The organism is Guptibacillus spartinae (assembly GCF_028610625.1).
GTDB classification, from domain to species: domain Bacteria; phylum Bacillota; class Bacilli; order Bacillales; family Guptibacillaceae; genus Guptibacillus; species Guptibacillus spartinae.
On record NZ_JAQQWU010000001.1, the window covers coordinates 286059 to 342051 of the forward strand.

66 protein-coding genes, 1 tRNA gene and 1 pseudogene (2 of these 68 only partly in view) are annotated in these 55993 nt (G+C 38.6%); 44 read left to right on the plus strand and 24 right to left on the minus strand.

Annotated features, from left to right (window positions below; all coding sequences use genetic code 11):
* From mgtE to PQ511_RS01525, 5 genes are all read left to right on the plus strand, one after another.
* A protein-coding gene (gene mgtE / locus PQ511_RS01505) for a magnesium transporter (protein ID WP_273850177.1) crosses the window boundary here: on the plus strand, nt 1-17 show its 3' portion. The gene continues 1345 nt to the left of window position 1, outside the view; the window shows 17 of its 1362 coding nt (coding positions 1346-1362); its start codon lies off the left edge, out of view; the stop codon is at nt 15-17.
* Nucleotides 18-50: 33 nt separating this feature from the next.
* Nucleotides 51-1898, plus strand: a complete 1848-nt coding sequence (locus tag PQ511_RS01510) for a monovalent cation:proton antiporter family protein (RefSeq protein ID WP_273850180.1) — start codon at nt 51-53, stop codon at nt 1896-1898.
* Nucleotides 1899-2013: 115 nt separating this feature from the next.
* Nucleotides 2014-2166 (plus strand): hypothetical protein, encoded by a 153-nt coding sequence (locus PQ511_RS01515; RefSeq protein ID WP_273850182.1) that lies wholly within the window; start codon nt 2014-2016, stop codon nt 2164-2166.
* A gap of 89 nt (nt 2167-2255) precedes the next feature.
* Nucleotides 2256-3032 (plus strand): enoyl-ACP reductase FabI, encoded by a 777-nt coding sequence (fabI, locus tag PQ511_RS01520; protein ID WP_098443150.1) that lies wholly within the window; start codon nt 2256-2258, stop codon nt 3030-3032.
* Nucleotides 3033-3231: 199 nt separating this feature from the next.
* Entirely contained in the window at nt 3232-3684 is a 453-nt protein-coding gene (locus PQ511_RS01525) for a helix-turn-helix domain-containing protein (protein ID WP_273850183.1), read from the plus strand.
* 84 nt (nt 3685-3768) lie between these two features.
* Here the strand turns inward: PQ511_RS01525 and cotI are convergent, their stop codons facing one another.
* Nucleotides 3769-4764, minus strand: a complete 996-nt coding sequence (gene cotI / locus PQ511_RS01530; RefSeq protein ID WP_273850613.1) for a spore coat kinase CotI — start codon at nt 4762-4764, stop codon at nt 3769-3771.
* A 444-nt stretch (nt 4765-5208) separates the two neighbouring features.
* On the opposite strand from cotI, the gene PQ511_RS01535 reads away from it, so the two are divergent.
* From PQ511_RS01535 to PQ511_RS01550, 4 genes are all read left to right on the plus strand, one after another.
* On the plus strand, nt 5209-6348 hold the full coding sequence (locus tag PQ511_RS01535; RefSeq protein ID WP_273850184.1) for a glycosyltransferase family 4 protein: 1140 nt from the start codon (nt 5209-5211) through the stop codon (nt 6346-6348).
* Nucleotides 6349-6437: 89 nt separating this feature from the next.
* Nucleotides 6438-7466, plus strand: coding sequence for a CotS family spore coat protein (locus PQ511_RS01540; protein ID WP_273850614.1), 1029 nt, complete (start codon nt 6438-6440; stop codon nt 7464-7466).
* A complete protein-coding gene (locus tag PQ511_RS01545; protein ID WP_273850185.1) occupies nt 7467-8171 on the plus strand; it encodes a hypothetical protein in 705 nt (234 codons plus the stop codon).
* Nucleotides 8172-8276: 105 nt separating this feature from the next.
* Nucleotides 8277-8534 carry a hypothetical protein gene (locus PQ511_RS01550; RefSeq protein WP_273850186.1) on the plus strand — a complete coding sequence of 86 codons (258 nt, stop codon included), beginning with the start codon at nt 8277-8279 and terminating at the stop codon, nt 8532-8534.
* A 28-nt stretch (nt 8535-8562) separates the two neighbouring features.
* On the opposite strand, the gene PQ511_RS01555 is transcribed toward PQ511_RS01550, so the two are convergent.
* The 4 genes from PQ511_RS01555 to PQ511_RS01570 all read right to left on the minus strand — a co-directional run bounded on the left by PQ511_RS01555 (nt 8563) and on the right by PQ511_RS01570 (nt 12543).
* Nucleotides 8563-9855 carry a glycosyltransferase family 4 protein gene (locus PQ511_RS01555; protein ID WP_273850187.1) on the minus strand — a complete coding sequence of 431 codons (1293 nt, stop codon included), beginning with the start codon at nt 9853-9855 and terminating at the stop codon, nt 8563-8565.
* Nucleotides 9852-10793: an NAD-dependent epimerase/dehydratase family protein gene (locus PQ511_RS01560; protein ID WP_273850188.1), complete on the minus strand. Its 942-nt coding sequence runs from the start codon at nt 10791-10793 to the stop codon at nt 9852-9854. The genes PQ511_RS01555 and PQ511_RS01560 overlap by 4 nt, the downstream gene beginning before the upstream one ends.
* Complete coding sequence (locus PQ511_RS01565; RefSeq protein WP_273850189.1) at nt 10790-12070, minus strand: UDP-glucose dehydrogenase family protein; 1281 nt, start codon at nt 12068-12070, stop codon at nt 10790-10792. Before PQ511_RS01565 ends, PQ511_RS01560 begins: the two co-directional genes overlap by 4 nt.
* 221 nt (nt 12071-12291) lie before the next feature.
* The gene (locus PQ511_RS01570; RefSeq protein WP_273850190.1) at nt 12292-12543 is read right to left on the minus strand and encodes a penicillin-binding protein; all 252 of its coding nucleotides are present in this window, start codon (nt 12541-12543) and stop codon (nt 12292-12294) included.
* A 202-nt stretch (nt 12544-12745) separates the two neighbouring features.
* On the opposite strand from PQ511_RS01570, the gene PQ511_RS01575 reads away from it, so the two are divergent.
* On the plus strand, nt 12746-12952 hold the full coding sequence (locus PQ511_RS01575) for a hypothetical protein (protein WP_273850191.1): 207 nt from the start codon (nt 12746-12748) through the stop codon (nt 12950-12952).
* 52 nt (nt 12953-13004) lie between these two features.
* A complete protein-coding gene (locus PQ511_RS01580; RefSeq protein ID WP_273850192.1) occupies nt 13005-13937 on the plus strand; it encodes a glycosyltransferase in 933 nt (310 codons plus the stop codon).
* A gap of 52 nt (nt 13938-13989) precedes the next feature.
* On the opposite strand, the gene PQ511_RS01585 is transcribed toward PQ511_RS01580, so the two are convergent.
* Nucleotides 13990-15066 carry a glycosyltransferase family 4 protein gene (locus tag PQ511_RS01585; protein ID WP_273850194.1) on the minus strand — a complete coding sequence of 359 codons (1077 nt, stop codon included), beginning with the start codon at nt 15064-15066 and terminating at the stop codon, nt 13990-13992.
* 397 nt (nt 15067-15463) lie between these two features.
* On the opposite strand from PQ511_RS01585, the gene wecB reads away from it, so the two are divergent.
* The 14 genes from wecB (at nt 15464) to PQ511_RS01655 (ending at nt 30537) form a co-directional block, all read left to right on the plus strand.
* Nucleotides 15464-16558: a non-hydrolyzing UDP-N-acetylglucosamine 2-epimerase gene (gene wecB, locus PQ511_RS01590; protein ID WP_273850195.1), complete on the plus strand. Its 1095-nt coding sequence runs from the start codon at nt 15464-15466 to the stop codon at nt 16556-16558.
* Complete coding sequence (locus tag PQ511_RS01595) at nt 16548-17534, plus strand: polysaccharide biosynthesis protein (RefSeq protein ID WP_273850196.1); 987 nt, start codon at nt 16548-16550, stop codon at nt 17532-17534. The genes wecB and PQ511_RS01595 overlap by 11 nt, the downstream gene beginning before the upstream one ends.
* Entirely contained in the window at nt 17534-18367 is an 834-nt protein-coding gene (locus PQ511_RS01600; protein WP_273850198.1) for a dTDP-4-dehydrorhamnose reductase family protein, read from the plus strand. Before PQ511_RS01595 ends, PQ511_RS01600 begins: the two co-directional genes overlap by 1 nt.
* The gene (locus PQ511_RS01605) at nt 18360-19256 is read left to right on the plus strand and encodes an NAD-dependent epimerase/dehydratase family protein (RefSeq protein ID WP_273850199.1); all 897 of its coding nucleotides are present in this window, start codon (nt 18360-18362) and stop codon (nt 19254-19256) included. Before PQ511_RS01600 ends, PQ511_RS01605 begins: the two co-directional genes overlap by 8 nt.
* Nucleotides 19253-19969, plus strand: a complete 717-nt coding sequence (locus PQ511_RS01610) for a glycosyltransferase family 2 protein (RefSeq protein ID WP_273850201.1) — start codon at nt 19253-19255, stop codon at nt 19967-19969. The genes PQ511_RS01605 and PQ511_RS01610 overlap by 4 nt, the downstream gene beginning before the upstream one ends.
* On the plus strand, nt 19966-21003 hold the full coding sequence (locus PQ511_RS01615) for a glycosyltransferase family 4 protein (protein ID WP_273850202.1): 1038 nt from the start codon (nt 19966-19968) through the stop codon (nt 21001-21003). Before PQ511_RS01610 ends, PQ511_RS01615 begins: the two co-directional genes overlap by 4 nt.
* 111 nt (nt 21004-21114) lie before the next feature.
* On the plus strand, nt 21115-21918 hold the full coding sequence (locus PQ511_RS01620; protein WP_273850203.1) for a UTP--glucose-1-phosphate uridylyltransferase: 804 nt from the start codon (nt 21115-21117) through the stop codon (nt 21916-21918).
* A 35-nt stretch (nt 21919-21953) separates the two neighbouring features.
* The gene (locus tag PQ511_RS01625) at nt 21954-22691 is read left to right on the plus strand and encodes a sugar phosphate nucleotidyltransferase (protein WP_273850204.1); all 738 of its coding nucleotides are present in this window, start codon (nt 21954-21956) and stop codon (nt 22689-22691) included.
* Nucleotides 22684-23634 carry a dTDP-glucose 4,6-dehydratase gene (gene rfbB / locus PQ511_RS01630; RefSeq protein WP_273850205.1) on the plus strand — a complete coding sequence of 317 codons (951 nt, stop codon included), beginning with the start codon at nt 22684-22686 and terminating at the stop codon, nt 23632-23634. The genes PQ511_RS01625 and rfbB overlap by 8 nt, the downstream gene beginning before the upstream one ends.
* A gap of 25 nt (nt 23635-23659) precedes the next feature.
* Nucleotides 23660-24505: a dTDP-4-dehydrorhamnose reductase gene (rfbD, locus tag PQ511_RS01635; RefSeq protein WP_273850206.1), complete on the plus strand. Its 846-nt coding sequence runs from the start codon at nt 23660-23662 to the stop codon at nt 24503-24505.
* The gene (locus tag PQ511_RS01640) at nt 24498-24956 is read left to right on the plus strand and encodes a dTDP-4-dehydrorhamnose 3,5-epimerase family protein (protein ID WP_273850208.1); all 459 of its coding nucleotides are present in this window, start codon (nt 24498-24500) and stop codon (nt 24954-24956) included. Before rfbD ends, PQ511_RS01640 begins: the two co-directional genes overlap by 8 nt.
* A 43-nt stretch (nt 24957-24999) precedes the next feature.
* Complete coding sequence (locus PQ511_RS01645) at nt 25000-25704, plus strand: class I SAM-dependent methyltransferase (RefSeq protein ID WP_273850209.1); 705 nt, start codon at nt 25000-25002, stop codon at nt 25702-25704.
* A 61-nt stretch (nt 25705-25765) separates the two neighbouring features.
* On the plus strand, nt 25766-29161 hold the full coding sequence (locus PQ511_RS01650) for a methyltransferase domain-containing protein (protein WP_273850210.1): 3396 nt from the start codon (nt 25766-25768) through the stop codon (nt 29159-29161).
* A gap of 113 nt (nt 29162-29274) precedes the next feature.
* Nucleotides 29275-30537: a glycosyltransferase gene (locus PQ511_RS01655; protein WP_273850211.1), complete on the plus strand. Its 1263-nt coding sequence runs from the start codon at nt 29275-29277 to the stop codon at nt 30535-30537.
* On the opposite strand, the gene PQ511_RS01660 is transcribed toward PQ511_RS01655, so the two are convergent.
* From PQ511_RS01660 to PQ511_RS01690, 7 genes are all read right to left on the minus strand, one after another.
* Nucleotides 30534-31508 carry a CgeB family protein gene (locus tag PQ511_RS01660; RefSeq protein WP_273850212.1) on the minus strand — a complete coding sequence of 325 codons (975 nt, stop codon included), beginning with the start codon at nt 31506-31508 and terminating at the stop codon, nt 30534-30536. The two genes, PQ511_RS01655 and PQ511_RS01660, sit on opposite strands and share 4 nt — an antisense overlap.
* A 62-nt stretch (nt 31509-31570) precedes the next feature.
* Entirely contained in the window at nt 31571-31840 is a 270-nt protein-coding gene (locus tag PQ511_RS01665) for a hypothetical protein (protein ID WP_165995014.1), read from the minus strand.
* Nucleotides 31841-31950: 110 nt separating this feature from the next.
* Nucleotides 31951-32097 carry a hypothetical protein gene (locus tag PQ511_RS01670; protein ID WP_273850213.1) on the minus strand — a complete coding sequence of 49 codons (147 nt, stop codon included), beginning with the start codon at nt 32095-32097 and terminating at the stop codon, nt 31951-31953.
* Nucleotides 32098-32225: 128 nt separating this feature from the next.
* Nucleotides 32226-32552, minus strand: coding sequence for a hypothetical protein (locus PQ511_RS01675; RefSeq protein ID WP_273850214.1), 327 nt, complete (start codon nt 32550-32552; stop codon nt 32226-32228).
* A gap of 23 nt (nt 32553-32575) precedes the next feature.
* Nucleotides 32576-32908: a hypothetical protein gene (locus PQ511_RS01680; protein ID WP_273850215.1), complete on the minus strand. Its 333-nt coding sequence runs from the start codon at nt 32906-32908 to the stop codon at nt 32576-32578.
* Between the two features lie 164 nt (nt 32909-33072).
* A complete protein-coding gene (locus PQ511_RS01685) occupies nt 33073-33219 on the minus strand; it encodes a hypothetical protein (RefSeq protein ID WP_273850216.1) in 147 nt (48 codons plus the stop codon).
* Between the two features lie 77 nt (nt 33220-33296).
* Nucleotides 33297-34088 (minus strand): hypothetical protein, encoded by a 792-nt coding sequence (locus tag PQ511_RS01690; RefSeq protein WP_273850218.1) that lies wholly within the window; start codon nt 34086-34088, stop codon nt 33297-33299.
* A gap of 145 nt (nt 34089-34233) precedes the next feature.
* On the opposite strand from PQ511_RS01690, the gene PQ511_RS01695 reads away from it, so the two are divergent.
* From PQ511_RS01695 to PQ511_RS01705, 3 genes are all read left to right on the plus strand, one after another.
* Nucleotides 34234-35412: a BMQ_0737 family morphogenetic spore coat protein gene (locus tag PQ511_RS01695; RefSeq protein ID WP_273850219.1), complete on the plus strand. Its 1179-nt coding sequence runs from the start codon at nt 34234-34236 to the stop codon at nt 35410-35412.
* Nucleotides 35413-35515: 103 nt separating this feature from the next.
* Nucleotides 35516-36427, plus strand: coding sequence for a hypothetical protein (locus PQ511_RS01700; protein WP_273850221.1), 912 nt, complete (start codon nt 35516-35518; stop codon nt 36425-36427).
* Between the two features lie 75 nt (nt 36428-36502).
* The gene (locus PQ511_RS01705; protein ID WP_273850223.1) at nt 36503-36763 is read left to right on the plus strand and encodes a hypothetical protein; all 261 of its coding nucleotides are present in this window, start codon (nt 36503-36505) and stop codon (nt 36761-36763) included.
* A gap of 9 nt (nt 36764-36772) precedes the next feature.
* On the opposite strand, the gene PQ511_RS01710 is transcribed toward PQ511_RS01705, so the two are convergent.
* From PQ511_RS01710 to PQ511_RS01725, 4 genes are all read right to left on the minus strand, one after another.
* Nucleotides 36773-37477, minus strand: coding sequence for a DUF421 domain-containing protein (locus tag PQ511_RS01710; protein ID WP_273850224.1), 705 nt, complete (start codon nt 37475-37477; stop codon nt 36773-36775).
* A gap of 114 nt (nt 37478-37591) precedes the next feature.
* Nucleotides 37592-38014, minus strand: a complete 423-nt coding sequence (locus PQ511_RS01715) for a GNAT family N-acetyltransferase (protein WP_273850225.1) — start codon at nt 38012-38014, stop codon at nt 37592-37594.
* Nucleotides 38014-38529: a YjcG family protein gene (locus tag PQ511_RS01720; protein ID WP_273850226.1), complete on the minus strand. Its 516-nt coding sequence runs from the start codon at nt 38527-38529 to the stop codon at nt 38014-38016. The genes PQ511_RS01715 and PQ511_RS01720 overlap by 1 nt, the downstream gene beginning before the upstream one ends.
* A gap of 109 nt (nt 38530-38638) precedes the next feature.
* Nucleotides 38639-39361 carry an alpha/beta hydrolase gene (locus PQ511_RS01725; protein ID WP_273850227.1) on the minus strand — a complete coding sequence of 241 codons (723 nt, stop codon included), beginning with the start codon at nt 39359-39361 and terminating at the stop codon, nt 38639-38641.
* A 116-nt stretch (nt 39362-39477) separates the two neighbouring features.
* On the opposite strand from PQ511_RS01725, the gene PQ511_RS01730 reads away from it, so the two are divergent.
* On the plus strand, nt 39478-40032 hold the full coding sequence (locus PQ511_RS01730; protein WP_273850228.1) for a phosphatidylglycerophosphatase A family protein: 555 nt from the start codon (nt 39478-39480) through the stop codon (nt 40030-40032).
* Nucleotides 40033-40136: 104 nt separating this feature from the next.
* A tRNA-Val gene (locus tag PQ511_RS01735) sits at nt 40137-40212 on the plus strand.
* A gap of 53 nt (nt 40213-40265) precedes the next feature.
* Here PQ511_RS01735 and PQ511_RS01740 read toward each other — a convergent pair.
* Both PQ511_RS01740 and PQ511_RS01745 read right to left on the minus strand, forming a co-directional pair.
* A pseudogene (locus PQ511_RS01740) lies at nt 40266-40478 on the minus strand (DUF3892 domain-containing protein); the annotation flags it as partial.
* Nucleotides 40479-40577: 99 nt separating this feature from the next.
* A complete protein-coding gene (locus PQ511_RS01745) occupies nt 40578-41402 on the minus strand; it encodes a hypothetical protein (RefSeq protein WP_273850230.1) in 825 nt (274 codons plus the stop codon).
* A 117-nt stretch (nt 41403-41519) separates the two neighbouring features.
* On the opposite strand from PQ511_RS01745, the gene PQ511_RS01750 reads away from it, so the two are divergent.
* The 3 genes from PQ511_RS01750 (at nt 41520) to PQ511_RS01760 (ending at nt 44661) form a co-directional block, all read left to right on the plus strand.
* Complete coding sequence (locus tag PQ511_RS01750; protein ID WP_273850231.1) at nt 41520-42353, plus strand: VanW family protein; 834 nt, start codon at nt 41520-41522, stop codon at nt 42351-42353.
* Between the two features lie 80 nt (nt 42354-42433).
* The gene (locus tag PQ511_RS01755) at nt 42434-44284 is read left to right on the plus strand and encodes a PAS domain S-box protein (RefSeq protein WP_273850233.1); all 1851 of its coding nucleotides are present in this window, start codon (nt 42434-42436) and stop codon (nt 44282-44284) included.
* A complete protein-coding gene (locus PQ511_RS01760; RefSeq protein ID WP_273850235.1) occupies nt 44281-44661 on the plus strand; it encodes a VOC family protein in 381 nt (126 codons plus the stop codon). Before PQ511_RS01755 ends, PQ511_RS01760 begins: the two co-directional genes overlap by 4 nt.
* Before the next feature lie 34 nt (nt 44662-44695).
* Here the strand turns inward: PQ511_RS01760 and PQ511_RS01765 are convergent, their stop codons facing one another.
* Complete coding sequence (locus tag PQ511_RS01765; RefSeq protein ID WP_273850236.1) at nt 44696-44845, minus strand: hypothetical protein; 150 nt, start codon at nt 44843-44845, stop codon at nt 44696-44698.
* 157 nt (nt 44846-45002) lie between these two features.
* On the opposite strand from PQ511_RS01765, the gene PQ511_RS01770 reads away from it, so the two are divergent.
* The 5 genes from PQ511_RS01770 to PQ511_RS01790 all read left to right on the plus strand — a co-directional run bounded on the left by PQ511_RS01770 (nt 45003) and on the right by PQ511_RS01790 (nt 49231).
* Nucleotides 45003-45161 carry a hypothetical protein gene (locus tag PQ511_RS01770; protein ID WP_273850237.1) on the plus strand — a complete coding sequence of 53 codons (159 nt, stop codon included), beginning with the start codon at nt 45003-45005 and terminating at the stop codon, nt 45159-45161.
* 114 nt (nt 45162-45275) lie between these two features.
* Nucleotides 45276-46349 (plus strand): magnesium/cobalt transporter CorA, encoded by a 1074-nt coding sequence (corA, locus tag PQ511_RS01775; RefSeq protein ID WP_273850239.1) that lies wholly within the window; start codon nt 45276-45278, stop codon nt 46347-46349.
* A 12-nt stretch (nt 46350-46361) separates the two neighbouring features.
* Nucleotides 46362-47093, plus strand: a complete 732-nt coding sequence (locus tag PQ511_RS01780) for an SDR family NAD(P)-dependent oxidoreductase (RefSeq protein WP_273850240.1) — start codon at nt 46362-46364, stop codon at nt 47091-47093.
* Between the two features lie 102 nt (nt 47094-47195).
* The gene (gene cbpB, locus PQ511_RS01785; protein WP_224600280.1) at nt 47196-47651 is read left to right on the plus strand and encodes a cyclic-di-AMP-binding protein CbpB; all 456 of its coding nucleotides are present in this window, start codon (nt 47196-47198) and stop codon (nt 47649-47651) included.
* Nucleotides 47652-47704: 53 nt separating this feature from the next.
* Nucleotides 47705-49231 carry an MDR family MFS transporter gene (locus PQ511_RS01790; RefSeq protein WP_273850242.1) on the plus strand — a complete coding sequence of 509 codons (1527 nt, stop codon included), beginning with the start codon at nt 47705-47707 and terminating at the stop codon, nt 49229-49231.
* Here PQ511_RS01790 and PQ511_RS01795 read toward each other — a convergent pair.
* Together PQ511_RS01795 and PQ511_RS01800 are read right to left on the minus strand one after the other, a co-directional pair.
* Complete coding sequence (locus PQ511_RS01795) at nt 49226-49606, minus strand: VOC family protein (RefSeq protein WP_273850243.1); 381 nt, start codon at nt 49604-49606, stop codon at nt 49226-49228. The genes PQ511_RS01790 and PQ511_RS01795 overlap by 6 nt on opposite strands.
* 12 nt (nt 49607-49618) lie before the next feature.
* The gene (locus PQ511_RS01800) at nt 49619-50359 is read right to left on the minus strand and encodes a sulfite exporter TauE/SafE family protein (protein WP_273850244.1); all 741 of its coding nucleotides are present in this window, start codon (nt 50357-50359) and stop codon (nt 49619-49621) included.
* 127 nt (nt 50360-50486) lie between these two features.
* On the opposite strand from PQ511_RS01800, the gene ccpC reads away from it, so the two are divergent.
* From ccpC to PQ511_RS01820, 4 genes are all read left to right on the plus strand, one after another.
* Nucleotides 50487-51344: a transcriptional regulator CcpC gene (gene ccpC / locus PQ511_RS01805; protein ID WP_273850245.1), complete on the plus strand. Its 858-nt coding sequence runs from the start codon at nt 50487-50489 to the stop codon at nt 51342-51344.
* A 95-nt stretch (nt 51345-51439) separates the two neighbouring features.
* Nucleotides 51440-52159, plus strand: coding sequence for a 2,3,4,5-tetrahydropyridine-2,6-dicarboxylate N-acetyltransferase (gene dapD / locus PQ511_RS01810; RefSeq protein WP_273850246.1), 720 nt, complete (start codon nt 51440-51442; stop codon nt 52157-52159).
* 5 nt (nt 52160-52164) lie between these two features.
* Complete coding sequence (locus PQ511_RS01815) at nt 52165-53286, plus strand: N-acetyldiaminopimelate deacetylase (RefSeq protein WP_273850247.1); 1122 nt, start codon at nt 52165-52167, stop codon at nt 53284-53286.
* 123 nt (nt 53287-53409) lie between these two features.
* Entirely contained in the window at nt 53410-53652 is a 243-nt protein-coding gene (locus PQ511_RS01820; protein ID WP_098443214.1) for a YkuS family protein, read from the plus strand.
* Between the two features lie 43 nt (nt 53653-53695).
* On the opposite strand, the gene PQ511_RS01825 is transcribed toward PQ511_RS01820, so the two are convergent.
* Complete coding sequence (locus PQ511_RS01825; RefSeq protein ID WP_273850248.1) at nt 53696-53902, minus strand: ChaB family protein; 207 nt, start codon at nt 53900-53902, stop codon at nt 53696-53698.
* A 54-nt stretch (nt 53903-53956) separates the two neighbouring features.
* Nucleotides 53957-54793 (minus strand): mechanosensitive ion channel family protein, encoded by an 837-nt coding sequence (locus tag PQ511_RS01830; RefSeq protein ID WP_273850249.1) that lies wholly within the window; start codon nt 54791-54793, stop codon nt 53957-53959.
* A 291-nt stretch (nt 54794-55084) separates the two neighbouring features.
* Between PQ511_RS01830 and PQ511_RS01835 the strand changes: the two genes are divergently transcribed.
* A complete protein-coding gene (locus tag PQ511_RS01835) occupies nt 55085-55630 on the plus strand; it encodes a peroxiredoxin (protein WP_098443217.1) in 546 nt (181 codons plus the stop codon).
* A 269-nt stretch (nt 55631-55899) separates the two neighbouring features.
* A protein-coding gene (locus tag PQ511_RS01840) for an ABC transporter ATP-binding protein (protein ID WP_273850250.1) crosses the window boundary here: on the plus strand, nt 55900-55993 show its 5' end (the start). Its footprint extends 1661 nt past the window's final position; 94 of the gene's 1755 nt are visible here — the first part of the coding sequence; its start codon is at nt 55900-55902; its stop codon lies beyond the right edge, outside the window.

Sequence of the window (55993 nt, forward strand, 5' to 3'; positions counted from 1 at the left end):
TGAGCCAGCTTGTTTAACGCTTAAATGCAGACGTTTGGAGGAGGAAAGAAATGGAACACGGTGCATCCGTATCATCACTTGTAATCGTAGTCGTTATCGCATTTTTAATACCGTTTATCTTACATCGCTTCCGATTGAACTTCTTACCCGTTGTAGTGGCAGAAATTATCGCTGGGATCTTTATTGGACAGAGTGGATTTAACCTCGTCCAAGGAGATACATGGCTTGATACATTATCAACCCTTGGCTTTATTTTCCTTATGTTTCTAAGCGGTCTCGAAATTGATTTTACGGTTTTTGCGAATAAAAAGAAAAAAGTGAAGCTCCCGAGCGGTAAGTTTGAACCAAACCGTGTTCTTGTGTCGTTCATTGTCTTTGTTCTTGTGTTCGTTGTATCCTACCTCCTTTCATTACTGTTTGTGGTTCTTGGATACACCGACAATGCATTCTTCATGACGCTGATTATTTCGACCATTTCACTTGGTGTTGTGGTGCCGACATTGAAGGACGCCAATATTATGAAAAGCAGCATTGGGCAAACGATTCTTCTTATTGCCGTTATTGCCGATCTTGCTACGATGATTTTATTGGCTATTTTCGTTTCCCTTAATTCAGGAGGAGAAGGGAATATGTGGCTGCTCCTCATTCTATTTGGAGCTGGGATTCTTCTTTACTTCCTTGGTGCCTATTTTAGACATCTTTCCTTTATCGAAACGATGTCAAAAGGAACGATCCAAATTGGAACAAGAGCTGTATTTACATTAATTATTGTATTAGTCGGGATTTCTGAAACCGTTGGTGCTGAAAACATTTTAGGGGCGTTCCTTGCAGGCGCACTCGTTTCATTACTTTCACCAAACACAGAGCTTGTTCAAAAGCTCGATTCCTTTGGGTACGGGTTTCTGATCCCTATTTTCTTCGTAATGGTTGGAGTAGAGCTTGATATCTGGTCACTATTCCAGGATCCTAAAGTGTTAATTCTTATTCCATTACTGTTGATTGCGCTTTTTGCTTCAAAATTAGTACCAGTGGTTGTCTTGAAAAAATGGTATGACACAAAAACAGTGGTTGGGTCTGGTATGTTGCTGACTTCGACACTTTCACTTGTGATTGCAGCTGCTGAAATCGGTGAGCGCATTAACATTATTGATGACCAATTGTCATCTGCATTAATCTTGGTTGCGATTATTAGCTGTATTCTAGCACCAATTCTTTTTAAGAAATTAATGCCGAAACCAGAAGAAAGTTCTCATGCTAAAAAGCTAGCGATTATAGGGGCAAACCAAATTACGTTACCGATTTCGCTTGAGCTGAATCCTGCCAATTATGAAACATCCATTTATCATACGAAGCAGGAAAAAGTGGATTCAGAGAAACAAAGTAGTCACTTCAAAGTCATCGAACTATCTGATTATAGTATCGATACATTAAAAAATAGTTCCGTTTTTGATGCAGATATTCTCCTTATTTCGTCAGGAGATGATGAAACGAATTCGGACATTGCAGTATTTGCAAAAGAATATGGAACCGAGCGAGTCATTGCCCGAATTGAACTTACTGAAATAGCGGATCAGTTAAGAGAACTAAACATTGATGTCTTCTCTGTCTTCTTCTCCACGAAAGCCTTGTTAAAAGCGCTCATTGAATCTCCGGGTGTTGTTAACATTTTTACGAGAGAAGAAAACGCGCTCTATCAAATCAATATGAACAACGTGGAATACAACGGTGTGCCTTTGCGTAGCTTCCCGTACCTTGGAGATACGATCATCGTTCGGATTTTCCGTGGAAAAGATTCGATTGTGCCACACGGTGACACAGAGCTTCGTATTGGTGACCGCTTGATTGTGACAGGAAGTAGCGAGAGTGTCGATGAAGTGCGATCGCTGTTAAGCTATTAGCGCCGACCCCTTTCTCATGATGAGAGAGGGGTTTTCTTATGTTTGTGAGGTTAGGGAATAAATGTTAGGGACAAGGTGATACTTTTGATAATAGACGGATTAGGAGGCGAAAAGAATGAATACTGAAATTCCTAAAGTCATTTGTCCTGTTTGTGGAAGATCCACTGAAATGGAGGAGTCGATCACAGCTCAGTCAAATCAGAACATCATCTTTGAATGTCCTGCATGTGGATATGAGAGACGCAATATTCAAACAAGCAAAGGGTGAAAAATCCTCATGGTGCATCTTCGGCAAACCATGTTATACTTAGGACGTGGTGCTAATAACTAATAATAAATTCGAGGAGGAGCATGGATATGAACCTGTCTCTTGAGAACCGTACATATGTTGTGATGGGCGTTGCCAATAAACGAAGCATTGCCTGGGGGATTGCGCAGGCATTAAGCAGTGCCGGTGCACGATTGATTTTTACTTACGCAGGTGAGCGTCTTGAGAAGAACGTTCGCGACCTTGCAGGAACGCTAGATCGTGATGATTCTGTCATTTTACCGTGTGATATTACAAATGATGAGGAAATCGAAGCGACATTTGCTCAAATTAAAGAAGAAGTCGGTGTCATTCACGGACTCGCTCACTGTATTGCATTCGCGAAAACAGAAGAATTAAAAGGGGAGTACCTTGAAACCACGCGTGAAGGTTTCTTGCTAGCACATAACATTAGTTCGTATTCCCTAACAGCTGTATCAAAAGCAGCGCGTCCACTTATGACGGAAGGTGGAAGCATCCTTACAATGACATACCTTGGTGGCGAGCGTGTTGTCAATAACTACAACGTCATGGGCGTAGCAAAAGCATCGCTTGATGCAAGTGTGAAGTACCTTGCGAATGACCTTGGCAAAGACAACATCCGTGTTAACGCGATTTCAGCTGGTCCGATTCGTACGCTTGCAGCAAAAGGAATTGGCGACTTTAATTCGGTTATTAAAGAAATTGAAGAGAAATCTCCAATGCGTCGCACGGTAACGAAGGAAGACGTAGGAAACACAGCACTATTCTTAATGAGTGATCTTTCTGGTGGAATTACTGGTGAGATGATTCATGTAGATAGCGGATATAACATCATCGCAACTTGATAACAAAAAAGACAATGAGAAGTTAAAGGTTGTACATGTATACCGTGTATAATTCTTTAACTTCTTTTTTTACATAAGGGTAAGAATGAGCTATGTTCTCCCGCAACCCCCAGTTGCATGAGGTTGCAACTAGCGTTATCTTTACTATTATTCATTTTTTCTATAATAATGGAGAAGAAGAAAAGGGGTGATAGGTGAAATGGTTTTCTGTGAGAAATTAAAAAGTGAACGAAAGAATAAAGGCTGGTCCCAAGAAGAGTTAGCTGAACAGCTATTTGTAAGTCGACAGTCCGTATCGAAATGGGAGAATGGTCAGAACTATCCAAGCATTGAAATCATTATCAAAATTAGTGATCTTTTGGGTATTACAATTGACGAATTGTTAAGAAGCGACGAAGACTTGAAAGAAAAGGTTATTCTTGATAGTCAGCAGTTAGCACATCCGAAGTTAAAATTTTTATTTGATGTTTTGTTTTTAATAGGTGTGACTCTTTTGATCATCAAAATAGGTCTTGTGCTTCTATCAAAATTCACTACTTTAGACATTACCTTATCTGGCGGGAGGTTTTTATGGAATTTTGGGCCTTTGATACTGATGGTTGGTGCAGGGATTGGGTCAGGCATCCTTAAAGAACAATACATAAAAGAGTGATGCATCGCAAAGAAAATTTTGAATACAAAAAGAGCAAGCCGTTAACGACGACTTGCTCTTTTATATGTCTTCTATGGTCATAGATTAAAGAAATTGAGAAAGATGTCCTTTCTTACGCTCTTCATACTGGAATGCAGCCATTAACTCTTCCGGCATGATTTCATTCTTCCTTCCAAAGCGTTCACTTGCTGTTTCATATAGTTCATATGGGAAGAGCATATCAATGTACATGACGTTTTTTTGTTCGGAAGTGAGTGGGGAGCGTTCTTCATAAGAAGCAAGCATCAGATCGAACAACTCCTGATCCCATGTACCAGTGTCCCCCATTAAAGGGATAATGACTTTGCGCAGGTCGCGTATGGGCAGATCAAACGTCGTCGTGTCTAAATCAATAATCCAAATTTGGTCGTTCGATAACAGCGTATTCCCAGTACCATAGTCCTGGTGGCAAAGGTTCGGCTTTTGTTTACACTGTTTTACCCATTCAGGATAATGGGATTGTTGAAGTAATGTTAGCGTATCTCTTCCTGAAGCAATATAGGTGTCGATTTCGTTTAAATATAGCTGACAAAATGGATCATCTGGCGATTTCTCAGCAATCAACTTCCAACTTTCCATCTGTTGACACCTTTTTATATAATGTTTTGGCCATTTTCCTAGCTTTGAGAAAATAGGAGCGGCGGGTGGAGGCGTATACCCAACGGATTCTGTATGATAATCAGCTAGGCCTTTCATGATCCACTGGAGGTCAGTAGGGACAGTTAAATCAAATGGTCTGCCTTCAATCCAATCATAAACCACAAAAAGAAACGGGCCATGCTTTGTATACAAGTGGCCATCACGATTGGGAATGATGGCAGGAACGCGCATTCCCTTTTTAGCTAAATAATCTTGAGCATGGATCGAGAAGAGGGCCTTCTTCTCCGGACGGTGAATCCTTTTTAAACATTTTGGTCCTTCATCCGTCATGAATTTCCACACTAAGGCCATTTGTCCTCCTTGAATTACTTCAATTGATTGGACGTTTACATTCCAGTTAGGAAGTAAAAGTTCAGCCAATTTAATCAGCTTTTCCTGCATTTCAGGGGTAAGCTCTTGCACAGTTTCTTCTTTCTTTTCTTCTTTCACTTCTACTTTCTTTCGTTCGCTCTGCTTCTTGATGCTCTCCTCCCTTTTTAAAGAAGGCGCGTCACTTGAGCGATAGATCGTCTGATTATTGGTCGGAATGTTCCTTCTCTGCTGCCAGTTTGTCATAAACTTCACCTACCAATTAAGTCTTTTCATATTACCGTATGGAATTATCTAAAGTCATGACACAACTTTCAAAGGATTTAGTAGAAAGTTGGATAATCAAGCCCTTTTTCATAAATAAGAAAATGAATTCGCACAACCCTGAAATCCGCTCCGTATCATGGCTAATAAACGTCTATTTGTTAGTTATAGGTATATCCCTTGCTCGACGACAAAATGCTGGCGTGACATAGGAGAAAAGCGGTTCTTCTTTGTATTTAAAGGAGGGTGAAAATGAAAATTGCTTTAATTGCGACTGAAAAATTGCCTGTGCCAGCCATTAGAGGTGGCGCAATCCAAATTTACCTTGAAGCTGTCTCACAACTATTGGCCAAACATCATCATGTGACAGTAATATCGATTAACGATCCAGATCTTAAGCAGTCAGAGACGACTCAAGGGGTCCATTATGAGCGACTAAATAAAGACAACTATGTGGCTGATATCAAACAATTTATACATTCGAATCATTTTGATGTGATTCATGTTTGCAATCGACCGCTATGGATTGAAGAATTAAAAGCGGCGTCACCAAATAGTAAGTTTATTTTAAGTGTGCATAATGAAATGTTTGCTCAAGGAAAAATGACCGATGAAGAGGGGAATCAATGTCTTTCCCATCTTTCGAAGGTCGTAACAGTAAGTGATTATATCGGTAAGACGATAACGAGTCGTTTTCCAACTGCAAAAGGAAAGGTTCAAACCGTCTATTCTGGCGTTGATTTAAGCACTTATCATCCAAGATGGACAAATGAAGGAAGAAAGTTAAGAGAAGCCATTCGCTCTCAATTAAATCTAACTGATGAGAAAATCGTCCTTTTTGTAGGGAGACTTAGTAAAGTAAAGGGTCCGCATATCCTCTTGCATTCATTACCAGAAATTATTGAGAAGCATCCTGATGCCCATATGGTGTTTATCGGATCCAAGTGGTTTGGCGAAAATGATGTCAACAACTATGTCAAGCATCTCTATACACTTGGCGCAATGTATCCTGAAAACATCACGTTTATTAAATTTGTGGAACCAAAAGATATTCCTAAACTCTATTCAATGGCAGATGTGTTCGTCTGCTGTTCACAGTGGCAGGAACCGCTAGCACGTGTTCATTATGAAGCAATGGCGGCTGGTCTTCCTCTTATCACAAGTGATCGTGGGGGGAACCCTGAGGTAATTGATGAAGGGAAAAATGGTTATGTGGTTCACCAATTTGACCAGCCAGAAGCCTATGCGCAAATGATTCAATCTCTCTTTTCTAGTGACTCATTACGTGAAAAATTAGGAAAAAATGGGCGTCTTAAGGTAGAAGGCGAATTTGGATGGAATCGCGTAGCGAGTAATTTAAAAACGGTCTATGAAAATGCAGTGAAACGTTAGAGGAAGGTGAGGGAGAAGAAGTGGGGGAAGAAAACAATTTTGACCTAGAGGAAAACGAAGAAAGATCAAAAAAGCATGCTATTCCGCATATGGAAGAGTTGGAAAATGTCTTAAGCTTTTACCCAATTGAGGTAAAAGACATCTCTTTACTTTTCAGTCGAGGCGGAAGAACAAAGTGGGTAATCGAGTCAAACGATCGTTCCTATATGTTAAAGCAAGAATACATTCGACCTGACCGGATGTTATATATAGCAGGAGCTCATTGGCACTTACAAGAAAACGGACTACCAATCGCGAGATTAATTCCAACAAAAAATAATGGATTATGTTTATCTGGTGAAGACCATGCTTATGTTTTATATGAACATTTTGATGGGGAGCCAATGCTCTATTACGATACGGAACAGGTGATGAAAACAATGGCCTTTATTGGTCAATTTCATCATGCCTCCAAAGGTTATAAACAACCTGAAGGGAGCAAGAAAAGAAGTCGTATCGATAAATGGCATAAGCTGTATCGATGGAAAATTCAAGAATTAGAAGGGTATCAAAAACTGGCAGCCAATTACCTTGACGATCCTTTTTCCATTCTTTTTCTAGAAAATGTTGACCGTATGCTTACTCGTGCCAGAGAATCATTAGCTGAATTAGATCAACCAGATTTTAATAGCTGGACGAAGGAAGTATTTGAGAGTAAATCATTTTGTCAGCAGGATTTTACGATGGCTCGAATGATTGAAAAAGATGAAAAAGCGTTTATGAAAGATCTTCATTCTGTTAATGCAGACTTACCTGCCCGTGATTTGCGTATTTTACTAAACAAAGTTATGAAGAAGCTAGCGGTATGGGATGATCAGCTTGCAACTGAAATGTTAACAAATTATGATCAGGTCCATCCCTTAACCGAAGGGCAATACCGTGTGGTTTGGTCAGATTTGAAATTCCCTCACTTGTTTTGCGCGATCGCTCATAAATATTATCTCAGTCAGAAGAGGTCATGGTCTGATGAGAAGTATATGATGCATATTCGGAATGTTGTATCGGTTGAAAATTCAAAAGAAGATTTCCTTCATTCATTTGATGAAACTTTTCAAAAGATTAAAGGGGGGAGTCAATAAGTGGCACAGACAACTCAACACATGTCCATTCCTAAATTGGACTTAGAAGAATTCCACTTTTCTCCACCTGGGTCAATGGGGTGGAGCTATGCTGAATATGAAAAAATTGTAGATCATAACGATGAAAAGTTAGAAATAACGACGACTTCAGCCTTACCTACGACAATAGCTAGCAAAAACTTAGTTGAGCTCCCAGTTGGATCGGCTGTAGAAATTCACGAAGAAGTGGAAGAAGAGAAACAGATTGAAGAAGAAGTGGCTCATGTTGAAAACTCTTTAGAAGAAGCCACTGAGGGATCTGTTGAAGAAAAACCAAAAGTAGTCGTTTTCAATGAGAATGCGTTAAAGGTAAAGACCATCTCACGACCACTTCAATTATTTAATAAAAAACTGAAACCCCACACACAAGAAATTCATTCTGCGAAAAATGCTTTTAGAAATGTGAGCTTGGAGCATGAGACTACGGTGAAAGATTTAGAAGAAGAAACGGAAAGCTCTCCTGCAACGAACGAATTGGAACAGGAATTGTCTTACGAAACGAATGATGAAACTGAAAATGACCCTACCTTCGTCGATTTAGAGCAGTATGAAAATGATGATGAAGATCATGATGATGAAGAGCCAGAAGAAGTAATCCACTACGATTATGAAATTAAAACGAAAGGTTCCACAAAAGCACCATGGCTTTCCATAAAAATAAAATAAATAAAGGCGATATTGAATCAATTGACCTATACAACTCAATTGAATAAACATATCTTATAAAGAATTCTTTTATAGAATACTAAAAGCAAACGGGAGGAACGAAAAATGTCTGAAAATGCAAAGCATCAAGAGGTATTGGCTAAGTTACAAGAATTACTTGCAACGAATGAAGTAGAGGAGATTACTCTTAAATTAGAAATGGTGAATGGTGAAGAGCATAAGTTTGAATTTGATTTAATTGAAGAAGAAGAAGAAGAAGAGGAAGAAGAGGAAGAAGACGAAGAAGAGGAAGACGAAGAAGAGGAAGACGAAGAGGACGAAGAAGACGAAGACGAAGAGGACGAAGAAGACGAAGACGAATAAACAGAAGAAGAGATAGAACCCCACGGTTCTATCTCTTTCGTTTTTTGTAGGATCGATCAACGATCCATCTTTCGTGTATGAATTTAGGGGGTTTCTCGATTTCGATTTCAATGTTAGGTTGTAGAGCTGCCTCATCTTTCGACTCTTCGATCGGAGGTTCGTTTGTTTGCCTAGAGAGATGAACGGCATAAGCTTTTAAATAAATTGTCTCTAATCGCTGTGCAACATGAAAATATTGGTGATTCGCTTCAACGATCTTTCTTCCGTTTAAGCTAAATTCAAGTGCCTGATCGGGATGGCTAAACAGATCACAGATCGCATTAGCAAAGTTAGCTGGGTTGGAATAATTTTTCAACACAACACCATTGTGCATATGCGTGATCACCTCTGCGTTGCCACCACGTTTTGTGGTAATGAGAGGGACGCCTGCTGCCATGGCTTCATAATGAACTCTGGCGAGTGGCTCTTGCCATTGTGAGCTACATACAAAGACATCACCAAGTAAAAAGGAGGATGGAATTTGATCATGCGGGACGTACTGCGTAAAGCGAACATGTTCACCTAATGGCTCAGCCATTTTGTGCAACATCTTCACATATTTATTCGGACGATTATCACTAAACCATTTCCCACCACAAATGACGAGTACCGCATCAGGATATTTTTTAAGCACGTGTGGCATGGCTTGAATGAGAAGGTGGGGTCCTTTTGTTTTACTTAATCTTCCTATAAATAAAATGACTTTTTTTCCTGATAAATTGTTTTTTTGTTTAAGATACGAGCTTATTTCCTGGCCCCGTTTTGTCCACTTTGGTTCAAATTGTTTTAAGTCTACCCCAGAATAAACGACATGCGTTTTTTCAGTTGCCTCGGGAAATCGTAAGATCACTGTCCTACGTATATATTCACTCACCGTCATGATTGAGCTTACCGTTTCAACAACCTGCTTCCCTTCTTCGTCTGAAAGCTTATGTTCCGCAAACATTTCATTATGAAGACTTAACACAAACTGACTTTCTGGACTGGCAGCTTTGTAGATCGGAATGGCTTTTGGACGATTGAAGACATGAATAACGTCAAAAGGTTCCTCCTTAGTTAGATGCGAGGCAACATGGTAATAATAGTTTGCTCTGGGAACGCGAATATACTTAATCTGATCTATCTCCTCGGTTGTAGGGAGAGAAGGATCACTAACGGAGAAGATGGTTAGGTTATAGTTTTCGGATAAAAAAGGACTGACGCCATCAATCATCATTTGAATAGCGCCGCCTTTAATGGCTGGAGAAGGAAGTTTCTCGGTACAGACGAATGCTAAGTTCACAAAGGATTCCCCCCAGAAAGATAGAGTTCCTTTAAATCTTCAATTTCATAACGCAACCCTTCTTTAAGAGAAATCTGAGGTTGATAGTTTAACAATGTTTGTGCTTTTGTAATGTCTGCCCAAGTTTGCAGTGGTTCACCTATTGCTTTCTCGCTAAATGACACTTGCGCTTCTTTATTCATTAATTGTTCCAAAAGCTGAATAATTTCAAGGACGGATGCGCGTTCTTTTCCTCCTATGTTAATCGTTTCTCCTATCACATCTCGAGCACGGCACACAGAAGCTGTTGCCTTCACACAGTCCCTCACAAAAGTGAAATCTCTTGTCTGCTGACCATCTCCGTAAACCGTGAGAGGCTGATCGAGAAGCAGTTGTTTAATAAACCGATGAAAGGCCATATCTGGACGTTGTCGAGGGCCATACACGGTGAAATAACGAAGGATAACAGCGGGTACCCCATAATAGTGATGATAAACCCTACAAAGATGTTCACCTGTTAGCTTTGTAATGCCGTATGGCGATAAAGGAATTGGTCTCATCTGTTCTGAGACACTGCCGCTTTTTTCCCCATAGACGGAAGACGTAGAGATATAGATGAATTTCTTGAGGGAATGATTTTTACAGGCATCTAATAAGTTCTGGGTCAATAACGCATTATGAAGAAGATAAGTCTCAAAATCCTTTCCCCAACTTGAGCGAACCCCAGGAATACCGGCAAGATGATAAATGACATCCACGTTGTGAATAAGGTCTGAAAGGTTGCACGTCAATAGGTCAAGTTCGATTGAGGTAAAACGGTCATTTTTTAGAAGGGTTGTATTTCTGTTTTTCATGTTTCGATCAACGCCAATTATGGAGTCATGTGGATTTTGTTGCAATAATTCCATACATAAATGTGACCCTATAAAACCTCCAGCTCCTGTTACTAAAATGTTCATGGTCGGGCCACCCCCAGGTAGCGTAATCCAGAAGCACGGACGGCTTCTTGGTCAAGAGAATTTCTTCCGTCCACTACAATATTTCCTTTCATCAAGCCATTAACTTTATGCCAATCAGCCTGGTTAAATTCATCCCACTCAGTCGCCACAATTAACGCGTCGGATTGATGCACAGCAGTGTATAGATCTTTTTTTTCTTTAATGTGATTGTTATGAGAGGTCGCTTTAGGGTCATAAGCGATAACCGTACATCCTTTTTCAATCAGCCGTTCACAGAGCATAATTGCTCTAGAGTCTCGTATGTCATCCGTATTCGGTTTAAAGGAAAGTCCCCAAACGGTAATTTGTTTCCCTTTAAAGCCATTTAATGTTTCAGCAAGTTTGTTTACATAAATGTCAACTTGTTGATGATTAACTTTCTTAACAGCATCTAGCAAACTTGTTTTGATCCTTTTTTTATGAGCTGCATAGGTGATGGCGTCCAAATCTTTAGGGAAGCAAGATCCGCCATAGCCTAATCCTGATTGGAGAAAGTGGGGACCAATTCTGGGATCAAGCCCAATTGCTTTCGTAATATCAAGGATGTTTACGTTGTACCCATCACAGATTCGCGCAAATTCATTAACGAATGAAATTTTCGTTGCAAGAAAAGCGTTAGACGCATATTTTACCAATTCAGCCCCAGTTAAACTTGTTTCAATATAGGGTGCTTGTAAACTCTTATAGAGGTGCTTTACCTCGTCTCTTGCTTGTTTCGATTTTGATCCGACCACGACTTTATCGGGATGAAACGAGTCATAGACAGCGGTGCCTTCTCTCAGAAATTCAGGGTTGGATACAATATCGAACATTTTCTCATCTACTCCCTGATCGAGTAGGTACTGATGAAACCATTCGTTACTTCCCGGTGGCACTGTGCTTTTGACAATAATCAATTTATAAGAAGTAATGTTCATTGCAATATGTTCAAACACTTTTTTAATAGCGGTTAAATCACTATCTCCATTCGGTTTAGAAGGAGTTCCGACAGCAATCAAAAGAATCGGTGAGTTAAGAATACAGGCTTCCCGGTCATCAGAAAAAACCAACCGGCCACACTGATGATTTTTTACTAATAACTCTTCTAAGCCTGGTTCGTGGATTGGAGATTTCCCTTTATTTAAAATCTCAATTTTTGAGATATCTTTATCAATCACATGGACGTTATGACCAAGATCTGAAAGTAGGGCAGAAGTTGTTAATCCAACATAACCTGCTCCAACAGTACAAATTTCCATCTAGAATTCCCTCCAGTAGCATCTCTCTTTACCATACTCCTTTATATCGTATTAGGCCTTAGGGGGAAGGTGTGTTGAAATAGCCGTTTTGGAGATAATTAGGCGACTAACTGAGGGGAAAGCAGTTGAAAGAGGAGAATACAGCAGTCTATATAAGAATATTAGCTAAAAATAAAGAAGCAAGCCTGGATCATAGCTCCAGGCTTGCATAAATAAACAATTTATCCATTTAATAAGCGAATCGCTTCAATTTTATTACAATCTACAATAAATGTACCTGTATCATCCATCAACGTAACGCAGCACGATTTTAGATCAACACACGTAAAGACAAGATCTGTAAATTCTACACCTGATAAAATGACGTCCACTGTTCTTCCAGCAGTAAAACTTCTAAACTGATTGCACATACAGCTGTTGCAATGATCATTTGACTTTTTCAAAGTCTTTCCACATTCATCAAATAAACTCATTCTATATCCCCCTTTTCCAAAACTCATAATTATTAGAGATACTATACTGTATTTACGTGATGAGAAATTGCTTGTTTATAAGCCTATTGAAATTTTAATAAATTTTTGTGATTAAGCAGGTATTGTCCTATACAGATTTTTGTTGGCTACATAAGTATGGAAGGAGTAGACTTTTTACTTATTTCAAAAGGAGGCTACAACATTGGCAAGTTCACCAATTGTGAAGTTTCGTACCTTAATTGGCGTACCCCTAACTGAAGTAATTGTTATCGGAGCTGATGAAGATTTAGTATTAATGAACGTCGTAATTGTGGAAGTGGGACGGGATTACGCCGTTTTAAATCAAGCTGGTTCTGGTGGTTTAGGTACAGTTATCGTTCCGCTAGACAAAATAGTCGCCGTTCTATAAATGAAAAAGCTCCTAGGATGGAGCTTTTTTTATTCAGAAAGGAGCGATTTTAATGGATAAACTTAAACTATTATTTATCACGAAAGACTTCACTAACTTCATTGATAAAAGCACGTTTTATTTAATTGAGGAGTTAAGAAAATTAACTGATTTAATGATATGGTCAAATAATGGACATATAGATACGATCATAAAGGAAGCAGGGTTCACTCCTGATTTTATCTTACTGAATGATTTCAAGTCAGACTACTCCCCACAAATTCAAGGCTTAAAATATTGTAGTATTCCAAATGCTATAATCATGCATGATTTGCATTACAAAAGATCTTCTCGAAAAAAATTTATTGAGAAAGAAAAAATCAACCACATTTTTTCTATCTATAGAGATAAATTTCATGAATGGTACCCTGAGTATAGCTCAGTTATGACATGGCTTCCTCATCATGTCCCTACATCAATTTTTAAAGATTATCAATTAGAAAAAAATCATAAATTTTTGTTGATGGGCAGCACTTTTCGAGAACTCTATCCACTTCGTTACTTTATTGTCGATCAGCTTAAGGGTAATCCGGATTTTGTTCACTATCCCCACCCTGGATATGACTTAATGGATCATAAGAAGCTAGGGTATAAAGTTCAAAAGGAATATGCTCAGGAAATAAATCGATCTCGCATTTTCTTTACGTGCGACTCAAATTTTCATTTTCCCGTATTAAAGTATTTTGAAGTACTTGGCTGTCGAACATTATTATTAGCCTCTGGGTCACGGGAACTAAAAGACTTGGGTTTTATTGATGGAAAAACATTTGTAGAAATAAATTCTAGGAATTTTATGGAGAAAGCTAACTATTATTTGAATGAAGAAAAGATAAGCCAAGAAATTGTAACGAATGGCGCAAAATTAATTGAGGAGAGGCACTCAACTAAAATACGTGCGAAGGAACTTCTTCAACATATCATGTCCCTAATAAATGAAGAAAAATGAAACTAAAAAAACTTTCCGACAGATTCTGTGGGAAAGTTTTTTAGTCAGTAGATCAGGGTCTTATTGATAGTTCTTCTAGCATTTTAATAAAATTTCGACTATATTCCTTTGGATTAAGGTTGATTTTAATTCGTTCTTTCGCCTGTTGAACGAAGCGATCCCTCTTCTTCCTATTATTTATTAGTTCAAGACATTCTTCCGTTGCTGTCTGTAAATGGAGAAGGTCGATGAGTTTTCCAGTTTCATTATGAATAAGGAAGCTTCGGATCCCATCGGAATCTGTACTAACGACAGGACAAAGGCAACTCATTGCTTCTACTACTGCATATCCAAACCCTTCGACTTGTGAAGTTGAACAAAGAAATCCCCCTGAGTCTGCAATCATAGAATAATAAAGCGCCATGTTTTGGTGTGGAATATTGGAGTGAGTTGTTATGATCTTTTCTAGATCTTCTTTTTGAATATACTGTTGAAACTTGGCTTTTTCCTTTGTAGAAGCGAGGGTGGGGTCTTGAAACATCCAAACTCGTATATTGGCATGTTTCCGCTTTAATTCATTTATCAACTGGAGAAATCCATGCCAATTTTTATTTGGTTCTAAGCGTCCTACCCAACCAATAATTGGATCTTCCATTTTATTATTTGAAGATACGTATTGAAAATGATCCGTATCAAAACAATTATGAAAAGAGAATGAACGGAAGTCCGGTAAAAAAACCTGGCATAACTTCTCTAGGTGAGAAGTTTTTGGATAAAAAACGGCATCAGCATAAGTGTGAACATAAGGTTTTGCCTCATTCATCCAGTTTTTTGCCTCTTGTTCCGTTCCAAGTCCTTGTAATTCATATAGCAGAGGACCAGAATAGCCTAATTCACGGATTCGCTTAAGAAACAGATGATCCGAGCAGACCATAACAGCGGAGTATGCTTTTCTATCCAAAAGTAATTTGATTTCTTCATTATCGTTCGTCACATACACGGGGATATCAGTTATGTTACTAAACCCAGCTCCTGAATGCATGTAGAGAAGTTCACAAGAAATACCAGCCTCCTTTAATGCCACACATCTTTGCCGGTTTAATGTTTCGACACCTCCGCTTGGTAAGTAGTAAACAAATAAAATCTTCATTCACGTTTGCCTCCTATCGCATCTCTTTTATAACGTATGCTAAAAAGTATTCTTTTCCACCAAAAACGAAACAAGAGGGGTCTCGTTTTTCGGTTCGCCAAATGATATACCAGTACACGTCATGGGTCTTACACTCGGAAAATGTTAATTTAAACTTTAGGATTAAATAGTGTTGCGCGAATACCGAACGATGCTGGGGTTGCCATGGAAAAAGAGCGGGGGGGTATGACGAATGATTGATAAACGACTAGCGAGTGGGACACCTTGGTTGTACTTGAATATTTGGATGTAAATTTATACAAAGCATTTTTTAAAATTAGGAGATTGTCCCTTGCAACCTAATCCAATCATCATAAATTATCTAGTACAACAAAATACTGTAGAAACGAGGTCAGAGATGAAAGTTGCGACAATACTCGGAACGCGTCCAGAAATTATTCGTTTAAGCCTTATTATTGAAAAACTTGATCGTTTAGCAGAAGAGCATATCGTCATTCATACAGGTCAGAATTCCGCGCATTCACTGAAAGAAGTTTTCTTTCAAGAAATGGGAATTCGCACACCTGATTATACTTTGAATAGTCATACATCTTCTCTGGGAGAACAGCTTTCCGTTATGTTTAAAAACGTTGAACAAATTCTATTACAGCATCGTCCAGATCGTATCTTAATCCTTGGCGATACGAATTCTGCCCTCTGTGCCTTATTAGGTGAAAGGCTCAATATCCCAGTCATTCACTTGGAGGCTGGGAATCGATGTTTTGATTTAAACGTACCAGAAGAAAAAAATCGGAAAGTAATTGATGCGATTTCAAGCTATAACCTTCCTTATACCGTTCAAAGTAAGGAAAACTTACTACGAGAAGGTTTTCCTTCAAACCGTATCTATGTAACTGGTAATCCGATCTTTGAGGTGCTCACAAATTATAACGAAGAAATTGAGCGAAGTCAGATCCTTGACACGCTCAACTTACAAAACCAAGATTACTTTTTAGTGACGGTGCATCGGGCTGAGAATGTAGATCATGCGAAGAACCTTTCTGAAATTCTTAAAGGCTTATCAATGATTGCGGATCAGCACAATAAAAGAATCATTTGTAGTATCCATCCAAGAACGAGATCAAAGCTAACTTCAGATCAATTAAATAATCTAAACTCATTAATTGAATTACATGAACCATTTGGCTTTTTCGATTTCATTCAACTTGAAAAATCAGCTTTTTGTGTATTAACAGATAGCGGTACAGTTCAAGAAGAATGCTGCTTGTTTCATATTCCAGCCGTAACCGTGAGAACGACTACAGAAAGACCTGAAACCATTTCTTGTGGAAGTAATATCGTTTCAGGACTCGATGCGAAGCAAATAAAAGAAGCTACAAATGTCATGATTAATAGTCAGCGGAATTGGTCATTTCCAACAGGCTATGATGACCTGGATGTATCGGACCGAGTTGTGAAATTTGTATTAGGAGGAATGAAGATTGTTCCGTAATAAAGTTATTTTAGTTACAGGAGGGACGGGGTCCTGGGGAAATGAGCTGGTTAAGCAGCTCTTGCAAAAATCTCCTGCAGAAATTAGGATCTTTTCTCGTAATGAAACAAGTCAGGTTGAAATGAAGAGGAAATTTCAACAGAATCCCCTGCTCACCTTTGTCATTGGTGATATTAAAGAACGAGAAGCACTACTTGAAGCGAGTAAAGATGTTGACTATATCTTCCATCTAGCGGCGCTTAAACACGTTCCCGTTTGTGAAGATCAACCGATTGAAGCATTAAATACAAATGTGATTGGCACGCAAAATGTAATACGCGTGGCGATTGATAATAAAGTGAAGAAAGTGATCTATATCTCAACAGACAAAGCAGCTAATCCTTCCAATTTCTACGGTTTTTCCAAAGCAATGGGTGAGCGTTTAATTATCCATGCGAATACGTTGAAATCGGATACAACATTTGTTTGCGTTCGTGGAGGAAACGTATTGGGGACGAACGGAAGTGTGATTCATGTTTTTAATAATCAAATTCGCTCAAATAAAGAGATTGGGATTACACATCCGGATATGACTCGCTTTTTCTTAACGCTTGAAGATGCAATAAAGTTATTATTTAAAGCTACCTATGAAAGTCGCGGTGGAGAGATCTTCGTAATGAAGATGCCAACATGCAAAATTTATGACCTTGCTGAAGTGTTAATCGATGCATCAGGCGTTCAGGGGGTTAAGATCGTGGAGCAGGGAATACGGCCAGGTGAAAAACTTCATGAAATCTTATTTTCTGAATATGAAAGTCAAACAACTGTTTATTATGATCAAGAATATTTTGTCATTCTCCCAACTATCGAAATTAAAGGTCTTGAAGAACACTATTCAGCATTTAAGCCGGTTAAGTTAACAAACTATAATTCAAGCGAAGATCTTATGACAAAGGATGAAATAAAAGCAATGCTGATCAAAGGTGGTTTTATGTAATGAAAATTCTTGTGCTCGGTGGAAAAGGAATGGCGGGGCACGTGATCGTTAAATACTTGAAAGATCAACGGAAATCAGATCAAATTCTCTATACTTCAAGGGATTCATTGGATCATGAAGGATTCTATCTTGATGTTTTAAATCAAAGCGAGTTAGAGGTGCTCATTGACAAAACAGAGCCAGATTTAGTGATTAATGCAATTGGCGTCTTAAATGAGGATGCAGAAAAAAATGAACAGAAGGCATTTCAAATAAATGCGCTACTGCCACACCAGCTTGCAACCCTTATGAACCGAAGAGGTGGTAGAGTCATTCATATTAGTACAGACTGCGTTTTTTCCGGAAAGAAAGGGAGTTATACTGAGTCAGATGCTCCTGATGGAGATAGCGTATATGCACGTACAAAAGCCATAGGGGAGATTACTCAAGCACCACACTTAACGATACGAACCTCCATTATTGGACCCGAATTAAAAGGGGATGGGATTGGTTTATTTCTATGGTTTATGAGCCAACAAGGAGAAGTATCAGGGTATGAAAGGGTTTATTGGAATGGAGTTACAACGTTAGAACTAGCCAAGGTGATCAACAAGTTAATCGATGAACAGGTGGAAGGACTCATTCATCTCCATTCAAAAAACAGGATTTCAAAATATGATCTGTTAAAATTGATGAAGGAAACATTTGAGAAAAAAGATGTCACGATTATTCCTTCAAATCCCTTTTTTTTAGATCGCACCATCTTAAACACTCGTCAGGACTTTCAATATAAGGTTCCCTCATACCGAGAAATGCTAATCGAACTTAATAAATGGATGAACCACAATGGGTAAGCCCATTCTTCTGATTACAGGGGCTGGTGGATATACAGGTAAACACGCTGTAAACTATTTTAAAGATTATGACGTTATTGGCGTAACGAGAAAAAAGAATGAATCAAAAAAGAACTATTTCGCTGATTTAACGAATGAAGAGGAAGTTAACCGTTTGATTGAGCTCACAAAGCCGGATAGGATCCTTCATTTAGCTGGTCAGAACCATGTCGGAAAGTCCTGGGAATTCCCCGTATCTACCATTCAAACCAACTTTATGTCAACGTTGTATTTGCTATCTGCCGTAAAAACATATGCTTCAAAAGCTAAAGTTTTAGTAGTCGGATCAGCTTTGCAGACGGACCATTCCTATCCCCATCCTTATAGTTATAGCAAGTCACTTCAGGGAGAGCTCTTACATGTTTGGCAACAATTTTATGGAGGCAATGCGATATTTGTTAAAACAACAAATTTGATTGGGCCGGGACCATCGACGGGTGTTTGTGCAAATATTGCAAGGAAAATCGTTGAGTTTGAACAAAAAAAAGTAGAGGAAGAGGCAATCCTTTTCCTTCAAAATAAACAAGTGATGAGAGATTATGTGGACGTTCGTGATGCCGTTCGTGCTTATCTTCTCATTTTAGAAAAAGGGAAGCCTGGCCAAGAATTTGAAATTAGCTCAGGAGACGTGCGGTCACTTGAAGAGATTGCACGTATTTTTCAGGAAATATCTAAGGTTCCATTTCGAGTTCAATTTGCTGAAAATAAGCATGAGCAACCCAAACGACTAACAAGTGTAGCTTTGAAGGAACTGGGATGGAAACCAGAATTCGATATACGTACTTCTTTAGAAGATACGTTAAATTATTTTAGTGAGATTTATAGAAATGAAGGAGGAGATGATACTTGAAGAAAGTCTCCATTATTATTCCTTTTTATAATTGTGAATACATCGATAAAGCAATTGACAGTGCATTAGAGCAAACGTATCACAATATTGAAGTCATAGTGGTTAACGATGGATCAACGAGTTTCGCTGAAAAAATTGTTCCCTATTACAATTCAATTCGTTATATTGAACAAAGCAATAAAGGGACTGCAGGGGCTTTGAACACAGGAATAAAAGCAGCTACAGGTGATTACTTCACCTGGCTGAGTGCCGATGACATTTACACAAAAGATAAAGTGGAAAAGCAAGTAGCTTTTTTAGAAAAAAATAAAGCAGTCATCGGGTATACGTCTTACAAATTAATTGACAACAATGGAGATCTAACGAGTGGATCGATTGGCGTATCGTTTCCAAGTCGACTTGATTTCCTTAGACATTTAAAAAAAGGCTGTGCTATTAATGGATGCACCGTTATGGTTGAAATGCATCTATTACGTGAGCTGAATGGCTTTGATGAAAGCCTGCCTTATACGCATGATTATGATCTTTGGGTAAGAATTGCTGAGCGACATCACTTTGCTTACTTGGATGAATGCCTTGTCTACTATCGTGTTCATAATGAGATGGGAACGAAAAAATTTCCGGAGGCAATTCGAGCGGAATTAGCAAATGTTCGACGAAAGCATCGGCCTACGCTTCGTTTGGCGATACAAGCGGAAAGGAGAAAGTTATGAAATTCACCTTTCCGATCCTTACGCTTTGCAAAGGCGGAGCACAGCGAATGCTTGCTGAACTAGCCAATGGATTAGTTGATCGAGGACATGAGGTGATGATTCTCATGCCTTCATCAGGAGTAATTGAATATCCGGTTCAAGCAGATATAAAACGTATTCCCAATTCTTACGAGTTAAAAGAACAGGATTATCCTAAAGCAGATGTCATCGTATCTAATTACTATACGTTAGTAAAGGAAGCTCAAAAAGCGAGTTTAAACCAAAAAGGCATTCATATTAGACTAAGCCTCTGCTATGAACCTACTTTTTTACCTGAACAAGAGCTTTCGTTTCCAAGCTATCACGTAACCCCCCATCTGCTGGTGCTGTCAAAATGGCATCGTGACTTAATTCAACTCAATCATGGCATTACCGGGAAAATCGTTCCTGTAGGAATAAGTAAAGAGTTTTACAATCAAAAGATAAAGTCACAGAACAAAGTTCCTAATGTAACAGCGATTATTCGAAAGCCTGAGGGTGGTTTTTCTTGGCATCGAGAACAAGAATATTTGTTAAATCAATTCATGGTTGTGCGAAAAGCCATTCCAGAGGTTCAGTTAACCTTAATTACGCCACCAAATGAACTATACACTTCGCCTGCCCTTCAATCGATAAAAGCTTCAGGATTGTATACGTTTCGAACACCTGCAGACGATCGAGAATTGGCGTACTATTATAATCAAGCGGACATCTTTGTGAACTCTTCCACGTATGACACGGCATCACTTCCAGGACTTGAAGCGATGAAGTGCGGTGCTGCTCTCGTGACAACCTATAATGGTGGCAATGCTGATTATTGTATCGACGGTACTAATGCATTCATTTCGTATCGTTATGAAGATCGCCTTTCATCCGACATTCTAAAGCTTCTAAATCAACCTAATTTACGAAAAGAACTAGCGAAAAAAGGAGAAGAAGAGGCGTCAAAGTGGACCTGGGACCGAAGTGTTCAAGCGATGGAAGACGCTGTTACACACCTATTAAAAACGACGTAATCGGTCGTTTTTTTTTATGTCGACTGATTAACCGCCTGTTTATGAACGTACAAGTTACTGTCATGATTTCTCTCGAATAAGTTAGAAGGAAAGATGAAGGGAGAGAATGGCTTGATTAAGAAGGCAATCATACCGGCGGCTGGATATGGAACGAGGAGCCTGCCAATTACAAAAGTGATCCCTAAAGAGATGTTTCCAATCGGTGGAAAACCAGCCATTCAATATGTCGTCGAGGAAGCCGTTGCTGCAGGGATTGAAGAAATTTTAATCGTAGTCTCCAGATCCAAAAATTTAATTATGGATTATTTCGATGAGTCATTAGAGCTTGAAGCCTTCCTAAAGAAAATGAATAAAATTCATTTATTAGAGAAAACGAAATTACCAGATGTTCACATTCAGTATATTAGACAGCCTTATGCAAGAGGACTTGGTGATGCGATCTTACACGGGAAGCATTTTGCCAACAACCAACCTGTAGCTGTCCTTTTACCCGATGATATTTTTATTGGGAAAGGTAAACTGGCGCTTGAGGAATTGCTTGATTTATATAAGAAAAAAACAACGAATGTCATTGGTATAAAAAGCGTTCATAAACAGAATTTAAAAGATTATGGCGTTATTGAAGGTAAAGAAGTGGCAACCAACGTTTATCAACTATCTAACATCATTGAAAAGCCTGTTCATAACCCTCCTTCAAATCTTGCTGTAACAGGTAGGTACATTTTTAATCCTTCTATTTTTCGTTATCTTGAAGGGTTAACAACTGGAAAAAATGGAGAAATACAGCTAACCGATGCCATCAATGCTTCATTAAAAGAAGAAGCTTGCTTTGCAGTCGAATGTCTGTCAGAACGATATGATATTGGGAAAGAAAAAGAGTATATTACCCTTGTGAATAAGATACTAGAAAGTTGATTGCCAAAACGCTTTGTGAAAGGACTGTGGTTAGTTTGAAAGGAGTTATATTGGCGGGAGGAAGCGGGACACGACTTTCACCAATAACGAAAATCGTGAATAAACATTTCCTACCTGTAGGAAAGTATCCGATGATTTATTGGTCATTACTTAAACTGAAGGAAGCTAACATAGAAAACGTACTTTTAATTATCAATCAAGACGATCGGCCTCTCTATGACAAGTTAATTGGTGATGGGAGGGAGCTAGAATTGAAGGTTACTTATAAAATTCAAGATGAACCATTAGGAATTGCTCATGGCGTCTCCTTAGCGCAATCGTTTGTTGGGAATTCTCCATTTATCGTCTTGTTAGGTGATAATTTATTTCAAGATTCGTTAAGAAAGGCAGTAAATGATTTTGATGTCGATCCAAAAATGGGTCATGTTTTTTTAAAGAAAGTGACGAACCCTATGGCTTATGGAATTGCTGAAATTGATTCGAAAACAAATAAGATTAAAGCCATTGAAGAGAAACCTGCGAACCCTAAATCCGATCTTTGTGTGACTGGAATCTATCTGTATGAGGCCAGTGTTTTTCGCTATATGAAGCAACTGGTGCCTTCAAATCGAGGAGAATTAGAGATTACGGACTTAAACAATCAACTTATTAAAGAAGGGCAATTAGGTTATCAAATGCTAAATGGATGGTGGATTGATGCAGGTACTCATGAGAGCCTTTACTATGCGAATCAGCTAATTAACGGAGATCGAAAGGAGCCTAATCATGAGTAAACAAATACTTGTAACAGGAGGAGCAGGTTTTATAGGGTCTAATTTTGTTCGGCTACTTTTAGAGACAACTGATTGGTATGTCACCAATATCGATGCCTTAACTTATGCGGCCCATCCAACCGTATGGAGTGAATGGTCAACCCGTAAGAATTATCGGTTCATGAAAATCGATATCGCTGACATAGAACAATTAGAAAAAGCATTTGATGTAACCTATGATGTGGTCTTCAACTTTGCTGCTGAAACGCACGTTGATCGAAGTATTGAGGATGCCAATGCTTTTGTTCGTTCAAACGTGATTGGTGTCTCAAATTTGCTCCATTTGGTGAAGCAAGGCAAAGCAAAAAAGTATATTCAAGTCTCCACAGATGAGGTATACGGATCCTTAACTGCTAAGAAGAAGCCTTTCAAAGAAACTTCTAAGCTGTCACCGAATAACCCTTATTCAGCAACAAAAGCAAGTGCAGACCTACTTGTTCAATCCTTCTATCGCACTTATCATCTTCCGGTCATTATCACGAGATGCTCAAATAATTATGGACCGTATCAAAATAAAGAAAAGCTTATCCCAAAAATTATTGAGCATATATCGTTAAATAAAAAAATACCTATTTATGGAGATGGATTAAATATTCGCGAGTGGCTTTATGTAGAAGATCATTGCCGAGCGATTAAAAAAGTGATGTTGTCCGGAAAAGTCGGAGAAGTATACAATATCGGCTGTCATCAGGAGAGAACGAATCTTGAGGTCGTTCGCTTTATTTTAAATTATATGGGAGGGAAGGAAGAGTTAATCGAGTTTGTGAAGGATCGTCAGGGTCATGATTTTAGGTACGCACTGAACTACAGTAAGCTTAGTAAGCTTGGGTGGATGCCACTCGTCTCTTTTGAAGAAGGAATGGCAAAAACGATTGATTGGTATGTTCAAGAGCAGAACAGCTAACCCTCTTTCAGAAGGAGGAGATCAATTGAGAATACTCATTACTGGTGCAGAAGGTCAAGTCGGGAGAGCTTTATGTCACAAATTCTCCGGTAAAGATGTTATCGCTCTTGGAAAAAGTAAGTTAGATATCACGAAGAAAGATCAACTGACGACTCTTTTGCTAGATGTAAAACCCGATGTCGTTTTTCACTGCGCGGCATACACTCAAGTCGATCAGTGTGAAAAAGATAAGAAAAAGCCTTATGAAGTAAATGCTATTGCAACAGGGCTAATGGCTCAAGCATGTGAATTAGTTGGAGCAAAGCTTATTTATTATAGCAGTGATTATGTGTTTAATGGAGAAAAAAAGACGCCTTATATGGAAAATGATCAAACAGATCCCCTATCAACCTATGGAATGAGTAAATGGATCGGAGAGAGACTTGTGCAGCAGTTATCTTCGAAGGCAACCATTATTCGTACTTCATGGGTTTTTGGTCATGGAGGGAAAAATTTTGTGAATACGATGGTGAATTTGGCTAAACAAAAAAAGGTGATCCAAGTCATAGAGGATCAAGTCGGTTCTCCAACCTATGCAGAAGATTTAGCAGCGTATTCTGCATCCATCATGCTTCACCCTCCCGGCATCTATCATGTGACGAATGGGGGATCATGTAGCTGGTATGACTTTGCAAAAAGGATTTACGAAGAGAGCGGGTATGATCCATCACTCATTCAACCGATTTCTTCAGTAGACTATGGAGTTCAAACGAAACGACCATATTATTCTGTTCTTGATCATAAAAGGCTTCTGGAGCAAGGCTTACAGGCTCCTCGAAAATGGGAAGCTGCTTTAAAGGAATATTTAAGGAAGGAGTTTGCCAATGATTGAAGGTGTGAAAATAAAGCCAATCCAAAGACACTGTGATGACAGAGGTTTTTTCGCTGAGCTCGTTCGAGATGATGAACCGGAATTATTAACGAAATTCGGGCAAGCCTCGTGGTCCATGAGTTATCCAGGCGTGATTAAAGCCTTTCATTACCATGAAAAGCAAGACGATTTGTGGTTTTTTCCTTCTGGTCACGCTCAGGTAGTGTTGTTTGATCTCAGAAAGGAAGCTTCCTCTTATGGGATGACAGATGTTTATTATATGGGGGAATCCAATCAATGTCTGCTCCTTATACCTAAAGGAGTCGCGCATGGGTATCGGGTTTTAGGTGAGGTGCCTGCCACCATTATTTATTTTACTACTGAATCATACGATGCTGAAAAACCGGATGAATTTCGAATTCCCTGGAATTCAGAGGAAATAGGGTTTGACTGGGAAACGAGATTTAAATAAAAACGATGAAAGACGTAGGATATTATAATTGAGGTGGTAAATGATGAATCGCTTCTGGGGACCTGTCATTAAGCCGATATTACTTTCAATGAGACTTAATAACATCATTGAGATAGGAGCATACAAAGGTGAAACGACTATTCAATTATTGAACTACTGCCAAAAAACAGGAGGGACCTTACGTATTATTGATCCATTGCCTTTGTTTGATGAAGGTGCATTGAATAAATTATACAAAGGATACTATCAACTATACAAAAAAACGAGCTTAGAAGTTTTACCAATGTTGAAGGATTATGAGGTCGTTTTGATTGACGGGGATCATAACTGGTATACCGTTTATTACGAGCTCAAATTAATAGAAAAAGAGACTCTTGCCAGCGGTAAAACGTTTCCTTTAGTGATCTTGCATGATACGGAGTGGCCATACGGGAGAAGGGATATGTATTATAATCCTGACCAAATACCAATGGAATTTAGAAATCCCTATGCGAAGAGTGGCATAAGGCAAGGACAATCAGAGTTAATACAAAGTGCTGATGCCGTTAACGCTCAATTGAACAATGCCCGAACTGAAGGAGGAATCAGAAATGGTGTATTAACGGCAATTGAGGATTTTATGAAAGATTCTCAATTACCTTTAGAGCTATTTAGAATCCACTCTAATAATGGATTAGGGATATTGTGTCAAGTTGAAGAATATGAGAAAAAAGTGATTAATTATATAATGAATGATTCTAATCTTTAAATTGAATTTACGGATAAAACGATGTTCAAAACTCAGTCCAATATAGAAAGAGGGTGTGGCCATGCCGGGTAAGTATGATCAGTCGGCATTTGATGAGAATTATTATAAAAAGAGCTTAGGACATCTACCCTATGATAGAGAAGTACAGGGGGGAAGATGGCTTCACTTCTTTTCTAAAATTGCAGACCAAATTTTATTAAATCATAACACGAACAGGGTGCTAGAAGTTGGATGTGCAAAAGGGTTTTTAGTTGAATGTTTAAGAGATCGGGGTGTGGAAGCATACGGATTCGATATTTCAGAGTATGCGATAGCTAATGTGCGCAGCGATATGAAGCCTTATTGTTTTGTGGGGTCTGCTGATGATCCTCGTCATTTTAAAGGGATATATGACCTAGTTATCTGTATAGAAGTAGTAGAGCATATTACTGAAGAGATGGGAACAAAAGCAATCGAGTTAATGTGCCAGCATGCTAAACAAATCCTTTTTTCATCTTCCCCTGATGATTTCGAGGAAGAAACACACATTAATGTTCAACCTTCTGAATATTGGGACCTTCTGTTTGCAAAACATGGATTTATCAGGAGTCTAGAAGAGTGGCCAGAGCAAGTCGTTGCAACACATACTGTTCTTTATATAAAAGAAGAAAAATTAAGTATCCCTGATGGATTTCATACAATTGAACAAGAACGTAAACGAATAGAAGAATTGTATCCTCTTCGTGGCCAAGAAGAAGAATTTGATATTATTAAAGCACAATTAGCATATGAGTTAAATACGATCATTAGCAAAAAAAACGTAGTTACGAAAAAACTCCATTACATTGAAGTTGAAATCGAAACAATGGAGAAATTAGATAAAAATCTTGTATCGCACGGTGTTGATGTAGAAAAGATGAAAGCGCTCATCAGAGAAAAAGAATTGATTCTAATGAAAACTAAAACGAGCCTAATGAATTTATTGCAAGTGGTTAATAAAAAATTGGTTTATTGTCACCAATCTCTTGACGAGAAAACCTCGCTTTGGGAGAAAGGCAAAAACAATTGGCTAATGAATACTTGGATCCACGATCCATTAGAGAAGGTCTTACATGAGAACGCGATTAAACAATTTAATCGAAAACCTTTAATAAGTATTTTAATCCCCGTTTATAAAATTGACCAGCGCATTTTAAGAGAAGCAATTGCAAGTGTAATGAACCAAACATATCAAAATTGGCAGCTGTGTATAACTTTATCTGATAAAGAAGCAGAAGAAAATTTGAGATATTTAGAGGAAATGGCTAACAAAGATAAACGTATTCAATTAAAGTGTCTAGAAAATGAAGGTATCTCAAAAAATACAAATCATTGTTTGAAAATGGCGAAAGGAGAATTTATTGCATTTCTTGATCATGATGACCTTATTACCGAGAACGCTTTATTTGAGGTTGTCAGGGCAGTAAATGAAAACCCAAGGGCAGATTTTATTTATTCAGATCGAGATTTGATCGATGAAAACTCAGAAGTAAGGTCGTCTCCATTATTCAAACATGCTTGGTCCTGGGTAACCATGTTATCCGCTAATTACGCTATCCATTTTACCGTAGTTCGGAAAGACTTGTTCAAAAAGGCAGGCGAACTGGATGCGAGTTGTGATGGTGCACAAGATTTGGACCTATTCTTAAGGATTTCAGAATTCTCACAAGAAATTGTTCACATACCAAAAATTCTCTACCATTGGAGAGTTATCCCCACTTCTGCAAGCTCTGGCATACAAGCGAAGCCCTATGCATTAGAAGCTCAAATGAAAGCTCTAACTCGTTACGTGAAAAGACGCAAGCTTGATGCAAGTATTGGCAGGAACAATAAGGGATTGATTCAATTGGATTGGCAATTGAAAACCAATAGGTCGTTTGAAGTAGTGATTTATTTTGATGGAAAGTATGATCTTAATTTTTTAAGGAAAACTTTGATTTCGCTTGAAAATCAGTACTGTAAACCAAGAAAAATCACCCTTATTTTACCGTCTGGAGTAGAGGGTTCGAAAGAAATAGACGATCAAGGAATCACCGTTATTACAGAAGGATCGATTCAGACAATAGGAGAATTAGAAGCTTTCAAAAAAGGTGAAGGTTATCTAATGGTTTTGTGTGCAGGGGTCATTTTTAAAGACAAAAACACAACGAGTCATTTAATAGCGTGGTTAGAACATGGGGGCTTTGAAGGTGCTTCGGGTAAAGTAATGAATCAAAATCATTTGATAGAAAATGCAGGGTATGTCATAAACCACGATGATGAATTGATTATGCCTTACAGAAAATTAGATGAAAACGCTAATACCACTTACGGAAGTGTGAATTGGTATCGAGAATACCTTGCTGTTTCAGAATGTTGCTTAATGGTTAAACGAAAACATTTTTCTGAAGTCATGTCGAATCAACGAACATTGACAAGAGAGAACATTCTTGAAGCTCAATTAGTAATATGCCAAAAGTATGGAGCAAAAATGGTTTTTGATCCGTTTATTAAATTTGAAACTTTTACTCCTCTAAGCACGCCAAACATGAATCCAAAGATAACCATACAAGATCGCAATTATAATGACAGTGTATGGGATTGGAATAAAGATTACCTTAAAAGAAATAAGTTAGATAGGAATAAGAAATTGTTGTCAAAAGTTGATCTGAGAACCGATGTGGGTGTCGAAATCGGCCCCTTAACGAATCCAGTTGTTACAAAAAAAGAAAGCTCTGTCTATTATATTGACCATACAAGTAAGGACGAACTTATCAAAAAATATACAAATGACCCTAACATAGATGTTACAAAAATTAATGATGTAGACTTCATTTGGGGAGAAAAAACCTTAAGAGAAGCCATATCTGATGATTTAACATTCGACTACGTAGTGGCTTCACATGTCATTGAACATGTGCCAGATGTTATCGGTTGGTTGTCCGAAATGAATGAAATATTACATGTGGGAGGATACGTTTGTCTTGCCATTCCCGACAAACGCTATACATTTGATATCAAAAGGCAACTGACTACTGTTGCTGACCTGGTTGATTCTTACTTGAATAAAGTAAGACGTCCTAGTCCCAGACAAATCATTGATTTTTATGCGAATGCAATTAAAATTGATACCTACGAAGCTTGGAATAATAAAGTTGAAATAGAGAAGTGTCAGCGATTTGGTTCAGAGAGTTCAGGTTTGGAGTTAGCAAGAAAAAGTATGGAAGAAGGGGTATATGTCGATGTTCATTGTTCTGTCTTCACTTATGATTCATTTTTGAAGTTATTAAGAGATTTGTTTTCGCTTAATCTCTTAAACTTCAGAGTAGCAAAAACATATGAACCAGAAATTTTTTCAAATGAGTTTATTGTTATTTTGGAGAAGCTGCCACCATTTAAGGATTTGGAAGAAAAAAAACGTATTCAACTCCATTCAATTCTTCGATTAAAAAACCTATAGTTTCTGTTCACTTTCTAATAAAGGACTACTCATAGATTTCTATGATTAGTCTTTTGTTTTATAAAAGCTAGTTAGTTTTTTCAATAGGTAAAGGAGGGATTTGTTTGTCGGATATGGTGACGATTATCCTTACAAGCTATAACAAACCAAAATTATTAGAACAAAGTCTTCAAAGCGTTCTTAATCAAACCATACCAAATTGGGAATTGTGGATAATGGATGACAATTCAAATAAACAAACACAAGACGTCATCCAAACGTTTTTAGATGATAAAAGGATCACTTACTTGAATAGTAAGGTTAAAGATGAAGAGCGGTATAAAAAAACAAGATACGCGACTTTAATTAATCAAGCACTCTCTCTTTCATCGGGGAAATATATTACTTACCTTACTGATGACACAACCTATTTTTCGAATCGCTTACAAGCTATGACTGAATATTTCCATGAGAACCCTTCCAGAAATATTGTGTATGGAGGTCAATTGCTACGATATGTAGATGGAAATTTGAATGTGTTCTACGAAAGTAAGATAGCTGCCAAAGAGAAGTTGAAGAATGCAAGTAATAAGGTGGATCATTGTTCTGTTATGCACACTCGGCAAATTGCAGAAAATGTATATTCCAAATATGGAAGTTACTGGAATGACGATCCGATTTTCTGGCACAATGCCGATGCAGAGTTCTGGAGCAGGTTAACTGAAATTGAACCATTTTACCCTATAGATGGAATTTTTGAAATAGCATTAAAAACCCCATCTTCATTTCAAGTTCTTAACAGGCATGTACCTGATCCATTACCTAATGGAATTCTGGTTCGGGGATTAACGAAAGAAGTTTATTTAATAGATAATCAGAAAAAAAGACTCATAAGCGAAAAATGGTTTAACTATTTTCAATACCCCACCTCTAAAATCATTCAAATTCCTGATCCCCTGTTGTTTAAGTATCAAACTGGAATACCAATTAATGAGAGTGATTTACCAAACCAACTTGTTATAAAGGAAGACGGGGGAAGGAACTATTACTTTATTCAAGAGAATAAAAAAAGGAAGGTTCCTAATCCTCAAGTATTCGAATTTTATTCATTCAATCAGTCGCATGTACCAGAACTACCTAAGAAGATGATTGATTCAATTCCTCCGGGTCGAGTTCTTTCAACAGAAATGACTCCCCATCATCTTTTGCCCGACGGAAGGTTATTTTCTTATAAACAAGAACTCTATTTAAGTCAAAAAAATCGGCTACACCTTATTGATGTAAATGTTGCATTAAAATTAAAATTCAACGTAAGAGACGCAATTGAGTTGAAAGAAAAAGATTTTAAACGCTTCAAACAAGGGAATCCATTCCATTGGGAATTTAAAACTTATTAGTCTTCTTTCTGTTCTACGATGTCAAATATTTTCTCTAAGGATCGGGTAATCGTATAATGTTCTAAAACGTTATTCCTTGCATTCTTGGCCATTGTTTCTCGCAAATGATCATTTTTTACGTAATCGTTCACTTTATCTAATAATTCTTGATTTGTTTCAAAGAATAGAATGTCTTTTGTATTTTCTAAATGAGGAGGTAAAGTAAGAATTGGTGTGATCAGTTGAAACGATTGACACGCAGCGATATCGAATGTACGGTTATTCACACTTTTAGGTATGACTCCATTAGAGTTTGCATTTGCTTTCAGATCAAAAGGACGATGAATATTCAAATTAATTTTAGCATTTGAAAAGTAATGAGCTGCAAGTTTTGGTGGAATCCAAGAAACAATGGTCAAATTACTACGGTGTGAGTAGTCCTTTAATATTTCTTCCCAGTGGGGGCCAGCAATGATCATTTTATAATTCGAGTGATCTAACAAATATTTAATCGATTCAATTCTATTTGGATAGGGGCTTCCGATAAAGCAAATGTCACTTGTATATTCTGCTTCTTTGGTCATATTTCTGTTTATTTCACTATCTGTGCCAAGTGGCAAATAATAAACCTGCTTATGATCCATTTCTATATAACGTTCGTATGCGGCTGTGTCGATGGTGAAAACGTAGTTATATTTATGAATAATGGGAAGGGTCAAATCGATATAATAGGGATCTTCTGTTAACCAAACAGCAATTGGTAAATCTCGATCGTATATCCAGTTTCTTAATTGCGGTGGAAAAGTGTATCCGACAGTTGTAAGAATAAGAGCTGGTTTAAAAGACATTATTTCAGTTTTTATGTGATTTAACCCACTAAATAACGAAGCTGTGCTGCATTCATGTTTACACTCTTGAATTGATTTAATAATTTTTTGATCAATGTCATTATAAATTCCCTGAAAACCAGAAGATATATAAAATACTTTCAAAGTAGATTGCCTCCGCCTCCGATAATATAAAAAGCAGGCTGTAGAAACAGCCTGCAAAAGTATTAAAGTGGAGTTACTGAAATACTTGCAATGTCTCTGCAGTCTACAACTGTTACAGCGCCACTTGTAGAAGCCTGGCTAATAAACGTTGCACAGCATGTCTCAGGATCAAAACAAGCAAATGTAACAGGACCAAGTGGTGTAGCGACTCCTACGATATTGATTGTTACAATTCGACCTGGATCCAAGTTTCTTAGTGTGTCACAAGCACACCCGTCGCACTTATTGCATTTTTGTGTCTTGTGTCCGTGATTATCATCAAAAAGACTCATAACTATGTCCTCCTTTTTTCGAATCTCACCTGAATTTTTCAGGGTTAATACACTATATTCTTTTGGTAACCAATGGAATAGATTGATACCTAGTTATCACAGTAATTGGATTAACAACCAGATGATTTTCGAAGAGTTGTTTCCATGCAGCAGCGGTTCGTTCTGCGATTGCGATAACGGTCTCGGCGATTCGTTACTTGCTTGTCTGAACATGGTTTAAGTTTTTTTACCTGCTTTTTATTGCATAAACAAGCCATTTTATTCCCTCCTTCGTACAAGCCATACTATATGTTATTGATCATCTGTTCAGATGTGATAATGATTACGTGGATTTTTAAAAGTAAATGAAAAAGGAGAAAGATCCTCTTTCTCCAGGAAGTACTCATTATGCAAAATTAAAAGGGAAAACCTCAGGAGCAAAACTAAACGAATAAACTTCTCGACAATCAGCGGTTATGAATTCAGTGAATGGCGCTTCGTTAAATTGAAACGCAATTTTTGCGCAGCAAGTCGTAGGGTCAATCGAGAACAATGTGATTCCACTAATACGGCGTGTACCAGTAGGGATAGGGGGTTGTTGAAGTCCCAGCGTAAAGGCTTGATTTGCTATTTGTATGGCCCCAAGCGCTACGTTTGATTTACCCGAGAAAGTTTTGCAAAAACAGCTATTACAAGCTGTGGAAAAAGATTCGCTCTTATGGCAACAGCTCATTTTTTATCCTCCTTTCTTGATGGTTATGCTGGTAATGTTTGATAAGCTTGGATGCGATTACAATCAATCACGGTTTCTGCTGTATAAACGCCATTTGGGAATCCTGGTACATCCACTGGAGCATTAAAAAGCGTAACCACTACAAAATGCGCACAGCACGTTTCTTTATCAACTTTCGATAAAGTGATACTTGCAACGACAAGCGTGCCCCCTGTTCCTGGAACTGGACCAACCGCAACTGGGAATGGGGCATCTTGTACATAAATCGCTGAGAAGTTTGGCGATTTCCCTCTCGTATCTTCAAAGTTGTCACAAAAACAGCTATTGCAAGTACTGCGTTTACCTTCTTCTTCCATCTGGATTCTCTCCTTTCCATAAAGGATGGATGATCATTTACTTATAATAAGGTATGTCTTCTATCGACTAATGTATAGTTGAGAGTCTAGGTAAGGGGACTAATCTCAAGCCGAATCAGTTGTCATCAATAAAAAGAGATGAGGGAACATTTCCTCATCTCTTTTTATTGATCCTTATTTGGTTTCCATGTTACTTTTCCACAAGATTTACAGCCTGATTTCTTAATTGTAGGCTGTGTCGTTTCTTGTAAACCTGATCTCCTTCTTCTCTTTACTTCTTTATACAAAGCCTGTATATCTTTCTTTTTCATAGTTAGCCTCCTGCTCTCATAACAAATCATAAGGTTAGAATAGCTTATTCGAGCAGGAGGGACGGGGTGCCGGCCAATTAAGGTTTATTTTGGAAAGGATTAATGATTTTAACTTCTTTTGATTTTGTTTGAAATTTAAATGGATTAAATGTAGTGGCTTCTTGATTATTTTGGGGAGTAGAAAACGGAAATAGGGAATGATCTTCCGGTGGAATAGGTGTTGTCTCATTTAAGTGTGATGGCATCTTTGGAAGATCTGGCCATTCATTTAAAGCAGTTCGATGATCAAGTTGAAGCTTGGCGAAGTCACGATTGATCGTCATTAATACCCGATCCACTAATCTTCTGTAAGTAGAAAGAGAAATTCCGTCGAGAGATTGGAACGTTTTACGAAGGAAAGTCTGTATAATTAAGTAGTTAAGCCATTGAACGGTATCGCGTTTGGCTTTGGGATGAATTCGCACGATGATTGGTGAAAAAACGGTTGGGAGCCATATTTGTTGGTGAATCACATTTTTTAAGTCAGTATATCTTCCAGATGGTCTTAGATTATAAGTCATGTTCATAAGGGTTAATGAAATGGGATAGGATAGTTTCTCTTCATATAAAATATAAAAGTCAAATTCATTTAAGATACCTTTATCGCCTGTACTTAATGAAATCTCTGTATGGCGCAACGTCTTAACGAGATCTCTAAATGAGGAGGGATCTAATCCACTCACTCCAACTTTACAACCTGTTAAGGCAGGGATGATTTTGGATTGATCTAGATGACTTTTGAGACCCCAATAAGGTAGGAATACTTTCAGGACTTTTATTTCTTCAGTAGATAATGTAAGCTTTGTTTCTTTCCAAAATAAACGATTCATTGAAAACCTCTCCCTCAATAAATGCATGACAATTGTTTTTTTCATCCTAATAAAATTTGGGCAGCCCCGGTAGTTGCAAATCTGTGCTCTTTCCATACTATGTAGGGAATCAACCTATCATGAGAAAGAAAGGAAGGAACGATATATGGGTCACAAACCACATAAGAATCGCACATCACCAACAGCTGCTAACAGCTTACAGGATGAGTGTATTCGCGTTCAAAAAGTATACGACTGGGTGACTGATCAGTTATCTGTAAGAAAGACAATTCATTTTACAGATGAGCAGATCGCTTTGATTGAAGCAGCCATGGAAGATCCAACGAGACGTCCGTTACGTATCGTTTGTAACGTACCAGAAACACCACCTTTGTTCCCGCTTTCTGGGAGCGACCAGGAAGGAGAAGGGTTCCTTTGTGAACAAATCGGCGATAAGAGAGATGTCAATGTGGCACTTCCTGGGGGAGGATTAGCAGACGCTCAGCTAGTGGATTTACTATTTACTGCTGATTTACAAGTTCTCGTCGTTGACCGAAATGGTGTCGTAGTAACAGAAGTGGATTGCAGTACATCAATATTAGAGTCATTTGTTCTTTGTTTTCCGGATGGAACTGATTTGTTCTGCCGCATCACAAAAATTGTATGCCGAATTCCTTCGGGAACGGTGCTTTTAAACTGTCCGTCACCAACTTCATTCGATCTAGAAGTGATCTTCTGTGTGGATATCCAAGTAGAAGCTGAAGTGAAGCTAGAAGTACTTGCGAAATTCTGTTCACCACGTGACAACGACTTGACAGCTGGTATTGATGATATTATTGACGAATGTCCACCGATCGAATTCCCAGCTCAGTGTCCTGATATCTTCCCTAGACCGAACTGTGATTGCTCGCTAACTGGAGAAGCAAGTGGCAGAACGACAGGAGAAGATGAAGGAACAGCAACTCTACTTGCTAACATTTGTGGAGATTGTAGTTTAAATGGAAGTACATTAAAACTGAATTTCCATGATACAGACTCGAGTGATGGAGGACACGACTTTACCTTTACAGCTACACGTTTTGAACAGGACACTTTGCACTGCAACGAATGTGAAGGCGGACTAAAGTTTGTCATTGAAGGCTCAGGTGTGACGGATTCAGGTAAATTACTTGATTTCAAACTAGCTGTTGTCGGAGATCGACATGAGCAAGCGTTTGAAATGCATCTTATAAATCGTCGTGGAAAAACCGTATTTAATACTGGAACCGTCGAAGTTCACGAAGGCGCATTGGAGATTGAAGACTGTATTAATTTTGATGATGTCAAGTTTAAAAAGCAGTCATAATATCTAAGTGCAGGAGATCTCTTCCTGCACTTTTTTGTTATGAATAGGGTTTTCTTTCATACATATAGTATAGTGAAAGTTTGTTTGCGAGGGGGAGAACTGTATGCAAGGAGAAAAGCTAAGTTATTCTCGACTCGTTACCCGAACGAAGTATTTTCAGGAGAAGTCACTCGAGCTTGAAAAGGAACTGATATTCGCTAATGATCAGGTCAGCGCCTTAAAAGGGAAATTATCTTCTATGGAAGAAAGTGATAAAGAACGGATTCACTTAAAAAAAGAATTGGAGCAATTACAGGAGGACATTGAGCGAAAGACAAAAGAAAACGTGGCTAAGATCGTCGAGATCGAAAAAAGAAGTGCCGTACAAGAAAGCACCAAAAGTTATCTCAATAAGATCAAGGGGTACGAAACACTTTTAGCAGAGATGCAAATTGATATTAACGAGAAGGATAAACTGATTAATCATTTACAAGGTAAAATAAAGAATTTAGAAAAAAGAGCGAAATTCTTAACAAAACCAAACGAGGTGGATGGAGATACGGAGTCAACCGATGTAGATGAATCTTATGCAGTAGCCTATTTTAATACTTCTGTTATTTTAAATGGGGAAAACTCCTTCATTATTCGAGGTTCATTGCAAATAGAGAATTGCGGAACGAGGAAGCTGCATAATCCTATTATCTGTTTCCGGTTCAATCCTCCTAATGTTGCTGTGTTAAAAGGAAAAATATTTCCTATCGATGAGGCAGAAACGCGTTCAAAATCAAATAGTGAGCAGACGCAGTGGGTTTTTACTGAACATGACTGGCTTGAAAAGGCGAAAGAAAGTGGCGAGATTTGGGTAGCACCCTTACATCCAGTAACTCTTTTGCCAGGTGAACAGATTGGGTTTGACAGTTTTCAAATTCCTATAAAATCAGAATTTAAAGAGTCAATTAACATTGAAGGATTTGTTTACTTCCAGCAGGATAACTATCGGATCAAGGTTTCGAATCAAATTGCAGTTAGCTATTAAAAGGGGTGCCCAAACCTAATAAGGAAAGTGTGCATAGGATACTACGTACTAGGAGTAAAAAAGGGAGGGCATCAAATGTCAGAAAAGAAAAGAAAGCCGCAAGTTATCCATGTAAATAAGTTAATTGTAAAAGCTGATGAAGTGATCATTCAAAATGAAAGAGAGCATCATCATAAAGAGGAAAAGCACAGGGAAGAAAGAAGAGAAGAAAGAAGAGAAGAAAGAAGAGACCCATGGGGATTTTTTAATCATCGAAAGAACAATGAAGTGGCAGAGGATAATGAAGATAGATATAAAGAAGAGGATAAAGGTTCAGAAGGATTTTCTTGGTTCTAAGAGCAGAAGTTACCTGCTCTTTTTTTGCTTGTTCTTCTTATCCATCTTTTGCAAAAACACTCCTTCATCCTCTTTCCATTCAAGGACTAATACGTCCTTAGGATTGTCCACTTTATGTTCTTTAAGGATCTTATCAAGCCACGCTTCATTAAATCCTGCATCTTTTAAATTCTCAAGATCAACTTTCCCATCAGAAATGATATCTACTGAAAGGTATCCCTGTTCTTTTTTTAGGTTAAAATCTTGTTTTGTAGGCTGTAAGTACTCTGACTTTTTTAGTACGCTGATGCTACCGTTTGTTTCCAGTATCGCAAATTCAACTTCTCGAAGGGAAAAGACATCTTTTTGTCTTAATAAATTTTGCAGTTGGTTAATATCGAGCTTGCTTTTTTTTAATTGGTCTCGATCAATTTTTCCCTTATGAATCACAATGGAAGGGTTCCCTTCTAGAATGTTGCGCGTTCCTCTAAATTTCTGCGTAATCCATTCTACAACGTAAATTAATACGCCCCATAAAAGAACCGCATACAAAATAGATTTGATGTTCACATGCTTATCATAAATCGCATTTCCAACCAATTCTCCTAGCACGAGAGAAGAAATAAAATCAAATGGAGTAATTTGTGTAATCTGAGTTTTCCCAAGTACTTTCGTTAAGATAAGTAAAGCAAAAAATCCAACAAGAAGTTCAACCGTTATCGATCCAATTGCCAAAGGATCACCTTCTTCTCTTCAATTTACAGTCTTTCTTAGGATGTACGGAAACGGAGAAAATATCATTCATTCCAATGATCGAGGGCAAAAAAAAAGACACTGGAAGCTCCAGCGTCATAAATCCTTTGTCATCGTTATATGCGGAATGCCTGCATCCATGAATTCCTCTGAAATGATGTGATAACCAAGTTTTTTATAAAATCCTACTGCGGAAACCTGAGCATTCAGCTTTAGTTTGCCGAGCTTTAGCTCATTAGCACACCGTTCAATCTCTTTCATTAACATCTGGCCAAGACCAGTTCTACGATAAGAACCCAGTACACAAATGCGTTCAATCTTAGCCATACCTTCAAGCGTTCGAAAACGTCCCGCTGCAACAGGGCGTGCGTGATCATACGCTATAAAGTGAACAGCTTCATTCTCGTGTTCATCAATTTCTAATTCAGCAGGTACTTTTTGTTCTTCCACAAAGACAGATTGTCTTACTTGAAAAGCATCCTGGAGTTCTTGGTCTGTCTCTACAACCTTAATTTCCATTAGCGAACTTTACCAAGGTGGAAGGTTTCAAACACTGTCCACATGCCATTTTCAAGTTGGTAAAGAAGTTGGAAACGGTCGATCATTTCTTCATGGTTAACGTCCTTCATTTGCAAACTGCCATAAACATCAGAATGCTCATCATCGGATAAGTTCTGTGCAATTGTGATGTGTGGAACAAAATTATAATCGCGTTCAGAGAGCGCCTCTTCAGGGTTAAGTTGTCGATGCAAGTCATCCAGTACGTCATTTTCTTTCACTTTAAAGTAGATGACGTTGTTGACAGGGTTAAAAGAACCAACTTTATAAACATGCATTGAAAAAGGTTTAGATTCATCAGAGATTTTGTGTAGAACGGGCGTTAATTTCTCAATCTCTTCTTCTGTTGCTTCAAAGCCTTCACGTAGCGTTAAATGCGGTGGAATGAGCGCATAGTGCGGGTCATATCGTTTGCGAAAGGAGTTAGCGACGTCTTGTAGTTTTTTCGATGGGAAAATTGCAATGCCGTATTTCATATTCCATTCCCTCCTGGTTGATAGTCTCGATTGACCTATATAGACAAGTCATATAATGTTCCATTTATAATTATACCAAAAATTCGAAAATAAGAAACGATAGACTGATTTAGAGTTTAAACATGTGTAAAAGCGAACGTTTCATGTCTGGTTGCCAGTTCTTCCAAAGGTGACCGCCTTCAAATTCATCATAGAAGTAATCAAATTCTTTCTCTTTAATGACTTTATTTAATTCTCGATTTGGCTCGATAAAATTCTTTGTTTTTCCATCAGTGGTAGGAACCTCTGTTTCTTCTTTACCGATTATGTGATAAAGCGAAAGAAGCTCAGGTTCAGAGAATTGTTTTACTTGTTCCATGATGGTCTCATCTACATAGGGAGAATGAAGAATAGCTCGACCAAATGTACGTGGATAATCAAGAGCTGCTCGTAACGCAACGGTAGCGGCCAAAGAATCACCGATAAGACCGCGACCATAACCTAGATGATACGTAGCATATTCTTCATCTAAATAAGGAACTAGTTCATTCGCAAGAAAGCGTAGATAATTATCGCTTTGCTCGCCTTCCGGATGATATTTACGCCAGCGATCTTCTACACTTTTGTAAGGAATGCCAACGATAATAAGTTCTTCAATTTCATCATTTTCAATCAGTTCATCCGCTGTTCGTCCGAGTCGTCCTAATTTAAAGTAATCGCTACCATCGTTGGCGATTAAAAAGGAATATTTGTATAAGGGAGAATAGTTGTATGGTAAATAAACTTGAAATGGAATTTCTTCTCTTAAATACTCGCTATAAATGGTTTCATCTTTATATGTACCTCGGTTCATTGTGATGCCTCCTATAAATTGTTGCAATTGTTAGATTGTTTGACAATATAAAAAACATTAGTGATATAATGATTCTAACACATAAGTATTTATTGTTGACAGAGAGGGGTCTTATTATGAAGAAACGCATCCATAGTAGAGAGACAGAAGCAGCAGCAAAAGCCCTAATAAAAGAACGTGGCGTGACAATAGAGGATATTGCCGAAATTGTTTACGAAATGCAATATCCTTATGTAGATGAGCTATCCATGGATGATTGTTTGGAAAGTGTTGAAGCCGTTTTAACGAAGCGTGAAATTCAGCATGCTGTTCTTGTAGGCGTTGAGTTGGACAAGCTAGCTGAGCAGGGAAAACTTTCAGAACCACTTCAATCAATCGTGGAAACGGATGAAGGCTTATTTGGCGTTGATGAAACAATTGCCCTCGGTGCCGTGTTTGGCTACGGTAGTATTGCCGTAACGACATTTGGTCACCTTGATAAACAAAAGTTTGGTATTATTGAAAAGCTTGATACGAAAGTGGGCGAAAGCGTCCATACTTTCCTTGATGATCTCATTGCAAGCATTGCCGCAAACGCCTCAAGTCGCCTTGCACATCGCCTTCGAGATCGAGAAGAAGCATTAGATAAGGAAGAACGTGAAAAGCGGGATAAAGAAGAACGAATTGGCTAAACAAAAGGGCATCATCTTGGTGCCCTTTTTCTATTATTTTCTAAAGAAAGGATTGACAATGATTTATCGATTCCTGTATATTAATAGATGTCCTTACATAAATTGATCCGTTAGCTCAGTTGGGAGAGCGCTACCTTGACAGGGTAGAGGTCGTTGGTTCGAGCCCAATACGGATCACCATACATAACAATTCCAAGCTGCAACTCAATTGAGTTGCAGCTTTTTTATAATGTCTAAAACTCTGGTAAATGATCAAAGTTGTTTTCTTTCATTCCATCAGGTTCGCTACAGATGATTTCTCTTCCATACTTTTCGAAAACATCTACACCAGAAATCATCCCGTTCTTTGCTTCTTCTAGGGCTTGAAGGTAATCGAGCTCTTCACCCGTATTGGTTTTAAACGCTATGAGATCCCCATCATCATTTTTTCTAACTGCGGTAATCATTCGAGCATTTTCTTTCGTTTTTCGTTGATTGTCATTTGCCGCATTTCGAATATATTCTTCGTATACTTCATTAAATCGGTCCATTTTCTTCACATCCTTCTAATGATTTGCGATCTTCAATAAACTTGGGCTTTCAAGTTCCCATCGATTTGAAATCGGATTCTTTGTTGCAGTCAGTTTAATCGTAGTATGAATAACCCCGGTATCTATAATATAAACTTCAACCTTTGCTTGGAGATGATGAACATGAGGGGTTGTTGCGCTTCTATGAACCGTCCATTTTGTTACTGTTAGTCGTGAAAGTGAATCGTAATCCTGAGATGTTAAATTTTTAGAAAGGACTTTCCTAAGTACGGTAGTATCTGAATTATTTATGGCAAGCATCATTATTTCAACCAGTTGTTCTGGAGTTGCTGACATGATGCCTTCATCTAGCTTACCAGCAGCTTTAAGAATCATTAACTGATGAGCTGGATCAGGAGTTGGCGTTTTATGGGTGGTGCTATTAAGAAAGTGGAGACAGAAGTGCCCGTTGAATCCATTATCCAGTGCTCCAGCCCCGTGAGGCATACCGTTCATTGAAGCCGCTATCGTTCTTCCTTTATGAAGAACAATAACGGCTCGTCGTTTCCAACTCCACTCTTTATAAATATCTTTTAATATTTCTGTATCTTCTTTCGTAAGAGGTTGTATATCGGCATGGTGACTACCAGCGCGTCGTTGTACTCGAAATGTTTGTCCACTTTCAATATCAGTTATGGTAAAAATCGCTTTTCGTGGGATTACTTTATCTACTTTTTCCCAGGGGAGAAGCGCAATTTCACTATCAATCGGCACAAGATCATAGAAGGGTTCTATTGCAAAAATACTTTCAGAAAAGTAAAAAATGAAAATGATGGTTGGAAATATGAATACCCGTTTCATTAGCTCCCCCTTTTCTTGTTCATCCTCTTTATTTTGCTCAAGCGATTTTGAACTATTCGATTTTATAAAATTGACTTATGACGCATACTACAACCGAGTTCGAAAGGGGGACGAGAAATGATTTCTTTATTATTAGCGTTATCACTCGCCTATTCTGATGCAGAACAGATGATTATTCATAAGGAAGAAAGCAAACCGATTGTTATTAAAAAAAGTAATCTATTTCATGAATGGATTGGCTATCCTTTTTACGATGAAAATCAACTGAATGCTTTAATGAATAAAGTGGATTCATCGATTCAAAAGCAGCCCCAAAATGCCTACCTTGATGATGGGGGAGTGATTAGAGAAGGGGTTAACGGCTATCGCTTAAACAAAGAAAAATTTCAAATGAAGATGTTAGAAACGATCTACCAAGAGGGAACAACGTGGATGGTACCTGAGGTTAAAGTTCAATATCCAAGAGTGAATGCAGAGTTACTTGCCTCCATTCAAAGAAAACAACTAGGTGCTTTTGTGACTCACTTTAAAAAAGCAAACATTGAACGAACGACTAATATTGTATTAGCTGCCCAAGCGATTAATAATACCGTTGTGTTTCCGGGTGAAACGTTTTCGTTTAATCAGACGGTTGGGAAACGAACAAAGGAGAGAGGCTATTTACCTGCTCCAATCATTATTAGAGGTGAATTGTCTGAAGGAATCGGTGGTGGAATTTGTCAAGTATCCTCTACTTTATTTAATGCCGTTGATCGGGCAGGCGTACAGATTGTGGAACGCTATTCTCACAGTCGGAGTGTTCCCTACGTGAAGCCAGGTCGAGATGCAACCGTAAGCTGGTATGGACCTGATTTTTCTTTCCGAAACGATCGTCATCAGCCCCTGCTTATCAGAGCTAAAGTCGTAAACGGATCTGTGGTGATTCGTATTTTTTCAACTGAAGATGAGTGACGGTTATTAACAGTCTTTATCTGTTAAGTTCTCAAGGAGTAGTGGTATAATTGAATTATTATACTTAAAGGAGACCGCGTATGGAAAATGAAAAGAAACAAAAACCAAAATACTCCATACTGATAAACGGTTCTGAGATGGAAAGGGAAGATTTGGCCCTTGAACTAATGGAGAAAAGCCAAAAGCTTGATCATATTTTTAATCATTCAAGAGATGGTATGACTCTCTCCGATCAACATGGAAGCCTGATTGAAATCAATCAGGCTTGTTGCGATATTTTTGAATTGGATATGGAATCGATACATTCAAAAAAAATCGGGCATCATGTGGCTCCTGAAGGTATAAGGACGTTTCGTCAAATGAAAAGAGAGTTAGTCGAAAAAGGATATGTCATTGAAACCCTACCTGTCATACTTGAAAATGGAAAGTGTAAATCTGTGGAATTATCAATTACTTATAAGGTTTATCGAGATTTGAATTTATCCATCATTCGGGATGTCACGGATGAACAGATGTTGCTAGCTCAGTTGGTAGAAAATAAAGATAAATTAGCAAGTATTTTTGAAAATGCGCTTGATGGTATCTTAATCTGGAATAATGAGCGAATGATCATTGATGCTAATCCTGCAGCGTGCCAGCTATTTAACACGACTCTAGAAAGAATGAAAACCTATAATTTATTTGATTTTCTGGAAGGGAACAACCTATCCATTGGGAAGGCTTTTCAGGAAAAGCTAGAGCGTGAAGGAGAGGTACGAGGCGACATTCAGTTTACCATGCCTGGGGGAGAAAAAAAGCAACTTGAATTCACAACGAAAAAAAGTGTTGCAGGAAATATGTATTTAACGATTTACCGTGATATTACCCCTACAACCCAAATGATTCAAGAGCTACAGCGGAGTGAAGAGCGATTTCGTCATCTATTTGAAAAAGCGTTAGATGGGATGGCTATTCTAAATGAAAATGGTCATTTCATTAAGGTGAATAGCGCCTTTTGTAAAATATTTGAAGTCGAAGAAGAGCAAATACGATCTAGACATTATTCTCATCTTGAAAATGGCTGTGATATTATTTGGGATAATGCTGCCGAGTTAGGAAGGAGTGGGGAAGGACAAAGAGTTTCGAGCAATGACGAACTGAACTATTTCAGCTTTACATTAAGTTATCATATTTATCCCAATCATCATCTTGTTATTGTTCGTGACATAACAGAGATCAAGAATGCAGAGGAAGATCTGCGTCAGACAGAAACGAGTAATGTTCTCGGCGATCTTGCTGCAAGCGTTGCACATGAAATTCGAAATCCTTTATCTACGATTAAAGGGTTTCTTCAATTACTTGATGGAAATGAAGGTGTGAATCAGGAGCTTCTAAACGTGGTTGGGGAAGAGATGAATGAATTAGAAGGAACTATAAACGAATTCCTCCTTCTTTCAAAACGAGAATATGTAACATACGAAGTGGTAAATTTGAATGAATTAATTGCTGAATTGGTAGAGCACTTATCTCAGAAAGCGGCTGATCGAAATATTAATATCATTGAGATTTATCAAAATGTGGATATCGAGTGCGTTTGTATTCGTTCTCACGTGAAGCAAGTATTGACTAATCTGATCAATAATGGAATAGAGGCTATGCCAAATGGTGGTCAGTTAAAGACAACGTTGATGAAAGCTGAGAACGGCGATATTATAATTGAAGTGATTGACCATGGAGAAGGAATACCTGAGCATTTAATTAATCGTTTAGGAGAGCCGTATTATCAAACCACTGAAAAGGGAACAGGCCTTGGATTAATGGTGAGCTATAAAGTTATTAAAGAACACGGTGGTCGAATTGAGGTAACGAGTCGAGAAGGCAAAGGAACGGTTTTTCGTATTAGGTTACCAGCAAATCAGCCATTCGTTTATACAGAGGGGGAAGAGAATTGATCGAAATTCAACGGATACACCATGTTAGCTTAGCCGTTACAGACATTGAGCAGGCGAAAAATTTTTATAAAGACATCTTATGTTTAGAAGAGATAGAACGGCCACAATTTGGTTTTCCTGGCGCCTGGTACCAAATTGGCAATCAGCAACTTCACCTTATTGTTCATCCGGAGGCGGAGACGCTTCGTGCAACAAATGAATTATCCTCTAAGGAAGGTCATTTCGCCTTTCGCGTGAAGAGCTATGATGAGACGGTCCGCTGGCTGAAAGAAAAAGGTGTAGAAATTTATGAAAATCCAACGAGTAAAAGTGGTTTTGCTCAAATTTTTGTTGCCGATCCTGATGGCAATTTAATTGAATTAAATACCGAACAATAGCAAAGAAGACGCCTCACAGGAGGCGTCTTCTTTGCTATTGATGGGAAGAAAATTCGTTGTTTTCACGTTGGGGATTAGCGCTTTTCTTCGCTTCCTTTACAACTTCCTTCGCTTTTTGAGCCCGGCGTTGGTCTTCTTTTGCTTTTTCTTCCATTTTTTTAATTTCTGCTCTCGTGTGCTCCACTTAGTTTGCCTCCTATATTTTATCTAGAATAAGATAAATGTTTATTTTACGAACTTTACCTTAATTTCTTATATGAATCAAGTGTTTTCTGTTTATTCCGACATTTAAATGGTTCTCTGAACATACAATGGAAGGGAATAAACAGAGGAGGATGATGATGGTAGGTGTAGTGCTTACGTTGGTCGTACTTTTTCTCGGACTAGCTTTGTTTATAGGAGTAGTATGGACTGCCATAAAAGCCGATTCTGCAAAATCAGATTTAGAAATGATATGGGAAAAATATGAAGATGTGATTCGTAAGGAAGATGTGCTCTAGCCCATTAAAGGGCTTTTTTTTATGGAGCTGTCTCGTGTAGCTACAAAGATCACGATTCGCGTGTTTTCATTCCAATGAAACGGGGTATTTTAAATAAGAATTGAGGTGAGTGTAGTGGGGATACGGACGAAATTAAGAAGAAATCGTACTCAGAAAAAAGGCATGCCCCCAGGTTCTCTTGTATATATAGGAGACGATCAAACAGAAGAAGTGACAATGTCAGCTATGGCCTTTGATGCGAATGGAATGGACGCTTACGAAGATCTATCCATTGAAGAAATAAAAACGGTAATTGATTCCGATAAAGTCACATGGGTAAATGTAAATGGTGTACATAATGTTCAACTGGTTGATCAGATAAGCAAACATGTGGGGCTTCATCCCCTAACAACAGAAGATATTTTAAATACGGAACATCGACCAAAAATCGATTTTTTTGAAGATCATCTATTGGCGATTGTGAAAATGCTTCATTTACCTGAAGAAAGTCCAGATCTAGATGACGAGCAGGTTAGTTTTATATTAATGGAAAATACCGTGATCACCTTCCAGGAAAAGCGAGGCGATTTATTTGATCCCGTTCGTCTCCAACTTCAGGAAAGCAAAGGACGCATAAGGAAAAGCGGAGCTGATTTTCTTTTCTATTCATTACTCGATCTCATTTTTGACCAATACCTGATTATCATGGATGAGATGGATGATCGTATTGCTCAGCTAGAAGGAATGATCATGGAAGATCCTGATAATCATTCGCTTCAAGATATTAATCAATATAAAAATACAATTCTTCAACTAAAGAAAACCGTGTGGCCGGTAAGGGAAGTGGTCAATAAGTTAATCAATCGTAAAGTTTCTTACATAAAAGAAGATATCTCATTTTACTTACAGGACATTCATGATCATATTGTTCAAGCAAACGATATGGTAGAAACTTCGAGAGGACAACTCTATGGTTTATTAGATGTGTATTATTCTAGTTTAAGTATGAAAATGAATGAAATTATGAAAGTCTTAACGATTGTCTCGACTATTTTTATTCCTCTCACGTTCATTGCAGGGATCTATGGCATGAATTTCGCCAATATGCCTGAACTAGATTGGAAGTGGAGCTACCCTGCTGTATGGATTGTCATGCTCGTCATTACTGGATTAATGCTCGTTTACTTTAAACGCAAAAAATGGTTTTAGGAGGAAAAGTTGATGGGAAAAGTTGCTGTTGTTACAGGTGCTGGTCATGGAATAGGGAGAGGCGTAGCGATTGCTTATAGCAAGCAGGGGTATATGGTGATCCTTGCTGATGTGAATGAAGAAGGATGCAAAGAAACTAAGAGTTTAATGGAAAAAAATGCTGCAGATATTATTCTAACGGATGTGAGTGACCCCGAGTCAATCACTAATCTTTTTTATAAAATAGAAGAGAAATATGGACGCATCGATGTTTTAATTAATAACGCAGGCTTATCAGAATTTAAGCAAATGGATGAGCTAAGTGTTGATGAATGGGACAAAGTGATCAATACAAATTTACGAAGCGTTTTTCTTGGCTCACGTGCGGCAGCACGAGTCATGAGAAAACATAATGGAGGATCAATCGTTAATATCGCATCTACTAGAGCAACGATGTCAGAACCAAATAGTGAAGCATATGCTGCTACGAAGGGTGGTATTGTAGCGCTTTCACATGCGCTTGCCATTTCACTTGCAGATGATCACATTACCGTTAATTCAATAAGCCCTGGTTGGATTGAAGTGGAAAATTATCATTCTCTACGAGAAGTGGATCATGAGCAGCACCCATCAAAAAGAGTGGGGAAGCCGTCTGATATTGGACGTGCTTGTCTCTTTCTCACAAATGAAGAAAATGATTTCGTGACTGGAGAAAATCTTGTCGTCGACGGAGGCATGACTCGAAAAATGATTTATGAGCATTAATTGACTAACAGTTAACGGACAATCCCCATTCATGTTACTATAAGAGCAGACCTTCATTAGAGAAAATTTACAGGGCGAATCATGCTTGAGGGGACGTTTTAAATGGCAAAACATATGGAATTACCTAATTTGTATGAAACAGGAATTGAAGATCTTGTGATTTCAGCAGAAAAAGTGGCTCATGTACAGCTGACGAATCCTTTGGAGCACGCGATGCTTATCTTGATCAAGTCAGGCTATTCATCGATACCCGTATTAGATACAGAATATCGGCTAAAAGGATTGATCAGTCAGCCGCTCATCCTCGATTCAATTTTAGGAATTGAACGCATTGAATTTGAGAAGTTAAGTGAATTAGTCGTCGAAGAAGTCATGAATACGGATATACCATGTATTAATGAAAAGGATGGCTTTTTCAAAGGCTTGAAATTAGCCATTGATCATCCATTCCTTTGTGTTGTCGATGATGAAAATATCTTTAAAGGCATATTGACGAGAAGAGCACTTCTCAAGTTCGTTAATCGCTATTTGCACGAATCTTCTGTTCGACAGTCGTAATGGTTTACCCGGTTCTTTAACCGGGCTTTTTTACATAAGTGGAGATGAGAAAAATGAAATCGCTAACAAATCAAATATCATGTAGTATTCGAAAAAAAGAGACAAATCGCCCTCTTGTTCTAGGTGCCATTATTATTGGGATGTTTATGGCAGCAATTGAAGGAACGATCGTGTCTACAGCTATGCCTGGAATTGTTGGAGATCTTGGAGGTTTTTCAACATTTAGTTGGGTGTTTTCTGCCTATTTACTCATGTCTGCGATTACCGTTCTTATTTTTGGGAAACTGTCTGATTTATTTGGGAGAAAGCCGATCTATACAATTGGGGTCATCATTTTTCTAGTTGGATCTCTTTTATGTGGGTTTGCAGAGTCAATGGAGGCGCTCATCTTATTCAGACTGATCCAAGGTATTGGTGCAGGAGCCGTTCAGCCAATTGCTCTTACGATTGTAGGGGATATGTATACGATGGAGGAACGAGCAAAAATTCAAGGCTACCTTGCGAGCGTATGGGGGATTTCAGCTATTGCAGGACCAGCACTTGGCGGTGTTTTTGTTCAATATCTGGATTGGGCATGGGTTTTCTGGATGAACATCCCACTTGGTTTATTGTCGTTAATTGGGATTGTGCTACTTCTTCATGAATCCATTGATAAAGAAAGAAAATCCATTGATTACGCTGGAGCGGCGCTATTACTTGTGTCAATCAGTGCGCTTATGGTTGTTTTAATTGAAGGTGGCGTTCATTGGGCTTGGACTTCTTCTCCAATTGTTATTCTTGTATCTATATCGCTTGCAGCCATGGTGTTCTTTTTTAAAGTAGAACAGAAAGCGAAAGAACCGCTCATGCCACTTGGGATTTGGCGAGACCCGGTGATCGCCATTTCGAATTCCGTTACTTTTACAACGGGTATGATCTTAATTGGCGTTTCTAGTTTTCTTCCAACCTTTGTCCAAGGGGTAATGGAGAAGTCTCCTATTGTAGCAGGCTTTACGCTCACGACCATGTCAATTGGATGGCCAATTGCTTCAACCATTGCAGGAAAGCTTGTCATAAAGATTGGGTTTAGGCCGACTTCAGTGGTGGGAGGGGTATCTCTTATTAGTGGATCTTTGATCTATCTTTTGATGTCTCCATCGCTAGGTCCACTTTTTGCAGGCTTTGGTTCTTTTCTAATTGGTGTAGGGATGGGCTTAACGTCAACAACCTTCATTGTAGCGATCCAAAGTTCCGTTTCCTGGAAGCAAAGAGGAATTGCGACCGCCTCTAATATGTTTATGAGAACACTTGGAAGTGCAGTTGGTGCGGCGCTTCTCGGAGGGATTTTAAATAGCCGACTACAACAGTACCTCATCAATCATGCTTCTAGTAAAGAGGTGACGATTAATACAGCGAATCAATTACTTGATGAATCAAAACGTAGTAGTCTTGATCCTGCCGTGCTTGAGCTTCTCCAAAACGGACTAACGATCTCATTAAAATGGGTTTACGGTGGCGTAGGGGTGATGGCCCTCTTAAGCTTCATGCTCGTACTCTTTCTTCCTAAACCTAATAAAAAAGAACGCCCGGCTCAATTATAAGCCGGGCATTTCTATGCGTGAAATGAATTCAATTCGGTTCTGGAAAGGGTCACGAAAGCTAAAGCGTTCGTATCCTTCAATTGGTGTTTCCTGTTGGAGCGAAATGTTGTGTTTCTCTAATTGTGTTTTGGCATCGTTCAGGTTTTGAATTTCGAACGCAGGGTGTCGTTTGCCCGGGAGAATGATGTCTTCGGTACCTACGTGTAATTCAATGTCCGCCGCTCTTAGCCAGAAACCTCCATTTTTCTTTAAAGCTTCTGGTTTTTCGATTTCAACAAAGTTGAGTTTCCGGATATAAAAATCTCTCGCCGTATTTTCAGTCCCTTTTGGAATACAAATTTGAACGTGATGAAGACGAATATAATCAATACTCATGACTGTTCACTCCTAAAAATGTGTTTTGAAAATGCTGTAGCAAACCTGAAAAATAAGTAGAATTGTCATCGAACGCAGTAGCCAGTTTACCTGGCCAAGTGAAAGCTTATTTGCCAGTCGAACTGAAATTTGAGCGCCTGTTATCGACCCGGCAGCAAGTGGGAGAGCAATAGCCATGGAAAGGTGATCGCTTAAGAAATAGACAGCTACGGCACCGGTACAGCTTAAAAACGTATTAAAGCGAGTTAACCCTATGGAGGTAAGGTAGGAGATACCGCTCTGACGAAAGATGTGCATTTGTAATGTCGCCTGTCCAGGACCGAATGTACCGTCATACCATCCGATTAATACGATAAATGGTAAAGTGCGCATGGGAACTTTACGAGAAGTATGAGTAGATTGCTTCTTTTTCTTAAAAGATAGCGCTAATGCAAGCAGGAGCATTCCACCAGCAAAAAATTGCAGGGCCTGTTCTGAAAGGGATGAGGCAAACAGGCCACCCAGCACCCCACCACTAAGTGCAATTGGCCCAGTTTTTAATGCTTCCTTCATCGATAGCTCTTTACGCTTCAATAATACATAAAAGCTAGAGAAGGAGCTCAGCATATTAGAAAATTTGTTAGCCGAAATAATGGAGTGAACGGGAAAACCAAGTAACATCATGGCGGGAACATTAATAAGTCCACCGCTTCCTGATAACGTACCGACAAATGTCGCAATTAGACCTATAGCAAACAAGAAGACTGTTTCCATCTCTATCATCTCCAGTTGGTTGATCTCACTACTAGTATAGTTACCTTTCCATCATAATGAAATTAGATTATAATGATGAAATCCAATAAGTTTTTCTTATGGATAGGGTGGAGAAAGGGGGATTTCAATGAGTTCGGAATATCAAGTGCTATCGATTCTTGCAGAAGAAGCAAATATGCGCAGAGCGGCTGAAAGACTATATGTATCTCAACCTGCATTAAGTCAAAGGCTACAATCAATTGAAAAGGCATGGGGTGTTCCCATTTTTCTTCGGTCACAGAAAGGATTAACGATTACTCCTGCAGGTGAGCGGATTATTGCTTTTGCGAATGATACGATTCGTAGAGAAGAAAAAGTGTTTGAGGCATTAACGGCTTTAAGTTCAGAAGTTCATGGAACGTTAAAACTAGCCGTTGCATCAATTATTGGCCAGTACTGGCTTCCGGCTGTGTTAAAAAAGTTTGTTGAACATTATCCAAGTGTGAAGATATCACTTGTTACAGGGTGGAGTAGCGATATTTTACGCTACTTGTACGAAGATGATATTCACATAGGCATCATACGAGGAAAGCCAGATTGGCGTGGAAGAAGTCAGTACTTGCTTTCAGATGAGCTTTACCTAGTAGATACGGCGATACAGTCAATGGAAGAATTAAAGCAAACGGAAAAACCGTTTATTCAGTTTAAAAGTGATTCTACTTATTTTCAGGAAATACAAGAATGGTGGCAAACCCAGTCATTTGCACCACCTAAAAAGACAATTGTGGTCGATCAAATTGAAACGTGTAAACAAATGGCCCTTAATGGGATTGGCTATGCCATTTTACCTTCCATTAGCATAACAGAAAATGATAAAGAGTATTTTCGTATACCGCTAAAAGATGGGGAAGGATTGCCGTTAAAGAGAGACACCTGGCTATTAACAAATGATACGGCCATGCAGTTGAAACAAGTTCAAAAGTTTGTAGAATTATTAAGTGAGTAGCCTGTAAGATTAGACTTCACGTAAGCGATCATGTACGATAAAATGAGAAACATGCTATTTATGTTAAGCATGATGAACAAAGGAGGAATTATCCAATGAAAATGATGGATGCAAACGAAATTATTAGCTTTATTCAAAACAGTGAGAAATCAACTCCTGTGAAAGTACATATTAAAGGAAACCTTGAGGGAATCGACTTTGGTAGCAATACTAAGTCATTCATTACAGGGAATACAGGTGTTCTTTTCGGAGAGTGGAAAGACATTAAGAAAGCCCTTGAGGGTGAAGCTTCCAATATTGAAGATTACGTAGTAGAAAATGATCGCCGTAATTCAGCAATTCCAATGCTTGACCTTAAAGGTATTCAAGCTCGTATTGAGCCTGGTGCCGTGATTCGCGATCAAGTAGAAATTGGCAACAATGCTGTCATCATGATGGGTGCAATGATCAATATCGGTTCCGTTGTAGGTGAAGGAACAATGATCGATATGAACGTTGTACTTGGTGGACGCGCAACAGTAGGGAAAAACTGTCATATCGGTGCAGGTTCTGTTCTTGCTGGCGTTATTGAGCCACCATCTGCTAGCCCTGTTGTTATTGAAGACGACGTTGTGATTGGTGCAAACGCAGTCGTTCTTGAAGGCGTAAAGGTAGGAAAAGGTTCAGTAGTCGCTGCAGGTGCGATTGTGACAGAAGATGTTCCTGAGTATACGCTTGTAGCTGGAACACCAGCACGTGTACTTAAGAAAATTGATGATCAAACCCGTTCGAAAACAGAAATCAAAAAAGAGCTTCGTCAGCTACAAAACGACTAATTCCGATGGATATGGATATCACATCTGTTCGAAGAGATTTACATCGTATTCCTGAACAAGGTTTCAAGGAATTTAAGACCCAGCGTTATTTGCTTCATTTTATTGAAAATTTGCCACAGGACCGTCTTCAGGTGAAAACCTGGAGAACGGGTATTCTTGTGCTGGTGAAGGGCGAGCATCCTTCAAAAACAATAGGGTATCGTACTGATATAGATGGACTTCCGATTAAGGAAGAGACAGGGTATGAGTTTACATCGGAGCATGAAGGCTATATGCATGCATGTGGTCATGATCTTCATATGACGATCGCCCTTTCCATTCTTGAATATTATGCGTCTCATACCTTGAAAGACAATTTACTGTTCGTCTTTCAGCCGGCAGAAGAAGGCCCGGGTGGTGCTCTCCCAATGCTAGAAAGTGACGAGTTTAACGCGTGGAAGCCTGATCAAATGATTGCTCTTCACATTGCACCTGAATATCCAGTTGGCACAATTGCCACTAGGCCAGGGTTGCTTTTTGCGAACACATCTGAGTTATTTATTGATTTGACAGGTAAAGGAGGACACGCTGCGTATCCGCACCATACACGTGATATGGTCGTTGCAGCTAGTCATCTTGTTACTCAGTTCCAATCCATTGTAGCGAGGAATGTTGATCCACTCGATTCAGCTGTTGTGACAGTTGGGAAAATTGATGGTGGGACGAAGCAAAACATCATTGCAGAAAAAGCGAGACTAGAAGGTACGATTCGGACGCTTTCGGCTGCTTCCATGACTAAAGTAAAAAATCGCATTGAAGCAACGGTAAAAGGGATTGAAGCATCATTTGAGTGTGAAGCTTCCATTGATTATGGTTCAAACTACTATCAAGTGAACAATACGCCAGAACTCGTGAAACCGTTTATGGATAAAATGAAGGGTCTCTCTGACGTATCATTAGTGGAATGTCGGGAAGCCATGACTGGTGAAGATTTTGGTTATTTCTTAAAAGAAATTCCTGGATTTATGTTCTGGCTTGGTGTGAATTCTTCATCAGGTCTTCATACATCTACATTAAAACCAGATGAATCGGCAATCGAAACAGCGCACCTTGCGCTAACATCTTATTTAAATGAATTAGCAAATTGAATTTTTAAGCCTTCAGGTTTTTTTATGCCTGAAGGCTTTTATTGTTTGGCGTATAAATTAACGAACGTTGGTGAACATAGAAGGGTAGCAGTTACATAATAAAAGAGGGAAGGATTGATTAGAATGAAACGGATCGCAGTAGAAGATACGCTTTCTGATGTAGCGCAAGCTTTACAAGCAAAAGGATATGAGGTTGTATCCTTAAAACAAGAAAGTGATGCAAATGGCTGTGATTGTTGCGTTGTCTCCGGCCAGGATCAAAACGTAATGGGGATGCAGTCTGTTAGCACACAAGGATCAGTCATAAATGCGGATGGTATGACAGCTGATCAAGTATGTCAGCAGGTAGACAGTCGCTACCAATAGAATCAAAAACAAAAACCCCTAATACGACATTAGGGGTTTTTGCTTAGTTCTCTTCTTTTTTTACCCAGTTTCCATTGTCGTTCTTTTGATACTTTTCTTCCACCGCGCTCCATGCGACTTTAAATGCCGTTTTCTCCGAATCATATTGTTCAGAAGCAGAGTTAAAGGCTTCTTTAAAAATATCTTGAGCATGGCTAGGCAAGTTGTCTTTCACTTGATCGGGTAAATCACTTTTAGAATTGTAAGGCAAATGAATCACACTCCTTCTGTGTGTTATCATTACCCAGAGTAAAACACTGCTAAACTATTGTTCTTTCTTTTCAATAAATACTTGATGAGGGAATGGGATTTCAATTCCGTTAGCGTCAAGCGCCTCTTTAATTTCTTTACGGAGCTGACGTTCAACACCCCATTGCTCCATATTCTGAGTCCGGCACAGAACGCGTAGGACAACATCAGATGATCCAAGACTTTGAACACCAAGCACATCCGGTCCCTCGACAACGGCTTCATTTGTTGCCGCAACGTTGTCACAAACTTTCTGAATGACACGAATGGCTTCGTCAATGTTATCCCCATAAGAGATCCCAATATCGACAAGAGCACGCATATTGCCGCGTGAATGGTTGCTTAAAGAACTTATCTCGCGATTTGGAACATAGTTTAACGTTCCATCAAAGGAGCGGATGTGTGTGGTACGAAGACCAACTTCCTCTACGATACCGCCAAAACCACCTGCAGTGACATAATCCCCAACATCCATCTGCTTCTCAAGAAGAATGAAGAATCCTGTTACAACGTCACTCACAAGACCTTGAGCACCAAACCCGACGGCAAGGCCGATAATACCAGCACCAGCAATTAACGCTTTAATATCAAAACCAAATGTTTCGAAAATAATTGCAACAGCCATAAAGAGTAGAACGTACGTAAAGATGCTTTTTGACAAGTTTTTCAGCGTATTTGCTCTTCCAGGACTCATGTTTTGTTTTTCAGATACTTGCGTAAACGTTCTTTCAATAAATCGGTTTCCGATTGCTTTTACGATGGCGTAAATGATTAAGATTGCAATAAGCTTTAGAACAATTATCCCCGTATCCACTAAGAAACCTTCCCAGTTAATTTCGTCAAATAAATTCAATAGACTTCCTCCTTTAGTTCCCACTACATAAATAAGATAAGCTCACGGTCAAATTATAGCGAAAATTGTCATCCTAATTCAAGTAAAGCGTTAATAGAAGACGAATAAAATGATTTTCGCTATACTAAAACTACCCTGTTTAGACCAGTGTAAACGTGGGTACGATAGTGGGGGAAGGTAATTAGCCCACATTAAATTAATTATTATTTAACATTGACTAAAAATAAAACGTGTACTATAATGTCATTTGTGGGCGAAAGCCGCAGGATATTTTCTAGGAGGGATTTACACATGGTAGAACGCATGGTAGGTAAACAAGCACCTCGCTTCGAAATGGAAGCAGTGATGACAAACAAAGAATTTGGCAAAGTAAGCCTTGAAGAAAATATGAAGAACGATAAATGGACAGTCCTTTTCTTCTATCCAATGGACTTTACATTCGTATGCCCAACTGAAATTACAGCACTAAGCGATCGTTTCGAAGAATTCGACGATCTTGATGCTGAAGTAATCGGTGTATCAACGGATACAATTCATACACACCTTGCATGGATCAATACAGACCGTAACGATAATGGTCTTGGTGATCTTAACTATGCACTAGCTGCTGACACTAACCACAAAGTTTCAAAAGAATACGGCGTATTCATTGAAGATGAAGGTGTTGCACTTCGCGGACTATTCATCATCAACCCTGAAGGTGAGCTTCAGTACTCTGTTGTGAACCATAACAATATTGGCCGTGACGTAGATGAAACACTTCGCGTGCTTCAAGCACTACAAACTGGTGGACTTTGCCCAGCTAACTGGAAGCCAGGTCAAGAAACACTTAAATAGAATGAACGAAGTCCAGAGAGCCATTGCTCTCTGGTTTTTTTTATGGTTATTCATTTGTATTTCCTTCACAAAGAAAGCCTCGAATCGTACTAGCGTGAAAAAGCCGATTTCAATACAAAAGTTATCCCCCCTCAAAAGACAATGCTCTTCTTCGATTAGAAAAATTCCGAATTTTAGGCCGAATAGGTGGTTATTTATTTCGAATTCCGATATATTATGTATATTGTCACTATTTTTTTAATTACATACTGTCAAAAGGTGGTGTTGGAATGGAAACGTTCAAAAGATTAAAAGACTTTTATTGGCCGTATAAGAAACTTTTTCTATGGTCGGTGTTTTCCCTTCTATTTGTAACAGGTATTA

What these genes read in the sequence shown, in the direction of transcription:
- PQ511_RS01510 (WP_273850180.1), top strand. Translation starts at nt 51, where the DNA reads ATGGAACACGGTGCATCCGTATCATCACTTGTAATCGTAGTCGTTATC.
- PQ511_RS01515 (WP_273850182.1), top strand. Translation starts at nt 2,014, where the DNA reads ATGAATACTGAAATTCCTAAAGTCATTTGTCCTGTTTGTGGAAGATCC.
- fabI (WP_098443150.1), top strand. Translation starts at nt 2,256, where the DNA reads ATGAACCTGTCTCTTGAGAACCGTACATATGTTGTGATGGGCGTTGCC.
- PQ511_RS01525 (WP_273850183.1), top strand. Translation starts at nt 3,232, where the DNA reads ATGGTTTTCTGTGAGAAATTAAAAAGTGAACGAAAGAATAAAGGCTGG.
- cotI (WP_273850613.1), bottom strand. Translation starts at nt 4,764, where the DNA reads ATGCAGGAAAAGCTGATTAAATTGGCTGAACTTTTACTTCCTAACTGG.
- PQ511_RS01535 (WP_273850184.1), top strand. Translation starts at nt 5,209, where the DNA reads ATGAAAATTGCTTTAATTGCGACTGAAAAATTGCCTGTGCCAGCCATT.
- PQ511_RS01540 (WP_273850614.1), top strand. Translation starts at nt 6,438, where the DNA reads ATGGAAGAGTTGGAAAATGTCTTAAGCTTTTACCCAATTGAGGTAAAA.
- PQ511_RS01550 (WP_273850186.1), top strand. Translation starts at nt 8,277, where the DNA reads ATGTCTGAAAATGCAAAGCATCAAGAGGTATTGGCTAAGTTACAAGAA.
- PQ511_RS01560 (WP_273850188.1), bottom strand. Translation starts at nt 10,793, where the DNA reads ATGAACATTTTAGTAACAGGAGCTGGAGGTTTTATAGGGTCACATTTA.
- PQ511_RS01565 (WP_273850189.1), bottom strand. Translation starts at nt 12,070, where the DNA reads ATGGAAATTTGTACTGTTGGAGCAGGTTATGTTGGATTAACAACTTCT.
- PQ511_RS01570 (WP_273850190.1), bottom strand. Translation starts at nt 12,543, where the DNA reads ATGAGTTTATTTGATGAATGTGGAAAGACTTTGAAAAAGTCAAATGAT.
- PQ511_RS01580 (WP_273850192.1), top strand. Translation starts at nt 13,005, where the DNA reads ATGGATAAACTTAAACTATTATTTATCACGAAAGACTTCACTAACTTC.
- PQ511_RS01585 (WP_273850194.1), bottom strand. Translation starts at nt 15,066, where the DNA reads ATGAAGATTTTATTTGTTTACTACTTACCAAGCGGAGGTGTCGAAACA.
- wecB (WP_273850195.1), top strand. Translation starts at nt 15,464, where the DNA reads ATGAAAGTTGCGACAATACTCGGAACGCGTCCAGAAATTATTCGTTTA.
- PQ511_RS01600 (WP_273850198.1), top strand. Translation starts at nt 17,534, where the DNA reads ATGAAAATTCTTGTGCTCGGTGGAAAAGGAATGGCGGGGCACGTGATC.
- PQ511_RS01605 (WP_273850199.1), top strand. Translation starts at nt 18,360, where the DNA reads ATGGGTAAGCCCATTCTTCTGATTACAGGGGCTGGTGGATATACAGGT.
- PQ511_RS01615 (WP_273850202.1), top strand. Translation starts at nt 19,966, where the DNA reads ATGAAATTCACCTTTCCGATCCTTACGCTTTGCAAAGGCGGAGCACAG.
- rfbB (WP_273850205.1), top strand. Translation starts at nt 22,684, where the DNA reads ATGAGTAAACAAATACTTGTAACAGGAGGAGCAGGTTTTATAGGGTCT.
- PQ511_RS01640 (WP_273850208.1), top strand. Translation starts at nt 24,498, where the DNA reads ATGATTGAAGGTGTGAAAATAAAGCCAATCCAAAGACACTGTGATGAC.
- PQ511_RS01645 (WP_273850209.1), top strand. Translation starts at nt 25,000, where the DNA reads ATGAATCGCTTCTGGGGACCTGTCATTAAGCCGATATTACTTTCAATG.
- PQ511_RS01650 (WP_273850210.1), top strand. Translation starts at nt 25,766, where the DNA reads ATGCCGGGTAAGTATGATCAGTCGGCATTTGATGAGAATTATTATAAA.
- PQ511_RS01655 (WP_273850211.1), top strand. Translation starts at nt 29,275, where the DNA reads ATGGTGACGATTATCCTTACAAGCTATAACAAACCAAAATTATTAGAA.
- PQ511_RS01665 (WP_165995014.1), bottom strand. Translation starts at nt 31,840, where the DNA reads ATGAGTCTTTTTGATGATAATCACGGACACAAGACACAAAAATGCAAT.
- PQ511_RS01670 (WP_273850213.1), bottom strand. Translation starts at nt 32,097, where the DNA reads ATGGCTTGTTTATGCAATAAAAAGCAGGTAAAAAAACTTAAACCATGT.
- PQ511_RS01675 (WP_273850214.1), bottom strand. Translation starts at nt 32,552, where the DNA reads ATGAGCTGTTGCCATAAGAGCGAATCTTTTTCCACAGCTTGTAATAGC.
- PQ511_RS01680 (WP_273850215.1), bottom strand. Translation starts at nt 32,908, where the DNA reads ATGGAAGAAGAAGGTAAACGCAGTACTTGCAATAGCTGTTTTTGTGAC.
- PQ511_RS01685 (WP_273850216.1), bottom strand. Translation starts at nt 33,219, where the DNA reads ATGAAAAAGAAAGATATACAGGCTTTGTATAAAGAAGTAAAGAGAAGA.
- PQ511_RS01690 (WP_273850218.1), bottom strand. Translation starts at nt 34,088, where the DNA reads ATGAATCGTTTATTTTGGAAAGAAACAAAGCTTACATTATCTACTGAA.
- PQ511_RS01695 (WP_273850219.1), top strand. Translation starts at nt 34,234, where the DNA reads ATGGGTCACAAACCACATAAGAATCGCACATCACCAACAGCTGCTAAC.
- PQ511_RS01700 (WP_273850221.1), top strand. Translation starts at nt 35,516, where the DNA reads ATGCAAGGAGAAAAGCTAAGTTATTCTCGACTCGTTACCCGAACGAAG.
- PQ511_RS01705 (WP_273850223.1), top strand. Translation starts at nt 36,503, where the DNA reads ATGTCAGAAAAGAAAAGAAAGCCGCAAGTTATCCATGTAAATAAGTTA.
- PQ511_RS01715 (WP_273850225.1), bottom strand. Translation starts at nt 38,014, where the DNA reads ATGGAAATTAAGGTTGTAGAGACAGACCAAGAACTCCAGGATGCTTTT.
- PQ511_RS01720 (WP_273850226.1), bottom strand. Translation starts at nt 38,529, where the DNA reads ATGAAATACGGCATTGCAATTTTCCCATCGAAAAAACTACAAGACGTC.
- PQ511_RS01725 (WP_273850227.1), bottom strand. Translation starts at nt 39,361, where the DNA reads ATGAACCGAGGTACATATAAAGATGAAACCATTTATAGCGAGTATTTA.
- PQ511_RS01730 (WP_273850228.1), top strand. Translation starts at nt 39,478, where the DNA reads ATGAAGAAACGCATCCATAGTAGAGAGACAGAAGCAGCAGCAAAAGCC.
- PQ511_RS01745 (WP_273850230.1), bottom strand. Translation starts at nt 41,402, where the DNA reads ATGAAACGGGTATTCATATTTCCAACCATCATTTTCATTTTTTACTTT.
- PQ511_RS01750 (WP_273850231.1), top strand. Translation starts at nt 41,520, where the DNA reads ATGATTTCTTTATTATTAGCGTTATCACTCGCCTATTCTGATGCAGAA.
- PQ511_RS01755 (WP_273850233.1), top strand. Translation starts at nt 42,434, where the DNA reads ATGGAAAATGAAAAGAAACAAAAACCAAAATACTCCATACTGATAAAC.
- PQ511_RS01770 (WP_273850237.1), top strand. Translation starts at nt 45,003, where the DNA reads ATGGTAGGTGTAGTGCTTACGTTGGTCGTACTTTTTCTCGGACTAGCT.
- PQ511_RS01780 (WP_273850240.1), top strand. Translation starts at nt 46,362, where the DNA reads ATGGGAAAAGTTGCTGTTGTTACAGGTGCTGGTCATGGAATAGGGAGA.
- cbpB (WP_224600280.1), top strand. Translation starts at nt 47,196, where the DNA reads ATGGCAAAACATATGGAATTACCTAATTTGTATGAAACAGGAATTGAA.
- PQ511_RS01790 (WP_273850242.1), top strand. Translation starts at nt 47,705, where the DNA reads ATGAAATCGCTAACAAATCAAATATCATGTAGTATTCGAAAAAAAGAG.
- PQ511_RS01795 (WP_273850243.1), bottom strand. Translation starts at nt 49,606, where the DNA reads ATGAGTATTGATTATATTCGTCTTCATCACGTTCAAATTTGTATTCCA.
- PQ511_RS01800 (WP_273850244.1), bottom strand. Translation starts at nt 50,359, where the DNA reads ATGGAAACAGTCTTCTTGTTTGCTATAGGTCTAATTGCGACATTTGTC.
- ccpC (WP_273850245.1), top strand. Translation starts at nt 50,487, where the DNA reads ATGAGTTCGGAATATCAAGTGCTATCGATTCTTGCAGAAGAAGCAAAT.
- dapD (WP_273850246.1), top strand. Translation starts at nt 51,440, where the DNA reads ATGAAAATGATGGATGCAAACGAAATTATTAGCTTTATTCAAAACAGT.
- PQ511_RS01815 (WP_273850247.1), top strand. Translation starts at nt 52,165, where the DNA reads ATGGATATGGATATCACATCTGTTCGAAGAGATTTACATCGTATTCCT.
- PQ511_RS01820 (WP_098443214.1), top strand. Translation starts at nt 53,410, where the DNA reads ATGAAACGGATCGCAGTAGAAGATACGCTTTCTGATGTAGCGCAAGCT.
- PQ511_RS01835 (WP_098443217.1), top strand. Translation starts at nt 55,085, where the DNA reads ATGGTAGAACGCATGGTAGGTAAACAAGCACCTCGCTTCGAAATGGAA.